The 57,671-nt window shown below is 65.7% G+C and carries 50 protein-coding genes, 1 other RNA gene and 1 pseudogene; 36 read left to right on the top strand and 16 right to left on the bottom strand.

Annotation, left to right across the window (positions count from 1 at the left end; translation table 11 throughout):
• Window positions 1-741 precede the first annotated feature (741 nt).
• Window positions 742-2,424 carry a peptidoglycan DD-metalloendopeptidase family protein gene (locus NA11_RS45715; RefSeq protein WP_167837684.1) on the top strand — a complete coding sequence of 561 codons (1,683 nt, stop codon included), beginning with the start codon at window positions 742-744 and terminating at the stop codon, window positions 2,422-2,424.
• A gap of 246 nt (window positions 2,425-2,670) precedes the next feature.
• On the opposite strand, the gene NA11_RS19930 is transcribed toward NA11_RS45715, so the two are convergent.
• Both NA11_RS19930 and NA11_RS19925 read right to left on the bottom strand, forming a co-directional pair.
• The gene (locus tag NA11_RS19930; protein ID WP_069163453.1) at window positions 2,671-3,900 is read right to left on the bottom strand and encodes an acyl-CoA dehydrogenase family protein; all 1,230 of its coding nucleotides are present in this window, start codon (window positions 3,898-3,900) and stop codon (window positions 2,671-2,673) included.
• A 33-nt stretch (window positions 3,901-3,933) separates the two neighbouring features.
• Window positions 3,934-5,328, bottom strand: coding sequence for an acyl-CoA dehydrogenase family protein (locus tag NA11_RS19925; RefSeq protein WP_393444546.1), 1,395 nt, complete (start codon window positions 5,326-5,328; stop codon window positions 3,934-3,936).
• Window positions 5,329-5,467: 139 nt separating this feature from the next.
• On the opposite strand from NA11_RS19925, the gene NA11_RS19920 reads away from it, so the two are divergent.
• Window positions 5,468-7,006: a glycosyltransferase family 39 protein gene (locus NA11_RS19920; RefSeq protein ID WP_245745995.1), complete on the top strand. Its 1,539-nt coding sequence runs from the start codon at window positions 5,468-5,470 to the stop codon at window positions 7,004-7,006.
• A 177-nt stretch (window positions 7,007-7,183) separates the two neighbouring features.
• On the opposite strand, the gene ftsX is transcribed toward NA11_RS19920, so the two are convergent.
• The 6 genes from ftsX to NA11_RS19895 all read right to left on the bottom strand — a co-directional run bounded on the left by ftsX (window position 7,184) and on the right by NA11_RS19895 (window position 12,716).
• Window positions 7,184-8,089 (bottom strand): permease-like cell division protein FtsX, encoded by a 906-nt coding sequence (gene ftsX, locus NA11_RS19915; protein WP_069163451.1) that lies wholly within the window; start codon window positions 8,087-8,089, stop codon window positions 7,184-7,186.
• Entirely contained in the window at window positions 8,089-8,769 is a 681-nt protein-coding gene (gene ftsE / locus NA11_RS19910; RefSeq protein ID WP_439957084.1) for a cell division ATP-binding protein FtsE, read from the bottom strand. Before ftsE ends, ftsX begins: the two co-directional genes overlap by 1 nt.
• A gap of 220 nt (window positions 8,770-8,989) precedes the next feature.
• Complete coding sequence (locus NA11_RS45710; protein WP_167837682.1) at window positions 8,990-9,148, bottom strand: Rv3103c transmembrane domain-containing protein; 159 nt, start codon at window positions 9,146-9,148, stop codon at window positions 8,990-8,992.
• A 49-nt stretch (window positions 9,149-9,197) separates the two neighbouring features.
• A complete protein-coding gene (locus NA11_RS19905; RefSeq protein ID WP_069163497.1) occupies window positions 9,198-10,043 on the bottom strand; it encodes a mechanosensitive ion channel family protein in 846 nt (281 codons plus the stop codon).
• A 138-nt stretch (window positions 10,044-10,181) separates the two neighbouring features.
• Window positions 10,182-11,300, bottom strand: coding sequence for a peptide chain release factor 2 (gene prfB / locus NA11_RS19900; RefSeq protein WP_069163496.1), 1,119 nt, complete (start codon window positions 11,298-11,300; stop codon window positions 10,182-10,184).
• Between the two features lie 567 nt (window positions 11,301-11,867).
• Window positions 11,868-12,716 carry a helix-turn-helix transcriptional regulator gene (locus tag NA11_RS19895; RefSeq protein ID WP_069163449.1) on the bottom strand — a complete coding sequence of 283 codons (849 nt, stop codon included), beginning with the start codon at window positions 12,714-12,716 and terminating at the stop codon, window positions 11,868-11,870.
• 144 nt (window positions 12,717-12,860) lie between these two features.
• Between NA11_RS19895 and NA11_RS19890 the strand changes: the two genes are divergently transcribed.
• Both NA11_RS19890 and hisN read left to right on the top strand, forming a co-directional pair.
• Window positions 12,861-13,448 carry an NADPH-dependent FMN reductase gene (locus tag NA11_RS19890; RefSeq protein WP_069163448.1) on the top strand — a complete coding sequence of 196 codons (588 nt, stop codon included), beginning with the start codon at window positions 12,861-12,863 and terminating at the stop codon, window positions 13,446-13,448.
• A 90-nt stretch (window positions 13,449-13,538) separates the two neighbouring features.
• Window positions 13,539-14,324: a histidinol-phosphatase gene (gene hisN, locus NA11_RS19885; RefSeq protein ID WP_069163447.1), complete on the top strand. Its 786-nt coding sequence runs from the start codon at window positions 13,539-13,541 to the stop codon at window positions 14,322-14,324.
• Between the two features lie 412 nt (window positions 14,325-14,736).
• Here the strand turns inward: hisN and NA11_RS19880 are convergent, their stop codons facing one another.
• From NA11_RS19880 to NA11_RS19875, 3 genes are all read right to left on the bottom strand, one after another.
• On the bottom strand, window positions 14,737-15,255 hold the full coding sequence (locus tag NA11_RS19880) for a GNAT family N-acetyltransferase (RefSeq protein WP_245745993.1): 519 nt from the start codon (window positions 15,253-15,255) through the stop codon (window positions 14,737-14,739).
• A 203-nt stretch (window positions 15,256-15,458) separates the two neighbouring features.
• Complete coding sequence (locus tag NA11_RS45705; RefSeq protein ID WP_167837683.1) at window positions 15,459-15,608, bottom strand: hypothetical protein; 150 nt, start codon at window positions 15,606-15,608, stop codon at window positions 15,459-15,461.
• Window positions 15,609-15,943: 335 nt separating this feature from the next.
• Window positions 15,944-16,900: an NHL repeat-containing protein gene (locus tag NA11_RS19875; RefSeq protein ID WP_245745991.1), complete on the bottom strand. Its 957-nt coding sequence runs from the start codon at window positions 16,898-16,900 to the stop codon at window positions 15,944-15,946.
• Between the two features lie 206 nt (window positions 16,901-17,106).
• On the opposite strand from NA11_RS19875, the gene recQ reads away from it, so the two are divergent.
• The 12 genes from recQ (at window position 17,107) to NA11_RS19810 (ending at window position 29,487) form a co-directional block, all read left to right on the top strand.
• Complete coding sequence (gene recQ / locus NA11_RS19870; RefSeq protein WP_141717714.1) at window positions 17,107-18,981, top strand: DNA helicase RecQ; 1,875 nt, start codon at window positions 17,107-17,109, stop codon at window positions 18,979-18,981.
• A 232-nt stretch (window positions 18,982-19,213) separates the two neighbouring features.
• Entirely contained in the window at window positions 19,214-20,704 is a 1,491-nt protein-coding gene (gene phoA, locus NA11_RS19865) for an alkaline phosphatase (protein WP_245745989.1), read from the top strand.
• A 98-nt stretch (window positions 20,705-20,802) separates the two neighbouring features.
• Window positions 20,803-21,879 carry a metallophosphoesterase gene (locus NA11_RS19860; RefSeq protein WP_069163494.1) on the top strand — a complete coding sequence of 359 codons (1,077 nt, stop codon included), beginning with the start codon at window positions 20,803-20,805 and terminating at the stop codon, window positions 21,877-21,879.
• A gap of 68 nt (window positions 21,880-21,947) precedes the next feature.
• Window positions 21,948-22,166 carry a WLR motif membrane protein gene (locus NA11_RS19855; RefSeq protein ID WP_069163443.1) on the top strand — a complete coding sequence of 73 codons (219 nt, stop codon included), beginning with the start codon at window positions 21,948-21,950 and terminating at the stop codon, window positions 22,164-22,166.
• Between the two features lie 115 nt (window positions 22,167-22,281).
• A complete protein-coding gene (gene smpB / locus NA11_RS19850) occupies window positions 22,282-22,755 on the top strand; it encodes an SsrA-binding protein SmpB (protein ID WP_069163442.1) in 474 nt (157 codons plus the stop codon).
• On the top strand, window positions 22,752-23,615 hold the full coding sequence (locus NA11_RS19845; protein WP_174567702.1) for a DMT family transporter: 864 nt from the start codon (window positions 22,752-22,754) through the stop codon (window positions 23,613-23,615). The genes smpB and NA11_RS19845 overlap by 4 nt, the downstream gene beginning before the upstream one ends.
• A gap of 100 nt (window positions 23,616-23,715) precedes the next feature.
• Window positions 23,716-24,088, top strand: a transfer-messenger RNA (tmRNA) gene (gene ssrA, locus NA11_RS19840).
• 425 nt (window positions 24,089-24,513) lie between these two features.
• Window positions 24,514-24,981: an NUDIX hydrolase gene (locus NA11_RS19835; RefSeq protein WP_069163441.1), complete on the top strand. Its 468-nt coding sequence runs from the start codon at window positions 24,514-24,516 to the stop codon at window positions 24,979-24,981.
• 741 nt (window positions 24,982-25,722) lie between these two features.
• The gene (locus tag NA11_RS19825; protein ID WP_245745987.1) at window positions 25,723-26,406 is read left to right on the top strand and encodes a DUF5919 domain-containing protein; all 684 of its coding nucleotides are present in this window, start codon (window positions 25,723-25,725) and stop codon (window positions 26,404-26,406) included.
• Between the two features lie 4 nt (window positions 26,407-26,410).
• Complete coding sequence (locus NA11_RS19820) at window positions 26,411-26,881, top strand: NUDIX hydrolase (protein ID WP_069163438.1); 471 nt, start codon at window positions 26,411-26,413, stop codon at window positions 26,879-26,881.
• 212 nt (window positions 26,882-27,093) lie between these two features.
• On the top strand, window positions 27,094-28,335 hold the full coding sequence (locus tag NA11_RS19815; protein ID WP_069163437.1) for a HupE/UreJ family protein: 1,242 nt from the start codon (window positions 27,094-27,096) through the stop codon (window positions 28,333-28,335).
• 363 nt (window positions 28,336-28,698) lie between these two features.
• Entirely contained in the window at window positions 28,699-29,487 is a 789-nt protein-coding gene (locus tag NA11_RS19810) for an SAM-dependent methyltransferase (protein WP_069163436.1), read from the top strand.
• A 27-nt stretch (window positions 29,488-29,514) separates the two neighbouring features.
• On the opposite strand, the gene NA11_RS19805 is transcribed toward NA11_RS19810, so the two are convergent.
• Window positions 29,515-30,189 (bottom strand): NADPH-dependent F420 reductase, encoded by a 675-nt coding sequence (locus NA11_RS19805; protein WP_281197014.1) that lies wholly within the window; start codon window positions 30,187-30,189, stop codon window positions 29,515-29,517.
• Window positions 30,190-30,236: 47 nt separating this feature from the next.
• Here NA11_RS19805 and NA11_RS19800 point away from each other — a divergent pair, with 47 nt between their 5' ends.
• Entirely contained in the window at window positions 30,237-30,614 is a 378-nt protein-coding gene (locus NA11_RS19800; protein ID WP_069163434.1) for a winged helix-turn-helix transcriptional regulator, read from the top strand.
• A gap of 116 nt (window positions 30,615-30,730) precedes the next feature.
• Here the strand turns inward: NA11_RS19800 and NA11_RS19795 are convergent, their stop codons facing one another.
• Window positions 30,731-31,213: a YkgB family protein gene (locus NA11_RS19795; RefSeq protein WP_069163433.1), complete on the bottom strand. Its 483-nt coding sequence runs from the start codon at window positions 31,211-31,213 to the stop codon at window positions 30,731-30,733.
• Window positions 31,214-31,334: 121 nt separating this feature from the next.
• Between NA11_RS19795 and NA11_RS19790 the strand changes: the two genes are divergently transcribed.
• The 12 genes from NA11_RS19790 (at window position 31,335) to NA11_RS19735 (ending at window position 46,135) form a co-directional block, all read left to right on the top strand.
• Complete coding sequence (locus tag NA11_RS19790) at window positions 31,335-31,877, top strand: CGNR zinc finger domain-containing protein (protein ID WP_084654815.1); 543 nt, start codon at window positions 31,335-31,337, stop codon at window positions 31,875-31,877.
• Between the two features lie 321 nt (window positions 31,878-32,198).
• Window positions 32,199-33,221 (top strand): alpha/beta hydrolase, encoded by a 1,023-nt coding sequence (locus tag NA11_RS19785; RefSeq protein ID WP_245745985.1) that lies wholly within the window; start codon window positions 32,199-32,201, stop codon window positions 33,219-33,221.
• A gap of 117 nt (window positions 33,222-33,338) precedes the next feature.
• A complete protein-coding gene (locus NA11_RS19780; protein ID WP_069163431.1) occupies window positions 33,339-34,235 on the top strand; it encodes an aromatic prenyltransferase in 897 nt (298 codons plus the stop codon).
• Between the two features lie 90 nt (window positions 34,236-34,325).
• Window positions 34,326-36,095 carry a sugar-binding protein gene (locus NA11_RS19775; RefSeq protein ID WP_084654813.1) on the top strand — a complete coding sequence of 590 codons (1,770 nt, stop codon included), beginning with the start codon at window positions 34,326-34,328 and terminating at the stop codon, window positions 36,093-36,095.
• A gap of 226 nt (window positions 36,096-36,321) precedes the next feature.
• Window positions 36,322-37,107 (top strand): Rossmann-like fold-containing protein, encoded by a 786-nt coding sequence (locus tag NA11_RS19770; protein WP_069163430.1) that lies wholly within the window; start codon window positions 36,322-36,324, stop codon window positions 37,105-37,107.
• 119 nt (window positions 37,108-37,226) lie between these two features.
• The gene (locus tag NA11_RS19765; RefSeq protein ID WP_069163429.1) at window positions 37,227-37,976 is read left to right on the top strand and encodes a class I SAM-dependent methyltransferase; all 750 of its coding nucleotides are present in this window, start codon (window positions 37,227-37,229) and stop codon (window positions 37,974-37,976) included.
• Window positions 37,973-40,600, top strand: coding sequence for an SUMF1/EgtB/PvdO family nonheme iron enzyme (locus NA11_RS19760; protein ID WP_069163428.1), 2,628 nt, complete (start codon window positions 37,973-37,975; stop codon window positions 40,598-40,600). The genes NA11_RS19765 and NA11_RS19760 overlap by 4 nt, the downstream gene beginning before the upstream one ends.
• Window positions 40,597-40,857, top strand: coding sequence for a hypothetical protein (locus NA11_RS19755; RefSeq protein ID WP_069163427.1), 261 nt, complete (start codon window positions 40,597-40,599; stop codon window positions 40,855-40,857). The genes NA11_RS19760 and NA11_RS19755 overlap by 4 nt, the downstream gene beginning before the upstream one ends.
• Entirely contained in the window at window positions 40,854-42,047 is a 1,194-nt protein-coding gene (locus tag NA11_RS19750; protein ID WP_069163426.1) for a hypothetical protein, read from the top strand. Before NA11_RS19755 ends, NA11_RS19750 begins: the two co-directional genes overlap by 4 nt.
• A gap of 167 nt (window positions 42,048-42,214) precedes the next feature.
• Entirely contained in the window at window positions 42,215-44,467 is a 2,253-nt protein-coding gene (locus NA11_RS19745) for a glycoside hydrolase family 31 protein (protein ID WP_069163425.1), read from the top strand.
• A gap of 121 nt (window positions 44,468-44,588) precedes the next feature.
• Window positions 44,589-45,248 carry an RraA family protein gene (locus tag NA11_RS19740; protein WP_069163424.1) on the top strand — a complete coding sequence of 220 codons (660 nt, stop codon included), beginning with the start codon at window positions 44,589-44,591 and terminating at the stop codon, window positions 45,246-45,248.
• Window positions 45,249-45,421: 173 nt separating this feature from the next.
• A complete protein-coding gene (locus NA11_RS19735; protein ID WP_069163423.1) occupies window positions 45,422-46,135 on the top strand; it encodes a VWA domain-containing protein in 714 nt (237 codons plus the stop codon).
• Window positions 46,136-46,143: 8 nt separating this feature from the next.
• Here the strand turns inward: NA11_RS19735 and NA11_RS19730 are convergent, their stop codons facing one another.
• A complete protein-coding gene (locus tag NA11_RS19730) occupies window positions 46,144-47,568 on the bottom strand; it encodes a pyridoxal phosphate-dependent decarboxylase family protein (protein WP_069163422.1) in 1,425 nt (474 codons plus the stop codon).
• A gap of 154 nt (window positions 47,569-47,722) precedes the next feature.
• On the opposite strand from NA11_RS19730, the gene NA11_RS19725 reads away from it, so the two are divergent.
• The 3 genes from NA11_RS19725 to NA11_RS19715 all read left to right on the top strand — a co-directional run bounded on the left by NA11_RS19725 (window position 47,723) and on the right by NA11_RS19715 (window position 51,085).
• Window positions 47,723-48,202, top strand: a complete 480-nt coding sequence (locus tag NA11_RS19725) for a MarR family winged helix-turn-helix transcriptional regulator (RefSeq protein WP_084654808.1) — start codon at window positions 47,723-47,725, stop codon at window positions 48,200-48,202.
• 5 nt (window positions 48,203-48,207) lie between these two features.
• Window positions 48,208-48,789, top strand: a complete 582-nt coding sequence (locus tag NA11_RS19720) for a TerD family protein (protein WP_069163421.1) — start codon at window positions 48,208-48,210, stop codon at window positions 48,787-48,789.
• Window positions 48,790-48,982: 193 nt separating this feature from the next.
• A complete protein-coding gene (locus NA11_RS19715; protein WP_069163420.1) occupies window positions 48,983-51,085 on the top strand; it encodes a prolyl oligopeptidase family serine peptidase in 2,103 nt (700 codons plus the stop codon).
• A 7-nt stretch (window positions 51,086-51,092) separates the two neighbouring features.
• Here the strand turns inward: NA11_RS19715 and NA11_RS19710 are convergent, their stop codons facing one another.
• Window positions 51,093-51,845, bottom strand: a complete 753-nt coding sequence (locus tag NA11_RS19710) for a PIG-L deacetylase family protein (protein ID WP_069163419.1) — start codon at window positions 51,843-51,845, stop codon at window positions 51,093-51,095.
• 477 nt (window positions 51,846-52,322) lie between these two features.
• On the opposite strand from NA11_RS19710, the gene NA11_RS19705 reads away from it, so the two are divergent.
• A complete protein-coding gene (locus tag NA11_RS19705) occupies window positions 52,323-53,885 on the top strand; it encodes a peptide ABC transporter substrate-binding protein (RefSeq protein WP_069163418.1) in 1,563 nt (520 codons plus the stop codon).
• 199 nt (window positions 53,886-54,084) lie between these two features.
• Window positions 54,085-55,692, top strand: a complete 1,608-nt coding sequence (locus NA11_RS19700) for a peptide ABC transporter substrate-binding protein (protein ID WP_069163417.1) — start codon at window positions 54,085-54,087, stop codon at window positions 55,690-55,692.
• A 49-nt stretch (window positions 55,693-55,741) separates the two neighbouring features.
• On the opposite strand, the gene NA11_RS19695 is transcribed toward NA11_RS19700, so the two are convergent.
• Window positions 55,742-56,491, bottom strand: coding sequence for an SDR family oxidoreductase (locus tag NA11_RS19695; RefSeq protein ID WP_069163416.1), 750 nt, complete (start codon window positions 56,489-56,491; stop codon window positions 55,742-55,744).
• A 169-nt stretch (window positions 56,492-56,660) separates the two neighbouring features.
• On the opposite strand from NA11_RS19695, the gene NA11_RS19690 reads away from it, so the two are divergent.
• Together NA11_RS19690 and NA11_RS44895 are read left to right on the top strand one after the other, a co-directional pair.
• The gene (locus tag NA11_RS19690) at window positions 56,661-57,251 is read left to right on the top strand and encodes a DUF6801 domain-containing protein (RefSeq protein ID WP_069163415.1); all 591 of its coding nucleotides are present in this window, start codon (window positions 56,661-56,663) and stop codon (window positions 57,249-57,251) included.
• A 68-nt stretch (window positions 57,252-57,319) separates the two neighbouring features.
• Window positions 57,320-57,463 (top strand): annotated as a pseudogene (locus tag NA11_RS44895) (transcriptional regulator); the annotation flags it as partial.
• Window positions 57,464-57,671 lie beyond the last annotated feature (208 nt).

Below are 57,671 nucleotides of genomic sequence, written 5' to 3'. Positions count from 1 at the left end.
CCAAAAAGTGGAATAGATACATTCGCTGGAGATTGTGCACGGGGCCGAAAGTTGTTGGTGGCTCAGTGTATTGTGAGCGCACTTCCTTCCGAGGGGCGATGGACACGGTCCAGACATCGCGCCCAGGAAGGAGGTGATGGGGAATGGCCAAACATCGCCGGAAAAAGTGGGAGGCCCCGGTCGACTACGGCATCATCTTGACAACTGCTGCCGTGGCCGCCGGGGCACTCATACTGGTCCGCTGGTTAAGGGCTAGGTAAGAGACCCATCAGGTGGGGCGTCGTTGCACCGGCGTCCCACCGCCCAGCATCACTCACGTGACCACTCAATAGTACGTGACATCGACCGCTGAAGGTACCCAACCCGCACAGAACCGGAGACCGTGGCGAGTCTTGAACCGCAGTCCCCGTCCGGTCCGTGTGGTGCCAGGTGCTGCGGCGATGCCTACACGCCTGTCCTGCGATGTGCGGTGACACAAGGCTTTCCGTGACCTCCGGTCACGCGAATTCCTGCGTCGACGCTGAATCGACCTCACACTTAACGCTTCTCAAGCCCTCCTTAGATCACTAGGAGATCACGGCCGACGACTCTATGGTTGCTCGTGAATTGATCGAGGCGAATTCCGATGGTTATCGATGACGGGGAAGCGCGTGCACTGTGCTGGCCCGATTTCACTTCCGCGGCTGCGTTTTTCGTCGATCGATAGTTACCTGATGAAGTGACAACGGAATGGATTTGGATATGCGTGTGTTCGGACGGCGGCGCTATCTCGCCGCCGCCCTGGTGGTCGGCTCCGCCATCGCGATCGGTTGGACCACGGCCATCAGCCCGGTAATCGCCGCCCCGAGGTCCGATGGGCTCGACGATGCGATCGAGACAACGATTACGGAGAAGCGGGAACTCGGTGTCACCGAAGCGGATCCCGCACCGGTCGTCGAGCGGTTGCGTAGCGACGGTGACTGGGTGTTCGGCGGGGCGACCGTTCCGTTGGACGAAGAGGAACCGTCGGAAGAAGAGAAGCAGCCGGACGACGAGGTGCCGGAGGACCATGCGGAGCCGGGCAAGGAGGAGCCGGGTGATCAGCCGCCGAGCGACACGATATCACCCGATGGCGAGCTGCCCGGTGACGAGGAAGCGCCGGACAGCGAAGAAGACCCGGACAGCGAGGAAGCGCCGACTGACGAGGACTGGTTCGGCGACGAGTGGTCCGACGACGACTGGTCCAGTGACGGAGAATGGCTGCGCGGCAAGGGAACTCCGGGTGGCAAGGCGCTGTCGCGGGGCGAAAAGACCGAGAAGACACCGCATAGCAAAGAACCGCATGGCAAAGAATCGCCGGTGTCGACCCTGTACGTGGCTAAGCGCATCGGTGGCAAGAAGTGGCAGGTCGCGCTGCAAGGCACCGAAGAGTTCAAAGGCCTGGTTCAGCAGGCGCCCGAATCGGTGGTGAGCAGGGGAGAGAAGGAAACTCTCACCGCGCCGCCCGCGCCGACTCGTCAAGCAGGCAGCGGACTTTCGCTGCCGTGGAAGCAGGGCGAAGCCTGGTTCATGGGCGGCGGCCCGCACGGCAATTCCGGTAGCAGCAGGCCGTTCAACTCGGTGGACTTCAACGGTGGCGACGGCCGAGTGCTGTCGGCGGGCGGGGGGCGCGTCTACAAGACCTGCGTGCGCAACGGCAGCGCCGAAGTGAAGGTGGTGCATCCCAACGGCTACACCACCTCGTACTACCACATGACGAACCTGATCAACGTCAAAGACGGCACCGAGATCGCGGCAGGCACGTACCTCGGCCACATCGGCACGCAGCTGCCCTGCGGCGGCAGCGCGAGCGGTGCGCACGTCCACATGGCGCTGTTCAAGGGCAGCGTGCAGGTGCCCGTGAACGGAGTCAGCATCGGCGGCTGGACATTCCGGGAAGGCGGCAACCCCTACGGTGGTTACGCCGAACGCAACGGCCAGCGCGTAGGCGTCGGCGGTCGTCTGGTCAACCACGGCAGCGGCGACGCCCCCAACCCCGACCCGGGACCGAAGCCGGACCCGAAACCGGATCCCAAGCCGACGCCGAAGCCGGATCCCAAGCCGGACCCGAAGCCGACGCCGAAGCCAGACCCCAAGCCGGACCCGAAGCCGACACCGAAGCCTGATCCGAAACCGGACCCGACTCTGGCCAGCGGCACCGTCCGACCCCATCCCGACCGTCGCCGTGGCGTCAACCTTCGCTCCGGACCGAGTCGCCAGACTTCGGTCGTTGGCCAGCTCCGTGACGGCGACGCCGTCAAGATCGTGTGCACCGTGCGCGGCGAATGGGTCCGCGGCTGGGGCTCGACCCCCGTGTGGAACAAGCTCGACAACGGCAAGTGGATCAGCGACGCCTACCTCGACACCGGCTCCGATGACCCGGTAGCGCCCAACTGCCCCCGATAACTCAGCGGTAGTCGAGCCGACAACCGACAACCGAATCAGCGGTAGTCGAGCCGACAACCGACACCAGAGAACCGGTGCGACGCCCACGCGGCTCGCACCGGTTTTCATTTGCGCCCATTATCTTTCAGCGGATGTCGGCCGAGGACGGCCCAGCAGGACATGATTTCAGTTGCACATCGAGATGGACAACAAAAAACCGGTGCGGGTCATGAAACAGACCCGCACCGGTTTTCGTTGCGCTACAGCTTATTTCAGCTCGGCGCTGGTCTTGCCGAGCACCCGGCGAGCCACGATGAGCTGCTGGATCTGCTGGGTGCCTTCGAAGATGTCGAGGATCTTCGAGTCGCGGCCCCACTTTTCGAGCAGGGTGCGCTGGGAGTAGCCGATGGCGCCTGCGAGCTCGACGGCCTTGAGGGAGACGTCGGTGCCGGTGCGGCCGGCCTTCGCCTTGGACATGGAGGCCTCGAGCGAGTTCGGCTTCTTGTTGTCGGCCATCCACGCGGCGCGCAGCGACAACAGGTAGGCGGACTCGTAATCGGCTTCCATGCGCAGGAATTCGGCGGCCGCGGCGTGCTGGTTGTTCGGCGGGGTGTCGTAGGAGATCTCGACACCGGCGTCGGTCAGGATGGCGCGCAGCTCCTCGAGCGCGGCGCGGGCAACACCGACCGCCATCGCGGCGACCATCGGGCGGGTGTTGTCGAAGGTCTGCATGACCCCGGCAAAACCCTTCTCCACGTTGACTTCCGGGCTACCGAGGATGTTGTCCTTCGGAATCCGGCAGTCCTGCAGCAGCAGCACGGCGGTGTCGGAGGCCTTGATGCCGAGCTTGTGCTCCAGCCTGGCCACCGAGAGACCCGGAGCCTCGCGGGGCACGACGAACGACTTGATCGCCGCGCGGCCGAGGCTCTTGTCGACCGATGCCCACACCACGATGTGGGTGGACCGCTGGCCTGCGGTCACGAAGATCTTCTCGCCGTTGAGGACCCACTCGTCGCCGTCGAGCACGGCGGTGGTGGTGACGGCGGCGGAGTCGGAACCGAACGACGGCTCGGTGATCGCCATCGAGGCCCACACCTTGCCGAACCGCTTCAGTTGCTCGTCGGTGGCGACGGCCGCGATGGCCGCGTTGCCGAGACCCTGGTAGGGGATCGAGAGCATCAGGCCGACGTCGCCCCATGAGGTCTCCAAGGCATTCAGCAATGCGGACATGTTGCCGCCGTTGCTGTTTCCGAGCAGCTCGGTGGCGTGCCCGTCGGACTCGCTGTCGTCTTCACGGCCACCGGCGGCGCCGCCGATCTTCTGGGTGCCGGAGTCGGCGAGCCCTTCGACCATGGCGGCCATGGTGTCCAGCTCGACGGGATATTCGTGCTCGGCGAGGTCGTACTTGCGCGAGATCGGACGGAAGATCTCGGTGGCGACCTGGTGGGCCTGGTTGGCGCTGGCCCGCAGCTTCTTGGGGAGTTCGAGGTTGATCATGGTGGTGGTCTCCTGAAGTAAGGAACGGGTCGACTAGATGAGCACGACACCTTCGGCGACGCCGATGGCCCGCAGATCGCGGTACCAGCGCTCGACCGGGTGTTCCTTGGTGAAGCCGTGGCCGCCGAGCAGCTGCACGCCGTCGAGGCCGATCTGCATGCCCTTGTCCGTGGCCAGCTTGCGGGCCAGCGACGCCTCACGGGCGAAGGAAAGGCCCTGCTCCGCGCGCGAGGCGCCACGCAGGGTGACCAGCCGCAGGCCGTCGAGCTCGATCGCGATGTTGGCGACCATGAAGGCGACCGCCTGGCGGTGGGAGATCGGCTCGCCGAACGCTTCCCGCTCGTTCACATACGGAATCACGTAGTCCAGCACCGACTGTCCGGTGCCGACCGCCAGCGAGGCCCACCCGAGCCTGGCGAGGCGCACCGCGTCGGCGTAGTCCTCGGCGCGCTGCTTGCTGTCACCGTCGCCGAGGATCGCGTCGGTGCCGACGGCGACGTTGTCCAGCAGCAGGCGGCCGAGGCCGGCGGCCCGCAGACCCATGCTCGGGTCGGCCTCGACCACCAGGCCGGGCGCGTCCGACGGGACGATGAAAAGCGCTGGGCGGCCGTCGAGTTCGGCGGCGATCAGGAACAGCTCGGCATCCGCGGCGGCGGGCACCAGGCTTTTGACGCCGGAGATCCGGTAGCCGCTCGGCGAGCGAACGGCCTTGGTCTGCAACGCGAACGGGTCGAACAGGGCGCGCGGCTCGCTGATCACCACGGAGGCCTGCGGCACGTTCTCGCCGGTGAAGGCGGGCAGGTAGGTCTTCTGCTGTGCGTCGGTGCCCCACTGGGACAGCGCGACCGCGACACCGCTCGGTGCGAGGATCGGCAGCGCCAGGCCCATGTCGCCGTGCGCGAGCGCCTCGGCGACAAGGGAATTGGTGACCGCACCGCGCTCGGAGGCCGCGCCTTCGAGCTCCTCGGGGACGTTGATCAGGGTGATGCCGAGTTCGGCGGCGCGCTCGAGCAGGTCGCGCGGCGCTTTGGCCGCGGCGTCGGCGTCGTAGGCGGCGGGGCGCAGGATCTCGGCGGCGAATTCCTTCACCGTCTCGACGATCATCTGCTGCTCGTCGGTGGGGGTGAGGTCGAAGAAGTCCTTGGTCTTGGCCTCGTTGGGGGCGAGCCGCTTCGGCTGGCCGTTGCCGGTGACCTTGGCGAAGGCGCGGGTGGCCGCGCCGAGCGTGCGGAAGCCGGTCTTGGTGCCCTCGTAGGTGACGCGCTCGATCGGCTTGCGCAGGTTGTACTTCTCGGCGAGTTCCGACCCGGTGAGGGTCGTCATCACCCGCATCGCCGCGCCCATCCAGTCCCGCTTGGGGTGGTTCAGGCCGACCGCGGACGTGTCTGGACGTCGCTTCGTTGCGCTGTCTCGAGTGCTCATCATCACCTGTTTTCTCGGGTGGGTGGGGTGAGGTCTTGTCCCAGCTATCTTACTCCTGAGTAAGACTATCTTACTGCAGAGTAAGAACCGCGTCGAGCTGCCGCTTATGTCGCCCTCACCGCTGTTTTTGTGCCACGCTGTGCCGGTGCCCATTGTTGCGGCGATCTTTGCCGTTGTCCTCGCAGTATGTACACCCCGATACGGATATCACCGGGATGAGCTGTATTTTCTGGCCGCGGGCAGGCACCTCGACTGGGGTTACCCGGATCAACCGCCGCTCACGCCGCTGCTTGCCAAGCTGATGAGCGCAATCGATCCCGATTCGTTATTCCTGCTGCGGCTCCCCGCGCTGGTCGCGGCCACCGTCGTCGTGGTCTGCGCCGGGCTGATGGCGCGCGAGTTCGGCGGCGGGCGCGCGGCGCAGGCGCTGGCGGCCGCCACGGTGGCGAGTGCCGCGATGGTCATGGGGATGGGCCACATGCTGAGCACCGCCGTGGTTGAGCTGGCTGTGTGGTCGGTGGTGTCGCTGCTTGTCCTGAAGTTGATGCGGCAGATCGGCGTTGTTGATCCGCCGAGCGAAGCTGTCGCCGCGTCACCCAGCCCGACGGATGCTGCCGCGACAGCAGGCGAGCGGCAAACGCGCAACGAGGCGGCGTGGTTGAGCGGTCCGCGGTGGTGGGTGCCGATCGGCGTGGTGGTCGGCGTCGGCTTGCAGAACAAGCTGCTGCTGATCTTCCTGGTGCTCGCGCTACTGATCTGCCTGCTGCTGCTCGGTCCGCGGAAGTTGTTCGCCACCAAGTACTTTCCGATCGCCGTCGGGATAGCCGCACTGATCTGGGCGCCGAATCTGGTGTGGCAGGCACGCAACGGCTGGCCGCAGTGGGAGATGAGCCAGGAGATCGCGGGCGGATCCTCCGGCACCTCGGATTCGCCGATCATGTTCGTGCTCTTGCAATTCGGGCTGATGGGCGCAGTGCTGGTGCCGCTGTGGGCGTTCGGACTGTGGCGACTGGCGCGTGATGCACGCTATCGAGCCTTCGCGGCGGCCTACGTGCTGCTGTTCGTGGTCTTCCTCGTCACCGGCGGTAAGGCGTACTACCTCGGAGCGATGTATCCGATTCTGCTTGCCGCCGGTGCCGTTCCGCTGGCGACCTGGCTGGGTCAGCGGCGAATTCGCTGGGCGGCAGTGAGTTTCGTGGTTGCGGTGAACGCGGTCGTCGGTGCGGTGCTGTTCCTGCCGATACTGCCGGTCTCGACCATGAAGGACTCTCCGGTCCTCGCGGTCAACTACGACGCGGGCGAAACGATCGGCTGGCCGGACTTCGTCCGTCAGATCGGTGATGTGCGCGCTCGACTCGGCGACAATGTCGCCGTCCTCACCGCCAACTACGGCGAGGCCGGCGCGATCGAACGGTTCGGCGCACCCTACAACTTGCCGAGACCGCATTCCGGCCACAATGCGTACTGGTGGTGGGGTCCGCCGAGCGATACCGCCACCGAATACCTCACCGTCGGCATGGACCGCGACTACCTGGCTCGCTTCTTCACCGACATCCAGCCTGCAGGCCAACTCGACAACGGCCTCGATCTCGACAACGACGAACAAGGCGAACCCCTCTTCATCTGCCGCAACCCCCGTGGCCCGTGGTCGGAGCTCTGGCCCAAGGCCAAACACCTCGGCTGATTCACCAGTGGCACACCACGGAGAGGTCTTCTCGCACGTTGCCGCAGCCATGTGCCACTCGTGCGCCGAATTGCGGTGAGGAGCACCGAATTGCGGTGCGAGAGTGACGAAGCCGGGAAGACGACGCGGGCCGGACCAGCAGGTGCTGATCCGGCCCGGGTTGCGTTGTGCCGCTTGTTATTCGCGGACGTAGTAGCGCAGCGTTCCGTATGCGGTGAGGGCGGCGAAGACGATGCCGACGGGTGCGATCACCAACGCGACCATCGCGATGTCGTCGCCGGTGATGCGCGGAAAGACCTTGCTGGCGAACAGATCTCCGAGCGCTCGGTCGATCACCAGCGGCCGCGCGATGAGCAACCCGACTACGGCGACGAGCGAACCGGCCAGCGCGGCGACCACCGCCTCCAAGAGGAACGGCAACTGGGTGTACCAGCGGGTCGCGCCGACCAGCCGCATGATGCCGACCTCGGTGCGGCGGGTGAACGCCGCGATCTGCACCATGTTCGCGATCAGCAGCAGCGCGGCGAACGCCTGCAGGATGGCAAGACCGAACGCGGCGTTGCGCAGCCCGTCGAACAGGCTGACCAGCCGGTCGACGATGTCCTTGTCGTTGCGCACCATGCCGACACCTGGCCGCTGATAGAACTTTTCGTAGATCTGCGGATACAGCGCCGCGTCTTTCATCTTCACTCGCAGCGACGCGGGCAGCGGCGTCTCGCTGACGTACTTGGCCAGCTCGGGCTGGTCCTTGAACGTCTTCTCCTTGGCCTCGCGGATGGCGTCGTCGCGGCTGAGGTACTGGACGGATTCGACATCCCTTGTCGACTTCAGGTCCGCCATCAGCGTCTTACACGGATCGCGCGAGCAGTCAGGGTCGTTGGCCGAGACGTCTTCGGTGAGGTAGAGCCGCACCTCGAGCCGGTCCAGGAAGTACTGCTCGGTCTTGTCGGCGATCCGCACCGCGAGCAGACCGCCACCGAGCATGGTGAGCGAGACCGCGACGGTCAGGATCATCGCGATGGTCATCGTGACGTTGCGGCGCAGGCCCGCGAAGACCTCGCTGAACAGGAAGCTCGCGCGCATCAGCGATCCACCCCGTACACGCCCGTCGCCTCGTCGCGCACCAAGCGGCCGCGGTCGAGTTCGATGACTCGCCTGCGCATGGCGTCGACGATGTGGTTGTCGTGCGTGGCCATCAGCACCGTGGTGCCGATCCGGTTGATCCGCTCCAGCAGCATCATGATGTCGCCGCTGGTGTCGGGGTCGAGATTGCCGGTCGGTTCGTCGGCAAGCAGCACGAGCGGCCGGTTCACGAACGCGCGGGCGATGGCAACCCGCTGCTGTTCACCGCCGGACAGCTCGGACGGTAGTCGGTCGGCTTTGCCTGCGAGCCCGACCATGTCGAGCACCTCGGGCACGGTGCGGTCGATGAACTGGCGCCGCTTGCCGATCACCTCCAGCGCGAACGCGACGTTCTGGTGCACCGACTTCTGCTGCAGCAGCCGGAAGTCCTGGAACACGCAGCCCATCCGCTGGCGCAGCTTCGGCACCTTGCGCCCCGGTAGCCGGTCCACGCGGAAGTCGGCGACCTGGATCTGCCCGGCGGTGGGGCTCTCCTCTTTGAGCAGCAGCCGCATGAAGGTCGACTTGCCCGAGCCGGACGGTCCGATGATGAAGACGAACTCGCCCTTGCCCACATCGACGGTGATGTTGTCCAGCGCGGGTCTCGTCGAGGTCTTGTACGACTTGGTGACGTTCCGCATGGTGATCACGGGGAGCCAGTGTAGCCAGCAATCCCGCGTTCACCGCGTTGCTGATCGTCGGGGCGCGGCAAGTCCGGCGCGTTCGGCGCGGTCGATCCAGCGAGTGCACCGGACGGTAGGTCGACGGATGCGGCCAGGGGGGTGAACGTCGGAACGTCACGCCGAAAGAGTCCGCAGTGCGGGTGCGCTCGACGTGACGACCGGTCGACGGTGGGTGCGCTCAGCGCGGCGGAGTTGCCGGAAGTACCGCTGCGGGAACGGTGTTCGGGCCGGGTTCGGTCACTGCCATGACCGGATGGTCCGGTTTGACGAACAGGTACAGCACGAACGTGGCGACCCAGGTCGCCATCAGGATCGCGGTGGAGCGGCTCGGTCGCACGGATTCCGAGCGCAGCGCTCGCGCGGATCCCTTCAGAAGCGAGATGGTGCTACGTGGTCTCACTGATTCCCTCCCGGCGCAACGCTGCGGCTACCCGCACCCGCAGTTCGCGGCCGACTTCGAATTGTTTGCCTGGCAGTGTGCGGGCAACCATTCGGATGTTCATCTGGTCAACGGTCAGGTCTTCGACGCCCATCACAGAGGGCTCATCGAGGAGCAGCGGTTTCAGCCGTGGATCCTCGTATGCCTTCGTGCCGACCTCGTGCAGGATCTCGTTGACCCTGGTGATGTCGGCGGTCGCGGCCACCGGGACGTCGATCGCGGCCCGCGCCCAATCCTTCGACAGATTCATGACTTTCACGATCTGACCGTTGGGCACGATGATCACTTCACCGTCCGAATTGCGCAGTGTGGTGATCCGCAACGTGACGTCCTCGACCGTACCCTCGGCCATCTCCGCTGAGCCAGTCACCGCGATGCGAACTACGTCACCGAAGCCGTACTGCCGCTCGGTGATCAGGAAGAACCCGGCCAGAATGTCCTGAACGATGCGCTGCGCGCCGAAACCGAGCGCGGCGCCGAGCACCGCGGCAGGTGCGACAAGGCCGGTGATCGCGAAACCGAGCCGCTGCAGGACCTCGATGCCGACCAGCACATAGATGATGGTCAAGATCACCCAGGTGACCACCTGCGCCAGCGCGTGCCGGTGCTTGGCCGCCTCGGTCCGCACCAACGCGTCGCCGCCGCGGAAACCCTCGTCGATCTTGCGGGTGATGCGGTCCCTGAGGAACGTGGCAAAGCGGCTGAACAGCACCGCACCGAGAATGTAGAGCACGATCTCGAGGCCGTTGGAACGTAGCCAGGTCGTGGTCTCCGAGGTCGACGCGAGTGACATGGTCAACATCTCGACTGAACTACCGACTGGACGCACGCCAGACAGGTTACCGCCGGATCTCCCCGCGTTCCGCGCAAGCCGCCCCGTCCGTGGGCGGTTGCGCGCGCCGCAACGGCGATCCGCGCGCCTGCTCCGGTGCTACGCGTCTTGGGCTTGCCGCATGCGCCAGCGGATACCCGATTCGATGAACCCGTCGATATCGCCGTCGAGCACCGCCGACGGGTTGTTGACCTCGTAGTTGGTGCGCAGATCCTTCACCATCTGGTACGGGTGCAGCACGTAGGAGCGCATCTGGTTGCCCCACGACGCGCCCTCGTTGGTCTTGAGGGCGTCCATCTCGGCGCGTTCCTCCTGGCGCTTGCGCTCCAGCAGCTTCGCCTGCAGTACGCGCATCGCCGAAATCTTGTTCTGCAGTTGGGATTTCTCGTTCTGACAGGTGACGACGATGCCGGTCGGGATGTGCGTCAGGCGCACCGCGGAGTCCGTGGTGTTGACGCTCTGGCCGCCGGGACCCGACGAGCGGTACACGTCCACCCTGATGTCGCCGTCGGGGATTTCGATGTGGTCGGTGGTCTCGACCACCGGCAACACCTCGACCTCGGCGAAGGACGTCTGGCGGCGGCCCTGGTTGTCGAACGGACTGATCCGCACCAGGCGGTGCGTGCCCATCTCCACCGAAAGAGTGCCGTAGGCGTAGGGCGCCTTCACCGCGAAGGTGGCGCTCTTGATGCCCGCCTCTTCGGCGTAGGACGTGTCGTAGACCTCGACGGCGTACTTGTGCCGGTCGGCCCAGCGGATGTACATGCGCATCAGCATCTCGGCCCAGTCGGCGGCGTCCACACCACCGGCGCCGGAGCGAATGTTGACCAGCGCGTCGCGCTTGTCGTACTCGCCCGACAGCAGGGTGCGGACCTCCATGGCCTCTACGTCCGCGCGCAGCGCGGCCCGTTCGCTGTCGGCGTCGGCGAGCGCGGAGACCCGGGAGTCGCCCTCTTCGTCCTCGGCCAGCTCGTACAGCACCGGCATGTCGTCGAGGCGTTCGCGCAGCTTCTCGACGCGGCCGAGCTCGCTCTGCGCGTGCGACAGCTCGCTGGTCACCTGCTGAGCGTGCTCCTGGTCGTTCCACAGATCGGGATCTGCGGCTTGGTGCTCGAGCTCGTCGATGCGTCGGCGCAGCTCCTCGATGTCGAGGACCGATTCGACCGTCTTGAGGGTGGCGTCGAGTTCGGCGAGATCAGCGGAAACGTCAGGATGCACGATGCTCAAGCCTACTGGTACCGGGAGGTCGGGAGCGCAGCCAGTCCGGCTCACCGTGTATTCGGGTCTTGCCGATTCGCTACGAGAGAGTCGCGTTCGGGTCCGGGGTCGGCGTAGGTGCGCTCGCGGAGTCGAATGATTAGGGCCGGGAGGCTGTCTGAGGGGGTGTGTTGGTAGTGCACGGGGCGCCGGAGGTGGGTTCGCGAGCTGGCGCCCCGCTGTCGGTGGGCCGTGCGGTCGGTGGGCTGTGTGCAGGGGCGTGGAACGCGCGCAACCGGAGCGGCTTCGGACGCAACCTCTTCGCCACCCCAGGCTTCCAGCTCAGACTCCGCCGCCGCTCCGGTCGCATCGATCGCTGAGTGGGAACTGGTGGCGGCATCGCCCGAGAGGCCCCCGCCACCAGTTCCCACTCGGCGGCGGCGAACCATCGGTATGTCCGTCCAGTGGTCGAGAAGCGCGCTCGTGCGTGCCGAAGATGGGTTCGCGGTGTGCTTGCCGTCGGTCTGCGGTGCGGAGGCGAACGTGAAACGTGCGCTGCCGGTGGGGTGTTCGTTCGGCGCGGGCGGCCTACACCGCGCGGAGGGCGCCGGGGCGGCGGCCGGTCAGGGCGTCGATGGCGGTTGCGGTGGGTTCGTCGGCAGGCAGGTGGATGATCAGATGCTGGTCGTCGTCGGCGGAGAGGTCGAGGATTTCGTAGGCCAAGCGCAGGTGGCCTGCCTCGGGATGGGTGAAGCGGGTGATGCCGGTGGCGGTGGGGAGGCTCGGCACGGTGTCGACCCGGTCGGTGAAATCGGGGCCTGCGGTGATGGTGAGCTCGTCGGCGAGCGCGGCGATGTGCGCGTCATTGCGGAACGGGCCCTGCTTGAGGGTGGCGACCAGGTGGTCGGCCTGGTGCGACCAGTCCGGGTAGGCGGTACGGGCGCGGGCATCGGTGAACACGTGCCTGGCCAGATTCGCCGGGGTGCTGTCGAAAAGGCCGGTCGGTGCCATCAGCCGGTGGTAGCCGTCGGTGTGGGCCAGGACCTCGGTGAGCCTGTTCACGATCACCGCAGGCGCTGGTTCCAGTCGGTCGAGGATGGCGCGGACCGCGGGGCGCACCTCCCTGGGCGGCACGGCATCGCCCATGCAGGTGAAACCGCTGTCGACCGATTTGGTGAGGCGGTGCAGGTGGACTCGTTCGCTGGGAGCCAGACGCAGTGCGTCGGCGAGCGCGGACAGCACCTGCGGGGACGGTCGGCGGTCGCGACCTTGTTCGAGGCGAGTCACATACTCGACGCTCACGCCCGCCAAGGTCGCCAACTCCGCGCGGCGCAGGCCAGGGGTCCGGCGGCGCGTGCCGGTGGGCAGCCCCACCTGGGCCGGGGTGACCGCCTCGCGCCGCGTGCGGAGGAACAGGCCCAGCTCGTTGTCGCTCACCCTTCGAACGTAACAAGGGCGAGCCCGCAAAGGGTGTCCCTGCCACTACCACTCTCACGGCGGCCTTCCTAGCCGTGGCGCCGCGCAGCAGATTGGGAGTCGCGGCGACCGAGGGTGGTCGCCGGACCTGTGGAGGAGGAAATAATGTCGGCATTGAAACTCGCGGTGATCATCGGCAGTGTCCGGGAGGGACGTTTCGGACCGGTTGTCGCGGAATGGTTCACCGAGCACGCCAGGAATCACGGTGCGTTCGAGGTGGACGTCATCGATCTGGCCGATGCGGATATTCCACTGGCATTGCCCGCCGTCTCGCCTGCGCTCGAGCCGAACCCCGAGCGGCCTGCCGGGATGACGGACCTCACTCGGCAGCTGTCCGAGGCCGATGCGTTCGTGATCGTCACACCCGACTACAACCGCAGTGTCCCCGCCGCGCTGAAGGCCGCGATCGACTGGCATTTCACCCAATGGGACAGCAAGGCAATCGGATTCGTCGGATACAGCGGGCTGAGCGGCGGGTTGCTCGCGATCGAGCACCTGCGGCAGATCTTCAACGAACTCAACGCACACACCATCCGCAACTACGTCTCGTTCCCGCGCTACTACCTGCTGTTCGACGAGGAAGGCAAGCTGCGCGAACCCGACGAGCCCGCAGAGGCGGCCCAGGCCCTCCTCGACCAACTGCACTGGTGGGCCGACGCATTGACCGCGGCCCGAGCTGTCTCGGTGGCATGAAGTCACAGACCTTCTTGACGGTGCACAGACTCTGTAGCTGCTGTGAACCGTGCGGAAGGTCTGTGGGCGGGACCCGATAGGGTGCGGGGCGTGGCTGAGCACTCCTCTGATCTCGAACTTGCGCTGCGGTTGGCCGATGAGGCCGATGCGATCACCAGGGCGCGGTTCGGCGCGCTCGATCTGCGGGTGGACGCGAAGCCGGACCTGACGCCGGTCTCGGATGCCGACCTTGCGGTGGAGAAGGCGATCCGGCAGGTGCTGTCCGAGCAGCGGCCTGGCGATTCGGTGCTGGGCGAGGAGTTCGGCGGTGACGCCGAGTTCACCGGGCGGCAGTGGGTGATCGATCCGATCGACGGCACCAAGAACTTCGTGCGCCGGGTGCCGATCTGGGCGACGTTGATCTCCTTGCTCGAAGACGGTGTGCCGGTGGTCGGTGTGGTGAGCGCGCCCGCGCTGTCCCGGCGTTGGTGGGCTGCCGCCGGATCGGGTGCCTGGACAAGCTTCGATGCCGAAGCGCCGAAACCGATCTCGGTGTCCGCCGTCGAGGAACTGTCCGCCGCGAGCCTCGCCTTTTCCAGCCTCTCCGGCTGGCATGCGCGCGGGCTGCGTGAGAAATTCCTCGCCCTCACCGACGACGTCTGGCGCGTCCGCGGCTACGGCGACTTCTTCACCTACTGCCTGCTCGCCGAGGGCGCGGTCGACATCGCCACCGAACCCGAAGTCTCCCTGTGGGATCTGGCCGCACTGGACATCCTCGTCCGCGAGGCAGGCGGTCGCTTCACCTCCCTCGCCGGCGCCGACGGCCCGCACGGTGGCGACGCCATCGCCACCAACGGCCTACTCCACGACGAAGTCCTCACCCGCCTCCGCCCCTGATCCTCGAGCTCGGCCCTGATCGGCACCGCTCAGCGGGCAGTCGACGGCAGCACTACCAGCCGAAGCATCAAGCCCTCTCGGTCATGTCCCGCTCGCCACTGGAAGTCTGCGCACCCGGGACATGGCTGCGGCGACACGCCGCCGATCCCTCGCTGATGTCCCGTTCGGTGCGGGGCGTGCTCGCCATTGGGGCATGGCTGCGAGTGACAGAGATCGTCGCCTGGTGTCCCTTCGCCGCTGGAAGTCCGTGCGTCTGGGACGTGGCTGCGGTGATGGGCCAGAGGGCCGGGCCATGTCCTGTTCGCTGCTGGGCGTTTGCGCGTCCGGGGCATGTCTGTGGCGACACGCTAGTAATTGCTCGCTGATGTCCCGTTCGATCGTGGACTTGGGACATGGTTGTGAGTGTGGTGGGTTAGTCCGTCAGGGACTTCTCCATCAGGACGACGTGGGTGGTGCCGTGGAACTGGGGCGGCAGTGGTGTTTCCCGGAGTTCGGTGAAACCCTGTGCCGCGTAATACTTTCGGAGCACCTGGTTGTCGGCGGCGGTGTCGAGGCGTTGCACGGTGATGCCGTTGGCCAGGGTGTAGTCGGCGCAGAACTGGATGATGCGTCCGCCGAGGTCGCGTCCGCGCTGCTCCGGCGCGACCATCAGGCCGTGGATGTAGCCGGCTTCGGTGTCGTCGTCCGCGCCCCAGAACTCCGGATCTCGCCAGATGACGCGGACCGCCGCGAGCAACGCACCCGAGTCGTCACGCCAGACGAACCATTCGCCGCGCGCCGCCTCCTCGGCAACCACTGCGCTGGGATACTCGCCGGGCACCCACTGTCCGATGCCGTTGTCGACCATCCACTGAGCCAGCCGATTACGCAGGTGCGCGATGTCCTCGGCATCGTCAGGACTAGCCACGATCATCGGAGCCGATTCCGGCATGGTTGTTCCTCTCCCAGCGGGCCCGCCCGCTGCACAACCCGCCGCGGTACGGAAACTGAAGCCGACCCTCGTTCAAGCCAGGTCGCAATCGACATTACCGACGCACGCACCGAACCCGTTCCGCCGCCCGGATCGTCGACTCGGCACGTGAAGAACGTGCCGGGCACCGAGGCCGCGATCTCGCGCGGATCCGGTAGGCGAGGTCATCTGTCCTGCGGTGCACCGAAATAGGCGAAACGGGAGACGGGTGGCAGGTCATTGCCGTAGCCGTCGTAGCGCGTACTTGGCCACTGTGCCGAGGCACGCCGATCGAGGCGCGGGTGGCGCAGCGCGATCTCGCGCAGACGGTTCATTTGCCGGGTGGCCGGTCATTGCCGTCGCCGTGTTACCGCGTGTCTGACCACTGTGCCGAAGCATGTCGATCGAGGCGCGCGCGAGTGGCGCAGCGCGATCTCGCGCGGATCGGGCAGACGGGTGACTTGCCGGGTGGCAGGTCATTGCCGTCGCCGTCGTAGCGCGTGTCTGACCACTTGTGTCGAAGCATGTCGATCGAGGCGCGCGAGTGGCGCAGCGGCGCGATCACGCAGATCGGGCAAACGGACCATTCGCCGTGTGGTGCACCGAATTTGGGCGCAGCGTGGTCGCGTAGCAGATCTCTCCGTCGCCATCACATCGCACACCGCCCTGACTACCGTGGTGGCGTTGCCGGGGTGAGGTCGACGCCGGCCGGCGGACGCAGTCGACGCAGCGTTCCGTCCATGCTGGTGACGTACAGCGCCCAGCCGTTGCCGTCGGGGGCGATGCGGACCGAGGTGGCGCCGTCGGGTGGGTTGCGCATCGGACCCGCCTTGATCAAGCCGGTGATGATCGCGCAGCCCGAGCCGGTGCCGGTGTCGATCTGGTAGATGGCGCCGACGACATGGTCGGCGACGAATAGTGCTCCGGCGCGGGTGGCTTCCATATCGTCGAGGAGTCCGAACACCTGCGGAACGCCGGAGACGACGGTCTGGGTGGTTGGCGAGTCGAGGGGGATGCGGAAGATCCGTGCCGTCAAATTGTCGGCATAGATCGACTTTCCATCGGCGGCAAGGGCAATGCCGTTGCTCAGCGGCAGATTGGACCAGGTCTTGGTGTACTCGCCCGTGGACGGTCGGTAGCGTCCGATGCCGGTCAATGGTCCGTTGACGCCGATCGTCGTGAACAGTAGATCGCCGTCCGGAAGCAACAGCAGGCCGTTCGGCCCATTCAGCCCGGTGAGCTGGACCGTCACCGCGCCGGTCGCGATCTCGTACCGCTGCAGTGTGCCGGGACCTGCCGTCAGCCCGTCCCCGGTGAGAAAGTAGACGTACGGCCCGGCAACCCGCACGCCTGCCGGATTGTCGAGACCTGTCACCAGTTTTTCGAATCGGCCGGTGCTGTCGACATGTGCGAGGAACCCGTCGACGATGCCGGTGACATAGAACCCACCCGCACCGTCGGAGTCGAGGTTCTCCAGATTGCCGACGCCCTCGACCAGCGTCGTTGCCTCCCAACCGGCTGCGCACATGTCCGGGAACGGCTCGGCACTAGCCATCGGCGCGGTGGCGACGATCCCCGCGAACACGGCCACTGTCAGCGCCGCAGCTCGAATTCGATTGCTCCCCATCCCTCTTCTCATGCCCGTCAACCTAACAAAGCCGCACCAGCGCGGCTGTGCGGCGAATCTCGGTCAGTGCGGCGAAGTCCCAGCTCAGCGCGTCGGGCGCGGCGAAAGTCGAATGGTTTGTCCCCATGTGGAGAACTCACAACCCGACCTGGATCAATACCGACGTCTCGGTAGCGCCGCTCGCGCACGCTCGTAGGATGGGCCGGGTGACTCCCCCCGATGCATTCGCGGCCGTGGCGACCGACACCGATCCCGGTGTGGACGCCGGATCAGTTGCGGCGCAAGAGGTTCTACGCCGAGTCTTCGGCTACGACCGCTTCCGCGGTGACCAGCGCGAGATCGTGGAACACGTGGTCGCGGGCGGTGACGCGCTGGTCCTGATGCCGACCGGCGGCGGTAAGTCGCTCTGCTATCAGGTGCCTGCACTGGTGCGGCCCGGCGTCGGCGTGGTGATCTCGCCGCTGATCGCCTTGATGCAGAACCAGGTGGATGCGCTCAGCGCACTCGGCGTGCGCGCCGGATTCTTGAACTCGACCCAGTTCCCGGACGAACGCCGCACCGTCGAGGCGCAATTCGTCGCGGGCGAGCTCGACCTGCTGTACCTCGCGCCGGAGCGGCTGCGGATGGAGTCGACGGCCCAGCTGTTCGACCGCGGCAAGGTGGGACTGTTCGCCATCGATGAGGCGCACTGTGTTTCGCAGTGGGGCCACGACTTCCGGCCCGACTACCTGGCGCTGTCGGTGCTGCACGAGCGCTGGCCCGAGGTGCCGCGTATCGCGCTGACCGCGACCGCGACCGCGAAGACCAGCGACGAGATCGTCCAACGCCTCGACCTCGGCACCGCCAAGCGCTTCATCGCGAGTTTCGATCGCCCCAATATCCAGTACCGGATCGAGCCGAAGAACAAGCCGGATCGTCAGCTGCTCGAGTTCATCCGCACCGAGCACGCCGGGGACGCGGGCATCGTCTACTGCTTGTCCCGCAACTCGGTCGAGAAGACTGCGGCGTTCCTCACCGAGAACGGTGTCACCGCCGTGCCGTATCACGCGGGCCTGGACAACCGCACCCGCGCGGAGAACCAGACCCGGTTCCTGCGTGAGGACGGTCTGGTGGTCGTCGCGACGATCGCCTTCGGCATGGGCATCGACAAGCCGGACGTGCGTTTCGTCGCCCATCTCGACCTGCCGAAATCGGTGGAGGGCTACTACCAGGAGACCGGCAGGGCCGGACGTGACGGGCAGCCGTCGACCGCGTGGATGGTGTACGGCCTCAACGACGTTGTGCAGCAACGCAAGATGATCGATTCGTCCGAGGGCGACGCCGCCCATCGCCGTCAGCTGCAACTGCACCTGGACGCGATGTTGGCGCTGTGCGAGACGGTGACCTGTCGGCGCGTGCAGTTGCTCAACTACTTCGGTCAGTCCAGCGAGGCGTGCGGCAACTGCGACACCTGCCTCACCCCGCCCGAGTCGTGGGACGGCACCGTCGCCGCGCAGAAGCTGTTGTCTGCGGTGCTGCGGCTGAAGCGGGAACGCGGCCAAAGTTTCGGCGCGGGCCACATCGTCGACATCCTGCTCGGCAAGCAGAATCCCAAGGTACTGCAGCACGATCACCACGAGCTGAAGGTCTTCGGGATCGGCACCGATCTGCGCGATATCGAATGGCGCGGCGTGGCACGGCAATTGCTCGCCCTCGGACTGCTCGCGGTGCACGGCGACTACGGGGTGCTCACCCTCACCGACGCGAGCAACGAAGTGCTCTTCGACGGTCGCCAGGTGCGGCTGCGTCGCGAGCCGGAACGCGCGACCAAGCCTGCGCGTGTCGCCAAGGCGGGCAAGTCAGCGCCCGCGGACATGGCTCCGACGGACGTCCCGGTGTTCGAGCGACTGCGGGGATGGCGGGCGGCCACCGCGAAGGAACAGGGCGTGCCAGCCTATGTGGTCTTCCACGACGCCACGCTGCGGGAGATCGCTGCCCGTAAGCCGACAAGTCTGACCGAGTTAGGCACGGTGGGCGGTGTCGGTGAGAACAAGCTGGCCAAGTACGGTGCGGGCGTGCTGGAGGTCCTCGCCGAAAAGTGACATTATGCACCATTCGGTCTGTACGTTGATGACTCCGCTACCTCTGGTAGGTGACCCGAAAGTCATTGTGCGGTACCGGCGTTCGCTCGCCGAACGTGAACGTTACCCATGCGAATAAGCTAATGGGACAGTCTGCGGTAACCATCCGGTTGCCCGCTGTGCTCCTTTTGTTCAGACGGCCTCGTAAAGCTCCGATCATCCGACATCGCAACGAACAATGGAGTTTTCGCTCATGCCCCCTGTCTCGCCGCGTTCCATGCCCCGCCGGTTCCGCGCGGGCGCCATCGTGGGCGCCGCTGTTCTCGTCGGTACCCTGGCCGCCTGCGGCTCCGCCGACTCACCGAAGCAGAGCAACGGCGACCTCATCAGCCCCAAGGCCCAAGGCACGCTGAGCGATAACGGCGGCGCCCGCCGGACCACCGGCGACCGGACCGAAGCGCTGCGCGCCTCGCTCAACGGCAACCAGGCCAAGAACGTCATCCTGCTGATCGGTGACGGCATGGGCGACTCCGAGATCACGGTGGCGCGCAACGTCGCCGAGGGCGCTGGCGGCTACTTCAAGGGCATCGACGCCCTGCCGCTCACCGGCTCCTACACGCACTACTCGCTGGACAAGAAGACCGGAAAGCCGGACTACGTCACCGAGTCCGCGGCCAGCGCCAGCGCATGGGCGACCGGCACCAAGACCTACAACGGCGCCATCAGCGTCGACCTCAAGGGCGCGCCGCAGGCCAACCTGACGGAGATCGCCAAGGCCAACGGCAAGGCCACCGGCAACGTGTCCACCGCCGAAATCCAGGACGCCACCCCGGCTGTGCAGGCCGCGCACGTCACCGAGCGCAAGTGCTACGGCCCGGAAGAGACCCTGGCCAAGTGCCCGACCAACGCGCTGGAGAACGGCGGACTCGGCTCCATCAGCGAGCAGCTGCTCAACACCCGCGCCGACGTCACCCTCGGTGGCGGTTCGAAGAGCTTCGAGCAGAAGGCGACTGCGGGCAAGTGGCAGGGCCAGACGCTGAGCGAGCAGGCCAAGGCCCGCGGCTACAACCTGGTCTCGGACAAGGCAGGCCTGGACGCCGTCGCCAAGGCCGACCAGGACGCGCCGGTGCTCGGCCTGTTCTCGCCCGGCAACATGCCGATCCGCTGGGCAGGCGAGACCGCCGTGCCGAACGGCCTGAACGCGCCCGCGCAGACCTGCAAGCCCAACCCGGACCGCGCCGCCACCCTGCCCGACCTGGCGACCATGACCCGCAAGGCGATCGACCTCCTCAAGGAACGCAAGGACGGCTTCTTCCTCCAGGTCGAGGGCGCCTCGATCGACAAGCAGGACCACGCCGCCAACCCGTGCGGCCAGGTCGGTGAGACCGTCGACCTCGACGAGGCCGTGCAGGCCGCCCTCGAATTCGCCAAGAACGACGGCAACACGCTGGTCATCGTCACCGCCGACCACGCGCACAGCAGCCAGATCGTCCCGCTGGAGACCAAGTCGCCCGCGCTGACCAGCAAGGTCGTCACCAAGGACGGCGCCGAGATCGGCATCTCCTACGGCACCGCCGACGCGGGTGGTTCGCAGGAGCACACCGGCACCCAGCTGCGCGTCGCCGCCTACGGCCCGCGCGCCGCGAACGTGGTCGGCCTGACCGACCAGACGGACATGTTCTTCACCATCTCCGACGCACTCGGACTCGACCGGACCAAGAAGCCGGTCCAGGCCGCGAAGTAAGACATCCGCCAACGCCGCTGCCCCGCCCCGACATGACCATTGCCCGCCCGATAGGCGAAGATGGTCGTCGGGCGGGGCAGCGGCGTATGGAGGATCGTATGCGTGACAACAGCTTTGGCCGCAGGGGATTCCTGGCCGGTGCGGCGGGCGTCGCGGCAGGTGCGTCGCTGGTCGGCCTGTCGCCCGCGGAGGCAGTGCCGGTCGCGCCGGGCGTCACCAAGTTCGGCTTTCCTACCGACCGCACGCTGCGGGTACTGGTGACCGGTGACGCAGGCACCGGTTTACGCGCGCAATGGGCGGTGGCCGAAGCGATACGTACCCTCCACCGCCGGGAACCGGTGTCGCTGGCCGTCGGCCTCGGCGACAACATCTACGAGAGCGGACCGAACAGCGGCACCGATCCACAATTCGCCGACAAGTTCGAAAACCCCAATGCCGGACTGGATTTCCCGTGGCTGATGGTGCTCGGCAACCACGACACCAGCTCTGTGCTCGGCGGTGACGGCGGCTGGCTGCTGCGCGGCAACCACGAGGTCGAGTACCACGCGAACTCACCACGCTGGTGGATGCCGAGCCGCTACTACTCCGTTCGAGTCCCCGAGCAGCGGCCCGTCGTCGAATTCTTCGTCCTCGACCTCAACCCGCTCGCCGCCTACATCCCGCCGATCCTCTCGCCCTATTGGGCGGTCGACGGGCAGTTCATGAACGAGCAGCGCGCCTGGCTGGACCGCGCCATCGCCGAATCCACCGCCACCTGGAAGATCGCCTGCACGCACCACCCTTACCTCAACAACGGCCCGCACGGCGACGCGGGACGCTACGAAAACCTGCCCATCGAACCGATCAACGGCGTCCACGTGAAGCGGTTCTTCGAAGACCATGTGCTCGGCAAGTGCCAGTTCCTGCTGTCCGGACACGACCACTCGCTGCAGGTGCTCGAGCCGACCGTCGAATCCAAAGGCACCCGCCAGATCGTGTCCGGCGCCGCCGCCAAAACCGTTGGCGCCGAGCCGGCCATCACTCCCCGCGGCAGACACAACGCCCTGTTCGAGAACTACCACCAGCTCGGTTTCATGGTCCTCGACCTGACCGCGACCACCGTCGATCTGCGCGTGCACACCGTCGACGCCGCGACCGCTGCCACCACCGAAGCATTTACCCGACGTCTCGTCTGAATACCAACTGCGTTGCGCCGCGTGCGAATTGCGGCGTCAAGCCACCTCGGCCCACTACGGTGCAGCGTATGGCTCCCGGTGATGGCCCCGATGACGTCTCCACCAGCTCGCCAGGCGGTGAAGCCCCGGACGCGCAACCCAGCTCCTTCCGCGGCGTCGACCCCGCCGTCGAAGGTGTCTGGCTCCATCATCGCCCACCCGTCCGTTCCCGCCTGCCCCGCCTGTCCACGATCCTGCTGACCCTCGCCTTCATCGGGCTGCTGGTCCTCTGGCTCTTCGTGCACTAGAGCGGCCCGCGCCACGAGCAATGCGTGCACCCGCCCCTCCGGCTTCGCTGTCGCCATCCTCGCTGGGCCCTACCAGGGAATAATCCGGTTGCCGCGTCACTTAAGGTTGATCGTTATGAAGGAGAAGGGGCGCAAGGTCATCGCGACCAACCGCCGGGCGCGGCACAACTACACGATCCTGGACACCTACGAGGCCGGGGTCGTGCTGGTCGGTACCGAGGTCAAGAGTCTGCGGGAAGGCAAGGCCTCACTGGTGGACGCCTTCGCGACGGTCGACAACGGCGAGGTGTGGTTGCGTGGGCTGCACATCCCCGAGTTCAGCCACGGCACCTGGACCAACCATTCGCCGCGCCGCATCCGGAAGTTGTTGCTGCACAAGCGCGAGATCGACCGGCTGGTCGGCAAGTCACGCGAAGGCAATCAGACGCTGGTGCCACTGTCGATGTACTTCTCCGACGGCAAAGTCAAGGTCGAGCTCGCGCTCGCCAAAGGCAAGCAGGACTACGACAAGCGCCAGGACCTGGCCAAGCGCACCGCTGAGCGCGAGGTCACCCGCGAGCTAGGGCGGCGGATCAAAGGCATGCGGTGACCGCCGTCCTGCTCGCGATCGTGGCCGCCATCGGCTACGGCGTGAGCGACTTCTACGGCGGAGTGGCGTCGCGGCGGGTGACCGCGCTGCGGGTCGTCATCTACTCCTACCCGTTTTCGGTCGTGTTGGTGCTGCTGCTCCTGCCGTTCATCGAAGGGACGCCGGACGCGGCGTCGATCGGGTGGGGGTTGGCGGCAGGCGTCGCCAGCGGTGTCGCTGTGTGGTGGTTCTATGCCGCGCTCGCCAGCGGGCCGATGGCGGTGGTGTCGCCGCTGACCGCGGTGTTGGTCGCGGGAATACCTGTGCTGCTCGGCCTGGTGATCGGGGAGCGGCCCGGTCCGCTCGCGTACGCCGGGATCGTGTTCGCGCTGATCGCGGTGCTGCTGGTCAGTCGCGAATCACCCGACGACGTCACCGAGGAGATCACCGGTGGGCGCGAACTGCGGTTCACCAAGAAGGTGGCGCTGCTCACCATCGGATCCGGCGTCGCGTTCGGACTCATGTTCGTGTTCCTGCACGCGACCGCCGCCTCGGCCGGACTGTGGCCGTTGCTTGCGCAGCGCGCCGCCGCCACCGGGGTCGTGTGGATCACCGCCCTGTCCAGAGGACAGTTCAAGCGGCTGCGCGGCGAACCGTTGCGGTTGGCGTTCTACATCAGCGTGCTCGACGTGATCGGCAACGCGGCGCTGCTGTACGCGTTCCACGGATCGATGCTGTCGCTGGTCAGCGTCATCGGCTCGCTGTATCCGGCGGCCACCGTCCTGCTGGCGATGGTGCTGCTCGGCGAGCGCGTCGGCCGGCAACAACAAGTCGGCATGGTGCTCGCCCTGCTCGCCGTCGGCCTGATCGCCGCAGCCTGACTGCGCCTGCCCGCACACGCGGCGACACCGCCGAATAATGGGAAGAACCGCCCTCGCGGCGGTGTTAACATGAACAGCCCGGCAAGGTGTCGGGACGTACGGGGCTGAACGGTTTCGACTGCGTACGTAGATCTAGGGGAAGCGTGTCGGTGCAGGCAAGAGACCACCGTAAGCGTCATTGCAACCAATTAAGCGCCGATTCCAATCAGCGCGAGTACGCCCTCGCTGCCTAAGTAGCCAGGTCGTCTCTGTCAGTCCGGGTTCGTCCCTCGACCCGGGTACTGGCATCAGCTAGAGGGAATTACCGTCCGAGCCGGTCGCGGGTTCGGATGGGACATCTAACAGCGACTGGGATCGTCATCTGAGCTTGTTCGCGAGACTCGGAGATCCAAGCAGAGACACAGCGAACTGCACACGGAGAAGCCCTGGAGAAACGGCGGAGGACCCGGGTTCGATTCCCGGCAGCTCCACTCGATGCGAGGCCCATGCCCACGGAGGGCGTGGGCCTTGTCTCGTTTCGTCGTGTTTTGTGGGGGCGCAGCCCCCACACCCCGCCCGGCGGGCTTCGCCCCCTGACCCCCTCCCCACGTTCGCCAGTCCCGAGGCCGCGCCCCCGGACCCCTCCCAGGTCCGCCAGGCCCGAAGCCCGTGTCCCTGGATCTCCTCCCGCGTTCGCCTGTCCTGAAGCCGCGCCCAGGGACCCCTTTCCGGTTCGCAGGTCCCGAAGCTGCGCCTCTGGATCCTCTCCCGGGGTCTGCCGGTCCCAATGCCGTAGCCCGTTGGTCGGTATACGTCCGGTGTATATTTCGGTGCCGCACTGGGAGTTGGGCTCGCCTCGTTCTGCCTGCCTTGCGGCAAACCCCAGCTCAACTACTGCGGAAGTAGGGGATTTCATTTCATGACTGACGCGGTCACGAAACAAGCTCACGGCTCAGATACTCGCCGCCACAAGGTCACTGGCGATGTTCACCTTTTGCTGCGACGCGGAAACGAGGTGCTTTTCGGTCAGCGCCATAACACGGGCTTCGAGGATGGGGCCTGGCACTTGCCGTCCGGCCATCTCGAAGCCGACGAATCTGTTGTCTCTGCCCTGATCCGTGAAGCCAACGAGGAAATCGGCGTAACGATCAAACCGGACGATGTCCAGTTCAGCCACATCATGCACAACTCCTCGTCGGGTGGCCGGATGGCATTCTTCTTCACTGTGCGGAACTGGAAGCGCGAACCAGACAACCGCGAGCCGGACAAATGTTCTGCCCTGGAATGGTTTTCAACCGATGCGTTGCCTGATCACATGATCGACTACTGTCGCGTGGCGATGCGGTCTATCGCAGATGGCAATAGCTTCTCGGTTTACGGCTGGTAGCACTGCCGAGCCTGGCACCGCCAGGTCCAGGCGACAGAAATCGGCATCCCGGGTACCTGACTCGCGGTCGCATCAGGTCGGCGGTAGCTCGTTTTCGTCCTCGATTCGTCGCCGGATCGCCTCCGCGGAATGATCCTTCGTTATGCGCTCAGGCCACAGGATCACGGCGGTCAGCACCATCAGTGGCACGCCAATCACGGTTACCCATCCGAGCGTGATCCATCCGCTGTTCACCTAATTTCGCTGTCCTGCACCGAGATTGGTTCCACATTAATCGCGAGTACGGGTGCAGTGGCAATCGCTGACTCCGAATCGGCGTGGAGTTCTGCGTATTCGTCGGGACTGACCGGCCACCCGTCCGGCCTGACCAGCCACCATGTGCCATCCGAGTGCTGGAGATAGTGCGGTCCGTCGTTCGGTGCCAGCGCCAGCTTATGGAGGTCTTCGTCGTCGCGTCGTGCGGGAAGGTCCATCGCCCGCCCCCTTCGATTGCTCGGTTGATGAGCGCCCGCCGTCAGGGACCAATGGGCACCGTGTCTACCCGGCTTTGGGGGATGACCGATGACCAGGTGGGGCCGCTCTCCCGTCGCCGCGCTTTGCACACAGCGTCTCGTTGATCGTTGGGACGGCGGAACCTCGTACATTTCCCACTTGGGGACGTCCTGAGGGGTGTACAACGTCCTTATGTCGAATGAGCGGTTACGGGCCGCCATGGCGGTCGGAGGATGGACCCACTCGAGCTTGGCCGAGGCGACGGGGGTCGATCCGAAATCGGTTGAGCGATGGGTGAATCTCGGTCGGATCCCCCGTCGGCGTACCGCAATCCAAGCCGCCGAGACCCTCGGCGAGGACGTTCACGCCCTGTGGCCTGCCCTGCGGCAGGCGCGCACAGCCCGCGCTGTCAGCCCCGAACTCGTCGGTCTCTACGACCAGCGGGCTGACGTCCCGGCGTCGATGTTCGTCAACCTGTTCGCGGCAGCACGCCACCACATCGACGTCCTGGTGTACGCGGCGGTTTTCCTCCACGAGGCGTACCCCCGGCTCAATGATCTGTTGATCGAACGGGCCGAGGCGGGCTGCGCGATTCGGATAGCCGTGGGTGATGCGGACAGTGTCAACGTCCAACAACGGGGCAAGGAAGAGAAATTCGGGCACGGCATTGAATCTCGTTGCCGTCTCGCGCTGATGCACTACCGGGCTCTGCACGCCACGCCCGGAATCGAGCTGCGTACGCACGACACGATCCTCTACAACAGCATTTATCGTGCCGACAACGAAATGGTGGTCAATGCCCACGTGTGGGGAGTGAATGCCTACGGTGCGCCCGTCTGGCACCTGCGACGTACCCTCGACGGCGGCCTGTTCGACACCTACACCGACAGTTTTGACGCGGTCTGGCACACGGCCCGGCCGGTGGAAGGGTAAACCGATGGCGCGCACCGAGTTCTACGACGATCCTGCCGCACCCGAGCCGAACAGTCTCGTGGTCGCGTCCTCCGCCGTGGTGTGTGACGACCAGGGCCGCATTCTGCTGCAGCGGCGTGCTGACAGCGGACTGTGGGCGTTGCCCGGTGGCGGTATGGAGATGACCGACAGCCTGCCCGGCTGCGCGGTTCGAGAGGTTAAGGAAGAGACCGGTCTGGACATCGAAATCACCGGGCTTGTAGGCACTTACACCGATCCCCGCCACGTGATCGCCTACAGCGATGGCGAGGTCCGACGTCAGTTCAATGTGTGCTTCCTGGCCCGTGTCATCGGGGGAGACCTCGCTATCTCCGACGAGTCCACCGAACTGCGGTTCGTAGTTCCCGCGGAACTGGATAGCCTCGACATGCACCACACGCAGCGACTCAGGCTGTCCCATTACCTGGAGGGCAGATCCGCGCCGTACCTCGGCTAGAGATTCGGCGTGTGCGTGTCCCGAAGCAGCGCCGCACGTCCCCATCTAGGTCTGCTTGTTGGTTGTCGCGAAGATAGGTTGATCGACCGATTCGGGAGGACCCGAGGGTCGCGGATCATCGGCGCATGATTCGAATGCTACGAAGAGCGTTGGTTGCGTTGGGGTGTGCGGGGATCGTGCTGCTGTGTAGTCCGGTCGCTGGGGCGCATCCGATGCCGGGGTCCACGGTTGTGTTGGATGTGCGGGAGGCGGCGATCGATGCGGAATTGTTGTTGCCTGCAGCGAATCTCGCGGAGGCCAGTGGGATCGATGTCAATGTGAAGGCGGTGTTGTCGGGGGAGGATGCTGCTGGGCTGGCGAGCTATCTGCGGGATCATGTGCGGCCGACCACGTTGGATGGTGTGCCTTGGACTGTCGAGATCAGCGATGTGCGGCTGGGGTATGCAGATGAGACGGCCGCTGGTTCGTACAAGGAAGTTGTTGCGCATGCGGTGTTGACTCCGCCGCCGGGCGTTGACATGCGGCGGTTCGTGTTGGGGTACGACGCTGTCGTCCATAAGGTTGTTACGCACGTTGCCGTCGTTGCGGTGCGCCAGGATTGGCGAGGGGGGCAAGTCGATGTCGGCAATGACGCCAGGCAGGTCGGTGTCGTGCGGGTGGATTCGGGGTCGATGACTGTGCCGCCGCTGACGGTGGATCTTGATGATGCCAGCGCGTGGCGGGGGTTCGTCGGGATGGTGGTGCTCGGTGGGCATCACATTCTCGAGGGCACTGACCATCTCCTGTTTCTGTTTACCCTGCTGCTGCCGGCTGTGTTGATCGCCAAGGCCGGTCGTTGGCACCCGGACAATCGTCCGCGGCGCGCCATGAGGCACATCCTCGCTGTCACAATCGCTTTCACCGTCGGACATTCCGCCGCGCTTGCGGTCAGCGCGCTGAGTCGGTTGGAGATCCCTGCGCGTCCGGTTGAGACGCTCATCGCCGCGACGATCCTGGTTGGCGGCGCGCACGCCGTCCGGCCGCTGTTTCCGGGCCGAGAAGCCTTGGTCGCTGGGACATTCGGGCTAATTCACGGGATGGCGTTCTCGTTCACCCTGGCCGAGCTGGAGTTGTCCACCAGTCAGCTGGCGCTCAGTCTGCTCGGGTTCAATCTGGGCATCGAGGCCGTTCAGTTGCTGCTTGTCGCGCTCGCCCTGCCGCCACTGCTGGTGCTGGCCACCACTCGGGCTCAGCCAGTCCTTCGCGTCGGCGGCTCACTCTTGGTGATCGTCGCTGCTCTGGGCTGGGTGTTCGATCGACTCGGTTTCGTCAACCCGATCGCCAGTGCTGCCGACCAGGCAGGCACGACGATTCTTCCGATCATTGCTACCGCGGCTGCTGTCGCCCTCGTGGTGCTGGCCACCCAGGTGCTGAGACGGCGTTTGCTGACGACGTCGACCGGGGTCGCCGGGTAGGAACTGTGAACAACCGCTTGGTTCCGTAATCGAGCGGTCCAGCGGAACCCGGCATACTCGCGGCAACGCTGTCTGGCGTGTGTTCTCATGTGGCCGTTGATGTTCGAGTTCTATTGCGGTAGCTTGCTGGGTCCGGTGGACGCGCCGACATGCTGTTGATTTCGAAAGTTGTTGTAGCGCTGTTTCTTTCGATTGCACCCCAGGGCGAAACTCGGGTTGAGTGCTGCGGATTGTCGGTATCAGGCACCTCCGTGAATGCGAACCGGCTGGTCCGGACAATTGCAGGTCACCTGCTCAGTTATCCGCCATGTGACGGCTATGCGTCGTTACGATGGTCGGGGAGTCGGAGGGAGGCGCGACGCAGTGTCGGAAGTCAGGCGGGTGCCCAAGGGGGTCGACACGACCAAGCCGAACGCTGCGCGTGTATACAATTTCATGCTCGGCGGTAAGGACAACTACGAGATCGACCAGATGTTCGCGGCCAAGGTGCTCGAGGTCGCTCCGGATACCAAGACCCAGGCCTGGTTCAGCCGCCGGTTCCTGATCAAGGCGACCACCATCGCCGCGGAAAACGGGGTGCGGCAGTTCATCGATCTCGGTGCAGGCATTCCGATCTCGCCGAGCCCGCATGAGGTGGCGAAGGAGCACGACGCCACCGCGCGCGTGATCTTCGTCGACTACGACCCGGTGGTGATGGTGCACGCCGACGTTCTGGTGTCGGGTGTCGAGGGTGTGACACCACTGCTTGCCGATGCACGTCGCCCGGACGAGCTCATCGAGATCTTGCGAACGCAGAAACTGATCGACTTCGACGAGCCGGTAGCGGTGCTGGCGGTCGGCTTGCTGCACTACGTCATGGATGACGAACATCCTGCCGACATCCTCGCGAGATTCCGCGACGCGATGGCGCCGGGCAGCTACTTCGCCTTCACCCACGCGTCCACCGAGACGGCCGAGGCCTTCATCGCACGTGCCGCGAACCTCGCCAACAGCTCTTCGCAGGTCCGATTCCGCACCCAGGACGACGTGGCCGCGCTGCTGGACGGTTACGAGATCGTCGAACCCGGGGTGGTCCCGGTGCAGCGGTGGATCGGTGACGACTTGCCTGACACCACCCTGGCGATCCTCGGCGCGATCGGCCGCAAGCCCTGAGATCGATTGTCCTGCGGATGTACTCGATCATGTGGCAGGGATGTGGGGAACTGCGGTGCGGGGGTCTTGGCCGTTGAAGGCGAGGGTGATGATGAAACCGGCGACTTCTTCCAGTTGGCGGGCGCGGGTCAAGGGGCCGTAGGGGACGGGAGTCGAGCCGGCGTCGCGGATCAGAGTTGCTGTGGCGGTTAAGGATTGGGGGTTGTCGCCGCAGTAGGGAACTGTTACCGGTGGTCTTGTCGGGTCGGTCCATTGGTCGGCGGGGTGGAGATGGAAGGCTTTTACTACGTGGGAGCCGGGGGCCAGGTGGGCTATGTGTTGGGCGGCGGAGGTGTGGGGTGGGAGGAGGTGGGTGCCGATGCCGTGGTCTACGGCGTTGGTTGGGTCGATGAGGGTTGTGCCGGTGAGGGTTCCGGTGCTGGCGTGGGCGGCGTCGAGGATGTCTGGTACTCCGGTCCATGCGATGGCCAGGAGGACTGCGTCCACGTCCATGATGGCTTCGGGCACTGTGGTTGCCGTGCCGCCGATCTGCGCCGCCAGGTTGTTAGCTTTGGTCAATGATCTTCCGGCGATGATGATTTCGTGGCCGGCGCGGGCCCATGTGGTTCCCAGTGCGTTGGCCATCGTGCCGGTGCCGAGAATTGCGATGCGCATGAGTGCTCTCTCGTGAAGTCGGTGCTGAACGAGAGCTACGGTAGGCACGCCGATGCGCACCGGATGGTGCGTGAAGGGCGGGGGACCATGGGGGGATGAGTGGTTTCGCGGGGCCGGAGTTGGCGGCGGACTGTCGGGTGCGGGCGGGGATCGACCTGTTCGCGCACACGTGGGATCCGGTGGTGTTGGCTGCGCTGCGTGACGGGGCGTTGCGGCGGCGTCAGCTGCGGGTCAGCATCGGCGGTGTCAGCGATAAGGCGCTTACCGAGGCCTTGCGGCGGTTGCTTGGGAACGGGCTGGTCGAGCGACGCAGTTATGCGCAGGTTCCGCCTCGTGTCGAGTACGGCTTGACCGGTTTAGGGCAGAGTCTGGTCGACGGACCGATGAAGGCGCTCGGTGCGTGGGTGCTCGAGCACGGAGACGAGCTCCTTGCCGCGCAGCGCGACTTTCCGCATGAGTTACGCGCGCACTGACATCGCGTGTCAGTGAGAGGTGTTGGGGCACAACCTTTCGGGCGGGCCGAAGTCTTCATATGCCGAAGGCCCTGACCACACGGGCCGGGCCTTCATGAGAAGTGGGGCAAGGGTTTTCACGCACGGCGGAGCGACACGAGCGATGCGCCTGCGGTGGCGAGCGATGCGCCGAGCAGCACGACGTCCTTGATCAGAAAGCCGCCCGCGGAACCGAGGTAGGGGAAGCCGTAGCCGGGTTGCCAGACGCCGGGGGTGGTGAGCATGAAGCTGAGGGTGATCAGGAACATGACGACCGCGCCGAGGCTGGCGAGGGCGGACAGGCCTGGGACCCATTTCCATGCGGCGATCAGCAGGCCGAGCGCCACCTCGATGACGCCGAGGACCGCGGAGAGCGCGGTCACGCTGAGGATGTTGTAGAGCCACGACATCAGCGGCGAGTTCTCGACCAAGGGCTGGATGCCTTGGGCCTCGAAGGCGAAGAACTTCATGGCGCCGATCCAGATGAGGACGAGGGCGAGGCCGTAGCGGACGATCCCGCCGCCGATGCCCTGCAGTTCTTTCGCTCGATTCTCTACGGGGGCAAGAATTTTCGTTGTCATTACGTGCTCCAACTGAGTGATTGCGCGGATCAGATCCCTTGGATCCCGTGACCGCCTAATTCAATACACTGGTTAGCATCCCGCATTGGCCGCTAACCTGTCAAGTGGATACACTGGTCTCATGGCGATGGGTGATGTGGTGTCGGCGCACCGGTTGGTCGAGTTCATCAACACGCGGCACTGTCCGGACGGCGACGATGTGCTGGCGGACGGACGTGGCGCCGCGTGGCTCGCGGACTGGCTCGGCGCGCCAGGCGTGCGCATCGGACCCGAGGAACTGGCGCCGTTGCGGGAGCTGCGCGAGGGGCTTCGTCAGCTCGCCGCGGCGAACAACGGCGAAGAGCCGGCGGCCGACGCGGTCGCCGCGGCGGCGAAGATCGTCGATGCGGTGCCGTTGCGGATGCGGTTGGGCGATCAGGAGCAAGATCCCGGCCTTGTCGCGGTCGGCCCGGATATCGTCGAGCAAAGCATCGCCGCGGTGGCGCACACCTATCTCGCTGTCCGCACCGACGGAGTATGGTCGCGCATCAAGTCTTGCGCCGCAGCGGATTGCCGCTGGGCCTATCTGGACATTTCACGCAACGGATCGCGCCGCTGGTGCGACATGGCCAACTGTGGCAACCGCGCCAAGAATCGCGAGTGGCGCCGCAGGTCACAGCTCTGATCGGTGGAAATGCTTCCGCTGCAACGATGTTCGGCACGGGCACGGCCGAGGCGAAGGTGTCTCGGCGCGAGCAGCGGATAGCTCCCGCTATTTCTGCCACGGAATCTGACGAGCGAACGATTCACTGTGCGCGGCGTTCGAAGGCCGAAACAGTCTGGCGGAGTCGGGGTTACGAGCACGGGCACACGACAGGGTGAGTGAGATCGGCGGGAGCTCTTGCGTGGCAACCGCCTACCGCTATAGCCTGCGTCCCTAATGGCTGAACGTGGATGTCAGGCTGGCGGTTCTCGAATCTCACCCTCATTCAAGGGAGTGCGTCGCGTGCGAAGCTCGGTTCGGACACTGGCCGCGGTTGCGGCCGCGGCACTGTTGTGCGTCATACCTGGTGTGGCTCAGGCCGACCCCGGTCCGGTGGCAGGTGAATGCCGGTCGTTCTCCTTCCCGGTACCGCAAGGGCAACTGGCTTCGACCCTGTGCCTGCCGTCGGCGCCGACCGACACCCTGATGGTGTTGATGTCGGGATCCAATTACAACGGGACGTACTGGGACTTCCACTATCAGCCGGAGACCTACAATTTCCGGCGCGCGATGAATGCCGCAGGCTTCGCGACGCTGATCGTCGATCGGCTCGGCAACGGCGCGAGCACTCATCCGCCGAGCGTGACGCTGACGGCGACAGCCACCGCACAAGCCCTGCACGAGATCGTGCAGACCGCCCGGCGCGGCATCGCGGGCGCGCAGCCGTTCGGCAAGGTCGTCACCGTCGGCCACTCGCTGACCTCCGGCACCTCCGTCATCGAGGCCACCACCCACCATGACGTGGATGGTGTTCTGCTGACCGGATATTCGCACGCATTGAACATCTCCGAGACCATCGGCGTCATCTCCACCTACTACCAGGCGGCGAATGATCCGGTGTTCGCAGGCCAAAACCTGGACCCCGGCTACCTCACCTCGCGACCGGGAACGCGCATGCAGGATTTCCACGGGGAGGGCAACGTCGACCCCGAGGTGCTCGCCATCGATGAGCGGACCAAGGAAACCTTCTCGCTCACCGAGTACCCGGACGGTCTGACCTCCACCTTGCCCGGCATGTCCAGCCTCATCACCGCGCCGGTGCTGATCGTCAACGGTGGTCGGGATCGACTGTCCTGCGGCACCAATTATTCGATCTGTCGGGACTCGGCGACGCTGCAGGCCGCGGAGGCACCGTTTTTCGGGCCGTCCGCGAAACTGCAGGCCTTCGTGCTGCCCGGTAGCGGACACTCGGTAAACTTGGCGCGGAACACGGTCGCCTATCACAGGGCCGTGATCGACTGGATGAACTCGACCGTTCGGCAGTGACGCGGCAATTTCGCCGATCTCCTCGCGCCTACTGTGCGGATCAGCTGAAATAGACGGGTCGAAGTAACGCAGTGACCCGTTTGAATAACCCGACGCCGTTGGATATTCGAGGTGGCTATGAGCACGCCCGTCGATTTGACTCTCGATCAGCTCCGGCATGACCTGCGGGAACTCGCCGGTCTCGCCGAAGTTCGCTACGACCCGACGGTCGTAGATCCGGTGCTTGAGGTGCTCGATGAACTCTGGGCCAGCTCATGGATCGGCACGCGCACCACCACGCAGCCGGCCCACCGCCGCGAGGTCAGCGCTCGGCTGATGAGTTCCGACGAATCCGCCCGCCCGGTAGCAACACTGCGCGACGCGGGCCTGCTCGAGTTCACCGGTCACCCGATGGAGCGATTGCTGGCCGAGGTCACCGCCGCCGTGCCGGTGCGGTGGGGAGTCGACCTGTCGGTGGTACGCGGCGTGCAGAAGATCTGGCTGGTGTTTCCCGAGTTGGTCTCGGTGGACCGCATGCTCGCCTTCCCCGGCATCCCGGACGCGGCGCGCGACCATGCCGGGCACCTGAATCGCTACGGTGGCGAAATCGGCATCCTGGCATTGGATTTCCTGAGCCACACGATGAACTGGTACTCCCAGGTCTTCGCGCCGGGAACGCTGACCGCCGCCGACATCTCCGCGATACTGGCTGAACTCGACTTCGTTCCCGCGTCCGAGGAAGAGCTCACCTTGCTCGCCAAGACGTTCAACGTCTACCGCACCTTCTCCTGGGACTCACCGCGCATGCACCGCATCAGTTTCCCGGTGCGCACCACCGCCGCGCACTTCCCGGTGCACCTCGACCCGGTACTCGACCGCTTCGTCGGCGGCGCGCCCTTCGTCGACACGGGTGAACACGGCTTCGTGTTCTACACCGCGTACGGCGCGAACGATCGGTACTACAAGGTGCAGGCCGACTATCGCTCCGCCGCGCGTGCCACCTTCCCCGGCGGCACCGCCCCGCGAATCACCTGACCCCGGTCCGTGTGTCGCCACCTGGGATGCGCGACGATGCCGTGAGGTATCTCGACGCGCGAAAGACAGGTGACCACGGGAGGGCACTGGATGCAGGCGACCGAACGGGGCGACTGGCGCAAGGTCAGCAGGCGCACTGTGCTGACCGCCGCCGTGGCCGGAGTCTGGCTGGCGGCGGACGGCTCCGCGAACACAGCGGTCCGCGCGGATCCACACACCGATGTGCTCTTCATCGGCGCGCATCCCGACGATGAATCGAGCCTGCTCGCCACCTTCGGCCAGTGGCGCGAGGACCTCGGGCTGAGCACGAGCGTCGTCACCGTCACCCGCGGCGAAGGCGGCGGCAATGCGGCAGGGCCTGCGGAAGGCCCGGAACTAGGGCTGATCCGCGAAACCGAGGAACGCGAGGCGAATGCCTTCGCAGGCATCGACACCATCTACTACCTCGACAAGCCGGATTTCTGGTACACCCTCTCCGCGCCGTTGACCGCTCGCATCTGGGACGCGCAGGACACCTTGGCGCGGATCGTGCGCCTGGTGCGCGAGACCACGCCGCACACCATCGTGGTGATGGGTCCGCGTCCGTTCAATCAGCATGGCGGCCATCAACTTTCGGCACGTCTCGGCATCGAGGCGTTCCGATCGGCCGCCGACCCGCTGGTCTGTCCCGAACAGCTTGCCGACGAAGGACTAGCGCCGTGGCAGCCGACCAGGCTGCTTGCCCAGTGCTACGCCTTCGAAGCGGTGCTGGGCCCGGAGGCTCCCGCGCAGCGCCGCATCGATCCCGAGACCGGCCTGCCGGTCCTCGGGGTGTGGTCCGGTGTCCGGTCCCGCAAGCACAACGCGACGTGGGCACAGGTCGAGCGAGACGCACAGCGGATATATCGAACGCAGGGCTTCACAGCGATGCCCGCTCAGGTGCCGACAGATCCGAGCCAGCTCGGCTCAGACTGGTTCACCGTGCTGGCCGAGCAGGGGCGTTTCGTCGAGGCGCCGGTGCATCGGCAGGCCGACCTCAGACCGCTGTACGCCGAGTTCGCCGCCTGGTGCGATCGAATCGGGTTGCCGTGGTTGGCAAATCAAGTCCAGCCGAACTATCCGCCGAAGCCGAGCACCACGATCCCCGCGGTACCGAGCGCACCGGTGCTCAACGGCATCGACGGCCCGGGGGAGTATCCGGGCCCGGAACTACCACTCGTCGTCTGGCAGGGCGAGGGTGGTTCGGCGACGGCCAAGCTGTCCAGGCACGATGACGACCTGTACGTGCTGGTGACGGTCGCCGACGAGCGAAAGGGCGCGGCACTCGCGACTGACGACATCAAACGGCATTGGCGCACCGACGCCGTCGAAATCGCGATCGACCCCGGCGGCAACTCCGTCGACACCTCGACCACCTTCAAACTCGGCGTTCTGCCTTACACCGCAGACGGAACCGCCGCGGCCGAGCGGGACGCCGACAACCATCAGGGCCCGGCCCGCGACACCGCACCGGGAGTCCACATCGCCGCGCTGGTCACCGAGCCGTACCGCGGCTACACGGTGGAGGTGAAGATCCCGCTGACCGCGCTGCCGGGACCGGTCGACCCGACCGCGTTCGCGATGAACATCCTGGTCTACGACTCCGATACGACCGACAAGACCGGCCGCTCCCGCCTGGCCTGGTCGCCGTTCGGCAGCGCTCAGGCCGACCCCTACGTGTGGGGCACCGCAACACTGGCAGGCTATCGCCCGTCCGCGCAGCAAGCCGAAAGTCCGCCCGTCATACCGCAGACCGCGGCACGCAGTGTGGACTCACCGGCCTCGCTCGCGCAGGCCCGGCGCACCGGAGTTCCGCTGGCGGGAGCACCACGCGGACGTTGAGCGGCGGCAATTCGTTGTCCCGCACTATCTTCGCTTCGCTCCGTGACCGCAGGCCCGACGGAGATCATTTGTGCCGAATGTCGAATCTTGTTGCGTTGAAACATAACCGACGGTTCGCCTAGTGAATTCCCTGCGCCACAATGACATACGATCCTACACTGGATGCACGACCATTCCGAACACTGCTCGGAATGCGAACCTTCTTTGCAGAATCGCAGGTCTTCCCATGCGTGTAATCCTCTACGGCTGTGGCGATTTCTCCTATGTGATCGAATATCTCCAGGAGACCCTTCAGATGCTGAAGATGCCCGCCTTTCAGGCTTTCGACCCGTCGAACTGGCGTGCGCACGTTCCGGTGGATGTGATGGCAACGGAGTTACGCAACGAAGAGCAGCTCAGGAGGCAGTACGGCGCGCGGGTGATGGAGAACATCGGAGCGCTCACCAGGTCCGGAGTAAACGTGCAGTTGGGTGTCGACGCGGTCAACCACCCCTTCTACGGCCCGTTCGATCTGGTGATCTTCCGCAATCCGCACACCGGAAACTATGGCAGCAGCGCGGATCCGTCGATGGTGTCCTACGTCGAAAGCATCGGCTCGAACAGCCAGCTGTTCGATGGCGTGCTCAAGCAGACGGCGCGCACGCGCGTGCCATACGGACTCGTGTTGATCACTGTCGTCGGCTGGCCCTACCTCGGTAAGAACCCGAAGGGCTCCCTCGGCTTCCAAGGCCTCCAACTCGAAAACGCCAAATACGCCATCGAATATGGCGAACGCGCCGGACTGGAATTTCTGCAACATATCAACCTCGGCCAGAAGTGGGTCGCCCGAAATACCGGCGGCACCTTTGTCGCCGACGAAATAGGCCTGCTGTATCGCGACGCCACGAAATGGCGTGATATTCGCGAACTGGAGCACACCATGCGCGCTTACGACGAGGCGAATCTGCCCGCATGGACCCGCCTGCACCCCGAATTCGAGGCGATGAAACGCAAGCTCGCTACCGGACAGTAGGGCCCGAGGCCTGCCCTCGCCGCCTGCCGTCGAATCGGATGTTTCGCCCGCGAACAGGTCCGGCCGTCGTCTACGGTGGAGAGGAAAGTGGCCCGGATCTGCGAGGACGGGGTGGTGACGTGGGGAACGTGCGGGGGCACTACGAGCGGCTGGCGGCGGACTTCGATGGCGCATGGTCGTTCAGCCCGCAGTTCCTGTCCTGGATGACCGATCAGATTCTCGATCGGCTCGCACCGCACGGCCGCACCGTCGAGTTGGCCATCGACATCGGTTGCGGACCTGGTCTTTACGCCCGTGGTCTGGCGCAGCGGGCGCACCGCGTCGTCTGCCTCGACCAGTTGCCCGAGATGCTGGATCAGCTGCCGGCCGAACCGGTCTACGCCCCGGTGCGCGCGTCCGTCGAAGAGCTCGTCGCGGGCCGGGTTCAGCTGCCGCACAACCAGTTCGACGCGATCCTGGTGAAGGACCTGATCCACCATATCGCGGACAAAGCCGCGGCGATCGCTGCATTGGCCGACCTGTTGCGGCCGAACGGCAGGCTGCTGGTGGTGATGCTGCCGACGCGGGTGGGCTACCCGCTGTTCGATGCGGCATTGCGCCGATTCGAGGAGTTGCAGCCCGATCCCGCCGATATCGCGACCATGATGCGCGCGGCCGGGCTGACCACGGAACTGGCCTACGACGACTTCGGCTTGTCCTTCCCCCGGGAGCGCTACCTCGGCATGGTCGCCGACCGCTATCTGTCGATCCTCTCGGACTTCGACGACGCTGAGCTGGCCGCCGGCATCGACGAGATGACCCGCCGATATCCCAGCGGCGCCTTCGAATTCGTCGACCGCCTGGCGTTCCTCACCGGTATCCGGCCATGAGTCCGGCGCTGGACAGCAGGCTGCAGCGGCTGAAGGCCGAGCTGAACGATCACGCCAGGATCGCCCGCCACCTCGGCCTGGATTTCGAGCGCCCGATCCGTTCGCTCGGCGACGGCTACCCGGAGTACTCGGTGTCGCTGGTCGGCAAATTCACCGAGCGAATCCTCAAACAGCTGTGGCGCCACCACAATGTGCCGGGTGATCCTGCGGGGAAGTCGCTGAGTGAACTGATCAAGGGCTGTGCCCCCTTCGTCCGCAGCACCACCGTGCTCGACGCGCTGCGCGATATCCAGCGGTTGCGCAACCGATCCGCGCACGACGGCTACGTGGTCGCCGACGAGGACGGCTTGACGGCGGTGCGCAGGCTGCTCGAGGTGCTCGGCTGGTTCAGTGACACCGGCAGCGACGTATTGACCGGCCAGGCACCACGTTTGACGCCGGTGGTCGCGGCGAAGGCCCAGTTCCTCTCCGGCCTGTATCTGACGCTGGGCTTTTCGAGTGTCAAGCGCTTCGAGCTGTCCGAATGCACCGTGTACCAACTGTTCGCCAGGCAAAGCGGGCTGCGCACCGAATACGTCGAGCTGATCCTGAGCCGGGATATCGATGAGGTCCGTCAGGTGCTGGCGTCCACCGGAGGCCAGCTGCTCGACACCCGGCTGCCGAAGACCACCCGGTTCCTGGTGGTCGATGAGAACGGTTCGACAGCACCGGATTTCGCCGACTACCGCATCGTCGCCTACGACCGGTTCCTGGAAACCATCTTGAATGTCGAGGCGCATCTGGCCGCCGTCGAGGCTGCCTACCCCACGAGTCACGATCTGCCGGAACGGATCCCGCTGGCCGCCGATCTCCTCGCCACCGACCCGCAGAGCGGTGACATGCAGGTCACCGAGGCGGGCGACGCGGCGGCGCTGCTCGAACAGTTGGCGTGCTCGGGTGGCAACGCGCTGGTCGTCGGCCGATCGGGCAGCGGTAAGTCCGCATTGCTCAAACAGCTTGTCGCGCAGGGTGCCACGGCGACGGCCCGTCGCTATCGCTTCTACTTCGATCTGAGCCTCAAGCGCAGGGACGAGAACTTCGCCGACTACGTCGCCCGCACGCTCGGCCCGGTGATGGGGGTTGATCGGGCGCGGGTGGTGGACGGGTTCCGCTACTTCGCCAGATCCGGGTCGGTGGTGTGCGCGTTGGACGCCATCGACGAGGCGGTCGCCGAGCACACGCAGGCGGGGTTTCTCGCGTTGTTCACCGAGCTGGCCGAGATCCTGTCGGCGGAGTCGGTGGTCGTGATGAGTTCGCGCACTTCCTTCCTCGCCGATTCGCCGCAGGTGCGGCGGCTCCTCGACGGCGCGGCCTTGATGTCGGAGAAGCTGGTCGCGCAGTTGCACGCCGAAGGCGTCGATCCGCGGCGGCTGCCACGGTTCTCGGTGATCAGGCTGCACGACATCGCCGCGGGCGACGGCGCGGAACAGGCGGTGTCGCCGCTGGAGTTGCGGTTGTCGACGACGCTGGACACCCGAGGCCCGTTCGCTGAACTGCTGGCGTTGCAGTTGCGGCGGGTCGCCGAGGCGACCGACGATCCGGACATGCTCGCCCGCATGGTGGAGTTCTTCGGCGGGGCGGCATTGCGTGGCCAGTGCGGCTTCTCGCTGACCGAGTTGTGGAATGCCCTGGGGGCGGCGGCTTTCCGTGGTGGGCAGCTCAGTGTGGCGGCGCTGCGACTGCGGCCGGTGCTGCGGCAGGCCGATGAGAACCGGGTCGCGTTCGTGCACAGTGCCTACCAGGAACACCTTGCCGCACAGTATCTTCGGGCCACTGCGGCGCGGGATTCTGCCATGCGGGTCACCGAACAGATCCGCGCCTTCCTCGCGCACGGCGGTGTCGAGTCCGCCGCCGACCGCATCCTGCGGCCAGGCCTTTACCTGGTCGGTCCGAGTCATCAGCTGATGCTGCGTCACATCGCTGCTCCGGTCGTGTTCGACAAGCACGCGGTCACGGTCGCCCGGTACAACGAATTCCTTTCCGCGATAGGCGAACACGGTTCGGCGCAGTGGGACCATCCGGATAAGCCGCCGGACGCCGTACACGACCCGACGCAGGCCGAATACCGGTTGCGTATCCCGGACTACTACGACAATCCCGCCTACGCTCAGCACCCGGCCGTCTGCGTGAGCTGGTGGAGCGCCTACGCATTCGCCCGCTTTGCCGGCGCGCGGCTGCCGACATCGCTCGAGTGGGAAGCCGCGGCGCGCGGTCCCGACGGTCGGCTGTTCCCTTGGGGCGACGACGTCGACCTGGCGGCGGTGAACTGCGCCGACGCCTGGAGCGGCCGCCCGTTGATCACCTACGCGAGCTGGCTCGCCGAGGTCAAGAGCGGCGGCCTGGCCGCCGCGCTACCCGAGCCCGTCGACGCCCATCCGCGTAACGTCTCGCCCATCGGCGTCCATCAAATGGTCGGCAACGTCTGGGAATACACCGAAACCGCCATCGAAGCCACCGACGAGGTGGTGATCTGCGGCGGCGCGTTCGACAACCCGTATCGCGCGGTCCAGACCCACAGCAAAGGGTTGATCCGGCCGGGCAGCGCGAGCAACGCCGTCGGCTTCCGGACGGTGGTCGACCTGTGAACGGCACCGCGCAACGTTTCGGACGGATCATCGAGGCGCCGCCGGCTGTCGCGAGCCCGCACGCCGTCCCCTTCTTCGTCCGTGACGACGAGACCGGGCTGGTCTACGACTTCTCCTATCTAGAGGTCGTCACCGAAGGATTTCGCGGCAGCCGGATCGGCGAGCGGGTCCGGTTTCTCGTCGATCCCGATCGGCCGGGCGGCGCGGTCTACGTGGTCCGGCTCGACCTCCCCGACGTCGACGAGTACTACCGGTGAGCGGCTGTCATGTCGTCATCGCCGTGTATCCGGTGACGCTGCGGCAGCCGCCGGACTGGCCGGTGGGCCCGTTGCCGGTGGACATACTCGATCCGCGTCGGCCGCTGGTGGCCGATCGGGCCCGGCGCAGCACCTATTACCCACCGCGCACCGCGCGGCTGCTGTACGGCACCGATGCCGTGCCGCGCCGCTGGCATCAGGTCATGCAATTGGTTGTCGACGGCGTGGAGTCGATAGCCGCTGAAGTCCTTCTCGCGCAGGGCAATACCGGACTACTTGCGATACATCTGCGTGCCACGACCGGCACTCCGCTCGATATCGTCCGCAGTGTGGCGCGGCGCTGGCCCGACGATCTCGCGATCAGCGCCGAACGCTGCGTGCCCGGTCTGGCCATCGAAACCATCGGGGCGAGGCCGTACACGGTCGCGTTCACCACGGAACGTCCGATGCCGCAGCTGTATCGGCATCCGCGCTACCTGCACTGGCCGCACGTCGATCAATGGCTCTGGGCCCTCGCGTCCCGCACCGGCCCCGCCGATCATCCGCCGGATCTGTTGCGCGACACCGAGAACAAGCTGCGCCTGTCCGCCGATTGGTCTGCGCTCGTGCTGCGCGACGGCGTCGCCTTCGTCGGGACCAGGGTCGATCTCGGCGCCACCGATCCGTTCTACGGTTCGGCCGTCGGCTACGTCCGCAGCATCTACCTCGACGCCGTCCTGATCGGTCAGCTGCAGCTGCACGGTATCGCGGACCTCGAAGAGCAGTTGGCCTGCACCGTCATCGACACGCCGACCCCGGCGAGCATGAGTCATCTCGAACGTGCTGTGACGGACTTCCGGCATCGCCTGTGGTGGCAACACCTGAGCATGCACGGTGTGCCGAACGACTTGCTGACGGCGCATCGTCAGCAGCATCGCCTGCCCGAACGCTTCGAGCAGATCCTCAGTGAGGTACAGGATTTCAACCAGAGTGTCCGCGACGCGCACAACCTGCACGCCGCGAACGCCGCCTTGCTGTTCAGCCTCGCCACGGTCCCCGCGGGCATCGCGGTCGCGACCCTCCAGATTGTCGGTCGCACCACGCTCTGGACCTACCTGGCGATCGCCCTTGTGGTAACAGGCATCACTGCCGCGTTGCTCACCACTCGCACCGGCCGCCGCGCCATCCAGGCTATTCGCCGCCCCAACTGATCATCGGGCGACATCCTTCGCCATCACTCATGGTCGCCAGCGGTTTTCATCTCCACACCGGAACTGAAACCTATTGTCATGCAGGGGATTTCGATGTTGGCGAGGTGTTTGGTGGGCTATACATGAGGCGGCACTGAATGCTCATCCGCGCGTGAAAGGCCTCTATAATGCGCAGAATTACGCACCTGGCGTTGGGGGTGCTGGTTGTTGCCTGCACCTTCGTCACGCCACCCGCTGCGCTGGCGGATTCGTCCGCCGGGCAGCTGGGAGATCTCAGCAAGGTTGTCGACGACGGTCCTCGGGTCATGCTGCACGCGGGTTCGGCTGCGGTGGGGGTGAGTTTTCCGAATCCTGAGGCGGTACGCATCCATCTGGCGCCGGACGGGAAGTTCGCCGACCCGGCAGGCAGCAAGATTGTGCTGCCGCAGAATGTTCCGCCGACCAAGCCCAGTAGGGCCGACAAGGGCGAGTACTGGGCGCTGTCCACCGGGAAGATCACGCTGCGGGCGTATAAGCACCCGTTGCGGTTCGCGTTGTACGACGGCGCGAATGCCAAGCAGATCTGGGCCGAGACGGCTCCGCTGTCCTGGACGGATAAAACCGCCACCCAGAGTCTGGGGCGCGGTGAGCGGGAACAGTTCTTCGGTGGCGGGGAGCAGAACGGGCGGTTCAGCCATCGGGATCAGACCATCAAGATCTTCGCCGATCACAACTGGAACGACGGCGGTGCGCCCAATTCGCAGCCGTTCTATTTGTCCAGCAGCGGATACGGTGTGCTGCGCAATACCTTCGCGCCAGGCAACTACTCGTTCACGAACCCGGTGCGCACCACCCACGAGGAGCGCAGGTTCGACGCGGTCTATGTGGTCGGCGATGGTCCGAAGGGGGTGATCTCCGCCTACACCGGGCTGGTCGGGCGGCCGTTCCTGCCGCCGATCTACGGGCTGGAGATGGGCGACTCCGATTGCTATCTGCACAACGCCAATCGGGGCGAGCGGCACACCCTCGATGCGGTGAAGATCGCCGACGAGTACGTGAAGAACAAGATGCCGAACGGCTGGATGCTGGTCAACGACGGCTACGGCTGCGGCTACGAGAATTTGAAGCAGGTCGGCGAGGGACTCCGCAAGGACAACATGCAGCTCGGGCTGTGGACCGAGAACGGACTGCCGCATCAGGCCGAGGAGGTCGCCGCAGGCGTGCGGGTGCGCAAGTTGGATGTGGCCTGGGTCGGACCCGGTTACGAGTTCGCCCTCGACGGGTGCGATGCCGCGCACAAGGGCATCGAGGCGAACAGCGACGCACGCGGTTTCGTCTGGACACCGGTGAGTTGGGCTGGGGCGCAACGCTGTGCGGTGCTGTGGAGCGGTGACCAGTCCGGCACCTACGACTACATCCGCTGGCAGATTCCCACCTACGCGGGCGCGGCGATGTCGGGCATCGCGTACAACACCGGTGACGTCGACGGGATCTTCAACGGCAGCGCGCGCACGTACACCAGGGATCTGCAGTGGAAAGCGTTCCTGCCCACCATCATGACGATGGACGGCTGGGCGCCCAAGGACAAGCAGCCGTGGCGCTACGGCGAGCCGTACACCGAGATCAATCGAAAGTACTTGCAGCTCAAGGAGCGACTGCTGCCCTACACCTACACCCATTCGGTGGAGGCGCACCGCACCGGTGTCGGCCAGGTCCGACCGCTTGCGCTCGAATACCCGAACGACCCCAACACCTGGGGCGATCAGGCGAAGTACGAATTCCTTTCCGGTAGAGACTTTCTCGTCGCGCCGGTGTACACCGACGCCGAGGTGCGGGACGGCATCTATCTGCCGGAAGGCACCTGGGTCGACTACTGGACCGGCAAGACCTGGACCGGGCCGACCACGGTGAACGGGTACGCGGCCGGGTTGGACAGGTTGCCGCTGTTCGTCCGGGCGGGCGCGGTGGTGCCGATGTGGGCCGAGGGCACCCAGTCCTGGCAGACCCGCGACAAGTCCGTGCTGAACGTGGACGTCTACCCCAAGGGCAAGAACAGCTTCACGCTGGTCGAGGACGACGGGGTGACCCGCGGCTATCAGCGCGGTGAGCAGTCCAGTCAGGTGTTCACCGTGCAGGCGCCCGGATCCGGCCGTGGCACAGTCGAAGTGCGCATCGGCGCGACCGAGGGGTCCTACCCCGGCAAGGTGGCCGCCCGGCGCTACGAGCTGGCCGTGCATTCGAGTTCCGCACCGAACGAAGTACGCACCGACCTCGGCAAGCTGGAGAAGCGAGCCAGCCGCGCCGATCTCGACAAGGCGCGTAATGGTTGGTGGTACGACCCGAAGGATCGCGGCGGGGTCGTCTATGTCAAGACCGATCCGGTGAACGCCACGTCCGCCTCGACGGTCACGCTACGTGGCACGACCGCTGTGGGCGGTTAGCCTGGCGAACCCGCGGAAGGCGAGCACCGGTCGGGGGCTCGCCTTCCGTGGTTTACCCGCTGTCGGCGTCAGTAGAGTCGACCCGACCGCACATTCTCCGAGCCTCGAAGGGGCGTCGCCGATGCTTGCCGATCATCTTGCCGCGAAGTTCCGATCCGTCGACACGACGGCGCTCTGCGACGCCGACAAGTCGACGCGCGTGCTGGACAGCGGTATTCGGCTCCGCTCCGCCGAGTCACGCATTGCCGGAACGGCTTTCACGGTGCGCTGCCGCGGCGACTTCTTCGGCGTGCTGCGCGCCGTCGAATCCGCCGCGCCGGGTGACGTCATCGTCGTCGACGGTGGCGGCACCGACATCGCCTTCGCCGGAGAGCTTTTCGCCCGTGGCGCGCTCGTCCGGCAGCTCGGCGGCATCATTGTCGATGGCGGATACCGCGATATCGGGTATGTCCGTGACTGCCCGCTCCCGATCTACAGCCGGTTCGTCACCCCGATGGCGGGCACGACTGCCGACCTCGGCGAACTACAGATCCCGGTGGAGTGCGGTGGCGTTCAGGTGGCTCCCGGTGACCTGATCCTCGCCGACGAGGAAGGCATCATCGTCGTAGACCCGGGTCGGATCGAGGCACTCCTCGATGCCGCGGCAGGCGTCAAGGCGGCCGAGGCCATGGTCGTCGAGAAGCTGGACGCTGGTTCGACATTGAGCGAGGCGATCAACGTCGCCGCGCACGCCGAGGCCCTGCGTCAAGGAGAACCGTCTGCCCTCGCCTTCCTGGTCTGAGTGCGACGGAAGGCCCCGCTTTCGGCAGTATCGACGCTGGACAGTGCGATATTCTCCAAGCGGGGGATAGGACGTTCCCTCGGAAGGACGTCGCATCAATGCTGACTCTTCGGCACGCTCGCGCGCGACAATCCCACCGGCGCCGCGCGGACACCTGGTCGAGGTCGGTGACCATGGTGTCGATACTGGCCTTCGCGGTCGGGGCTTCGGCCTGTGGTCGAGAGGTTCCCGGTACCCACACCGCAGGTAAGTGCGACGCCGCGGTGATCCTCCTGTTCGATGTGTCGCTCTCGATGCAGGCGACCGACGTGGCGCCGACCAGATTGGTGGTCGCGCAGCAGGCGAGCACCGTCTTCGCCACCAAGCTGCCGCCCGAGACACTGCTCGGATTGGTCGAATTCGCAGGCACCGGCGTAACGCTCGTGGCACCGAGCACGGATCGCGACGCCGTCAAGGCGGCGCTCGCCAAGTTCGAGCTGAAGGAACGCACCGCGACGGGCGAGGGCATCTACAAAGCGCTCGACGCCTTGTCGGCCGCGGGCCCGACACCGCAACCTGCCCAGATCGTGCTGCTTTCCGATGGCAAGCAGACGGTTCCGGCGGGTCTCGACGAGCCGCGCGGCGCGTACCCGGCCGCGCGCGACGCCAAGCAGCAGCACATCCGGATCTCGACCATTGCGCTCGGGACGAAAGCGGGCACGATCGAGGTTCCGGGGAGTCCGCCGTCGAACGGTGCCGACCCGCCGCCGACCGGCCACCGCGTTCCAGTGCCTGCTGAGCACGACTCACTCCGCGAGATCGCCCGCCTGACGGATGGCACCTTCCATACCGCGACCGACCTCGACGAATTGACCAAGGCGTTCGACCTGGTGACGTGCCGCAGGTGAGCGAAACCCTATAGCCGCGGACCGATCTCGCGGATGACGTGGACGAGCAGGTCCGCCTCCGGATCGGTGATGCGCCAGTTGACGAAGGTGGGTCGCAGCGCGGTCATGCCCCGATAGGTGGTCGTGCCGACATAGACGCGTCCGTCCTCGAGTATCGCCGCGCCGAGCCGCGCGTTGAGGTCGTTCAACTCTGCTTCCGGAACGCCGGGCGGCCGGTAGCGAAAGCACGTGACGCACAACTGCACTGGCGCGAGCAGCTCGAAATCCGGCGCCTCATCGACGACCCGGCCGAGATGGGCCGCCACGTCGAGGTGGCGCTCCACCATCTCCTGATAGCCGACTCGGCCGTACGCGCGCAGCGTCGCCCAGATCGGGAATGCGCGAGCCCGGCGCGAGGATTCGGGGCCGTGCATGTTGTAGCTGATCTGCTCGTCGTCGAGCGTCGGCAAGTAGGCCGCACCCCAACTGCCGAAGGTCTTACCGAGCGCGGTGCTGTCGTTGACGAACGAAAAGCCGCTCTCCTGCGGCACATTCAGCCATTTGTGACCGTCGCCGGTGATCGAGTCGGCCCGCTCGATGCCGCGCGCCAGCCCCGCTGTGCGTGGCGACACCGCCGCGAACAGTCCGAACGCGCCGTCGACATGCAGCCAGGCGCCATACTTTTCGGCAAGGTCGGCCATCGCGCTGATCGGGTCGCTGTCGCCGGTATTGACCTCACCCAGGTTCGCGACCAGCACCGCGGGCGCACCGTCGAGTGCCTGCAATGCTTGCTCGAGCGCCGGCAGATCGACCCGCCCCGCATCGTCACGAGAGAAGGTGCGCACCGTATCTCGCCCGCAGCCGAGAATCTGCAAAGCCTTGCGGGTGCTCGCGTGCACCAGTCCGCTGGACAGCACCGGCAGCTGCGGCAATCCCGCCAGGCCGTCCGCGACGACGTCGACCCCGTGCCGTTCGGCCCACCAGCGCCTGGCGGCAGCCAGCCCGGTCAGATTCGCGAAGGTGGCGCTCGGGGTGAGCACCGCGCCGAACTCCGGTGGCAGGCCGAACAACTCCTTGAGCCAGCCGAGCACGACGGTTTCGGTGCGCGACGCCAGCGGCGAGCTGACCCACAGTCCCGCGTTCTGGTCGAGCAGGGTGGCGATCCAGTCGCCCGCCATCGCGGCAGGCGTCGCCCCGCCGACCACGAGATGGAAGAAGCGCGGCCCGGCCGTGTGGATCGCGGCCTTGGTGCCGACCGCGAGCAACTGCTCGACGGCCGCCATGGTGCCGTCACCCTGCTCGGGCAGCGGCCCGGTGAGTTCCTCGATGAGCGAGTCGAGCGCGGTGTCGTGCACCAGTCGCTCCGGCAGACTGTTCAGATACGGTTCCGCCGCGTGGTGTACCAACTCCAGCGCGGGTGCCGCGATATCCTGTTCCTTCAGCGGATCGGCCATGCCTCACCGAACCGCGCGCCGGTCGGTTTGTAAAGAGCCAGTTGGCCAAGGCTTTTGGCGAATGGCCTGCGAGGCCAGCCGAAATCGCGCCCAGCAATTTCGAGTGTCAAAGTAACTTTCTACGTGTCTCCAAGTAGCTGGCTAGACTGTTGTCGTGACAGCGGAACTGCGCGACGCGGACCTGGGTTACCTCCTGCTCACCGAGCTCCGCTCGGTCACCGATCAACTCGACGCCGCGTTGGTGAGCGTCCTGCGGGAGTTGGATCTCACCGCGCCCTCCGCCAATGTTTTGTGGCACCTGGCTCCGACGTCGCCGCCACCATCGATGTCCGAGCTCGCACGCCGCACCTGCAGCGATCCGTCGACGGTCACCTTCATCATCGACAAGCTGGAGAAGCGCGGCATCGTCGAGCGCAGGCCTGGGCCAGGCGACAAGCGGGTGAAGGTCGTCGCGCTCAGCACCTCGGGCCTGACGCACCGCGAAAAGCTGGTCGACGCCATGACATCGCACTCCCCGCTGCGGCGATTATCCGCCAAGGAGCAGCGCCAACTGCACCGGTTGCTGGCAAAGGCTGCCTCGCTGCGTACGAGAGTTGCTCCGCCCCTTGAAAATACCGAATCGCGACTAGTCTGAGACGCATGATCACGCTCAAAAAAGAAGACGGCGCCGCGGATCTCGCAGGTGTCACCAAACTTAGTGTCGGGGTGAGCTGGGATCCGTCGGCGGGGACCAGTGGCGGGGCATTGGGTCTGTTGCGCCGCAAGCGCGGTGTCGACCTGGACCTGATCGCCATTCTCATGCAAGGCAGCGAGCCGGTGCGATTCGCCGGACTCGACTCGCTCGACCCGCTCGGCAACGGATCGGTGCTGCACACCGGCGACGAGCAGACCGGTGCCGCGGCCGGCGACGACGAGACCGTGCACGTCACCTTCGAGAATGTGCCCGGCGGCATCGACGCCATCGTGTTCGTGGCCGCGGCGTTCAAGAAGGGTTCGTCGTTCGAGAAGGCGAACAACGTAAGTTTCAAGGTCTACGACGCGAGCGGCGGCAGCAGCCAGCAGGTCGCCGACATCTGGCCGTCGCTGCTCGGCGCCGACAACGCCAACGCGATCGCCCGTGCGTTCCGCAACGGCGCCACCTGGCAGCTGGAGGTGCTCGACCGCAAGGGCAAGATCAAGCAGGGGGACAAGCAGGCGCTGCTGCGCTTCGCGCTGCAATAGGCGGTCGCGCTGCCCAGGTCGTCGGGTCAGCTGATCGAATCGCCGCAGGCCCAGCGGGAGTGAGATCAGCTGACCTGCGCACGGCCAGCCGCGACACGTCAACGCCCGAGGTCGGCAGGCTGCCGAGCGCGACTCGGTAGGCTGTGCAGACAGCTCGATCGACGCGGGCGACGGGTATTCCGCAGGGGGGTACATGAGTGCTATAGGCCTGCGAGTCGGCGCGGTGGCGCTTGTCCTGATGATCGCGGCATGCGGGAAAGACACGGCGCCCGACGATCCGTTCCGCTGGCTGGAGGAACTCGACAGTCCACGAGCCATGGCCTGGGTGGCGGCCGAGAACGCCAAGACGCTCGGTGTGCTGGAGCAGGATCCGCGCTACGCCGACAACCTGGCGCTGGCCACCGAACTCGGCAACGCGCCCGATCGCCTTCCGACGCCGGCACTCGCCGACGGCATGGTCGGGAACTTCTGGCAGGACCCCGACCATCTGCGCGGTATCTGGCGCACCACCTCCGTCGCGGACTACGAGACGCCACAACCGAACTGGACCACCGTGCTCGATCTGGACCAGGTGGCGAAGGCGGAGGGCAAGGACTGGGTGTGGCAAGGCGGGGACTGCGCCCCTGTCAACAGGGACCGCTGTTTGGTCTCGCTGTCGGAGGGCGGCGAGGACGCCGTGACGATTCGCGAATTCGATACCGGCGCACGTGCTTTCGTATCCGACGGCTTCGTGCTGCCGCGCGGCAAGCAGTCCGTCGCCTGGGTCGATGACAACACGCTGCTGGTATCGCGGGAATGGCAGCACGGGGAGACGACCGCCTCGGGGTATCCGTTCATCGTCAAGCAGGTGCGCCGCGGCCAAGCCCTGGCCGACGCCGCCGAAATCGTGCGCGGCGGCAAGGCGGACGACGTGAGCACCGCGCCGATACTGCTCGACAACGGAACCGGCCGCAGGATGAACATGGTCATCCGCGGCCGCTCCTTCTACGACCACGAATTCACCCTGCTCACCGGGTCCGGTCCGGCCAGGCTCGCGCTACCACCGAAATCGGCGGTGGCAGGCATGGTCGGCGATCGCATTCTGGTGTCGCTGCACCAGGATTGGACGACCGAGGGCTCGACCTTTCGGGCGGGTGCGCTGATCTCCTTGAACGCCGACGAGGTGGCCGAGGACCCCCAGCGGCTGCGTGCCACCTCGATCTATCTGCCAGGACCGACGGAGGCACTGGACAACGTACTGACGACCCGCGACCACGTGATCGTCCTGTCGTTGAACGACGTCCGCGGCCGCGCCACCGTCCACACCCCGCAACCGGACGGCTCGTGGTCCGGCGCGCCGGTTCCGTTGCCCGACAACACGACCATCGCTCCCATCGATGCGGACGACCGAGGCAATACCGCGTATCTGATGGTCACCTCGTTCTTGTCGCCGGACACCGTGTGGAGCCTGGACACTGCCACCGGTGTGGTCCGGCCGGTGAAAAGCACACCACCGCGGTTCGATGCGTCGCGATTCGTGGTCGAGCAGCGCAAGGCCGTCTCGTCCGACGGCACCCAAGTGCCGTACTTCGTCGTGCACGCCGCTGACCTGACGTTCGACGGCAACACGCCGACGATCATGTCCGGCTATGGCGGGTTCGGCCTTTCTCAAACGCCCTACTACGACGAGACACTCGGTCGCCTCTGGCTGGAACGCGGTGGTGCGTTCGTGGTCGCGAACATCCGAGGCGGCGGTGAATACGGACCGGCCTGGCACGAGGCCGCACTCACCACCAACCGGCAGCGCGCGTTCGATGATTTCGCCGCCGTCGGTAGGGATGTGATCGACCGCAAGCTCACTTCGCCGCGGCGGCTCGGCATCATCGGCGGCTCCAACGGTGGCCTGCTGGTCGGCGTCGAATCGACCCAGCATCCGCAGCTGTGGAACGCGGTCGACATCCAGGTGCCGCTGCTCGACATGATGCGCTACGAGCAGATCGCCGCAGGCGCGTCCTGGGTCGGCGAGTACGGCAGCGTCAACGACCCTGCCCAGCGTGCCTTCCTCGAATCCATCTCGCCCTACGCGCAATTGCGTGCGGGCGTGCAGTACCCGGAACCGTTCGTCTGGACCAGCACCAAGGACGACCGCGTCGGCCCGCAGCACGCCCGCAAGTTCGCTGCCCGCCTGGCCGAGCTCGGCGTCCCCTACCTGTTCTATGAGGCCACCGCCGGCGGCCACGGCTATGGCGCCAACATCGACGAGCGGGCGCACACCAGCGTCCTCGAATACACCTACTTCATGCGCAGGCTGATGTGACGCTCACCTAGACGAAGAAGGTCTCCGTTGTGCCGGTGAAGCGGTCGATGACGTGCGGCGGCAGGATCGGGCGGTCGGCGGGATCGGCCGACATCGGCAGGATCTGGCTGTGGAACTGGGCGATGGCGCGCACCTTGGCGTCCACGGCGGGACGCGGGAGCGACAGGGTGCGGGCGCGGCTGCTCGGCACCACCGGATGTTCGGGAGTCGCCCAGTGCCACATCCACACCGGGAACTCGAGCAGCCGGGTCGCAGTGCCCGCGCAGGCCGCGGCGGCCGCGCGGCCGGTGGCTTCGTGATCGGGGTGTCCGTCGCGCCGCCAGCTCGTCGCGCACCACGCACCGGTATGACCGCAGTGGGCGAGGATATCGCCGAGCGCCTCGGTCACCTCCGCCTCGTAGTCGGCGACTTTGCTGTCGGCGATACCTAGTCGAATCGGCGCTGGGACATCCAATTCTCTAGCGGCGCGGCGTGATTCCTGCACGCGCAGCTCGGCGATCCGGGCCGGGGAGTGCGACCGCGAGCTGGGATGGGATGCTTCGCCGTCGGTGACCGAGACGATGGTCACCGGCAGGTTGTTCGAACGGGCCAGCGCGATCAGGCCGCCGACGCCGAGCACCTCGTCGTCAGGGTGCGGCGCGACGACGATCAGGTGCCGCCAGCCGGTGAGGGACAGTTCGGGCCTGCTGTGCCGCCACGGGTTCCAGACACGTTCGGGTGTGCCGCGGGCGGCAAGATTGATCAGCGGTTCGGCGACCATGAAAACCTCCAGCTCTCGGCCACGGCAATTACTGTCGAGTCGGCGCACATGAGCGGCAAAGCCTTGCGATGCACGCACTGTTCGGCGCGCGGAGGTGGGGATGCGGAATGTCTCGTGGCCACTCTATCGGTGAACCGCCAACCAGCACGCGTGACACAAGGTCGAACTGCTGTCCGTTTTCGCAGGTGCCGAAAGTCTCCGGGCGCGCGTGCGCGCAGAGACGACTCGTTCATGGCTCTCGGCTACCCGCCGACGTCGCGCGCAAACAGACTTCGGCGCGATGCTGGTCAGCGGCAGATCATCGGTGGATCCCATGACAATTGTCGCGGGAATGGTTAATGTCCGAGGACATTCCAAGGCGGTCGGGTTGGCGCACGGTGAGGTTGGGTCGTGCGCCGGAGGGTCCCGGTGGCCTGTTCGAAATCGGGAGAAGGCGTGAGATTCACAAGAGCTGGTGCGCTGCTAGCGGCGGCCCTGATGGCCACAAGCCTCGGGCTGACCGCGTGTTCGTCGGACGATAGTGCTGATTCGAGCATCGTCACCACGAACGCGGGCGAGCCGCAGAATCCGTTGGTGCCGACCAACACGAACGAGAACATGGGCGGGCGTGTCGTCGACCGGCTGTGGTCCGGTCTGAAGTACTACGACGCCAACGGTGTCGCGCACAACGAGGTCGCGCAGTCGATCGAGTCGACCGACCGGAAGAACTACAAGATCACCCTGAAGGACTGGAAGTTCTCCGACGGCACCCCGGTCACCGCGAAGTCGTTCGTCGACGCGTGGAACTTCGGTGCGCTCAGCACCAACGCCCAACTGCAGAGCTACGTGTTCAGCCCGATCAAGGGCTTCAAGGACGTTTCCGCGGAAAAGCCAACGGCACAGACCATGTCGGGCCTGAAGGTGGTCGACGACCGTACCTTCACCGTTGAGCTCGAAGCACCGTCCATCGACTTCGAGACCGGCCTCGGCTTCGCGCCGTTCTACCCGCTGCCCGAGGCCGCGTACAAGGACATCAAGGCCTACGGCGAGAACCCGATCGGCAACGGCCCGTACAAGTTCGCGAGCAACGGTGCCTGGCAGCACAACGTGCAGATCGACCTGGTGCCGAACCCGGAGTACAAGGGCGGGCGCCCGGCCAAGAACAAGGGCCTGCGGTTCGTGATGTACCAGACCTTCGAGACCGCGTACCAGGACCTGTTGGCAGGCAACCTGGACAGCCTCGATGTCATCCCGGACGGCGCGCTGGCCACGTACAAGAAGGAACTCGGCGACCGCGCGATCACCAAGCCGATCGCCTACAAGGCTGCCATCGGTATTCAGACGACCACTCCGCACTTCGGTGGCGAGGAGGGCGTGCTGCGGCGCAAGGCGATCTCGATGGCGATCAACCGGGAACAGATCTCCGAGAACATCTTCCACGGCACCAGGGTCCCGGCCAAGGACTTCACTGCGAGCACGCTGCCCGGTTTCAACGGCAACCTGCCCGGCTCCGAGGTGCTGAAGTACAACCCGGAGGAGGCGAAGAAGGTGTGGGCTCAGGCCAACGCCATTTCGCCGTGGTCGGGCACCTACGAGATCGCCTATAACTCCGACGGCGGCCATCAGGGCTGGATCGAAGCCACGGCGAACAGCATCAAGAACACCCTCGGCATCGAGGCGGTCGGTACGCCGTACCCGACGTTCAAGAACATCAGGGATCTGATCAACGGCAAGACCATCAACAAGGCGTTCCGCTACGGCTGGCAGGGTGATTACCCGACGATGCTGCAGTTCCTCACCGCGCAGTACTACAGCTTCTCCGAGACCAACAACGTCAACTACAACAGCCCGGAGTTCGACAAGCTGCTGAACGACGCGCTGGCGGCGTCGACTCAGGACGAGTCGTACAAGATCATCGCGCAGGCGCAGGCGTTGCTGTTCAAGGACATGGCCGACATCCCGATGTTCGACTACGCGGCCGCGGCCGGTCGCTCGGACAAGGTGAAGAAGGCCGAGATGGCTTGGAACGGTCTGTTCGACTTCGAGGGGATCGAGAAGTAGGGCAGGCACTGAACAAAGGCCCGCTGACGCGAACGCGTCAGCGGGCCTTCGTCTTTCGGACGTACCCGCGTGATCTCGGGACAACTGTCGCCGGAATGGCTACTGTCCGAGGACATTCCAAGGCGGTCGGATTGGGGCGCGGTGCGATCGGGTTCGCGCTCCTGGAATCTCGATGGCCTGTTCGAAATCGGGAGAACGCATGAGATTCACGAGAGCTGGTGCGCTGTTCGCGGCGGCCCTGATGGCCACAAGCCTGGGGTTGGCCGCATGTTCGTCGGACGACGGTGCCGACGCAGGCATCGTGACGGTCAATGCCGGGGAGCCGCAGAACTCGTTGGTGCCGACCAACACCAACGAGAACATGGGCGGCCGGGTGGTCGATCGGCTGTTCGCGGGTTTGAAGTACTACGACGCCAACGGCAAGGCGCACAACGAAGTGGCGGAGTCGATCGAGTCTGCCGACCGGAAGAACTACAAGATCACCATCAAGCCGGGGTGGAAGTTTTCCGACGGCTCGCCGGTCACCTCGAAGTCGTTCGTCGACGCGTGGAACTTCGGTGCGCTCGCCACCAACGCGCAGCTGCAGAACTATGTGTTCGCGGCGATCGTCGGGTTCGACGAGGTACAGGCGGAAAAGCCGGTGGCGCAGACGATGTCGGGGTTGAAGGTGGTCGATGACCGCACCTTCACCGTGGCGCTGAAGCAGCCGTCGATCGACTTCGAGCTCGGACTCGGGTTCCACCCGTTCTTCCCGCTGCCGGAGGCGGCGTTCACGGACCCGAAGGCCTTCGGTGAGAACCCGATCGGCAACGGCCCGTACAAGTTCGCCAGGCAGGGGGCGTGGGAGCACAACGTCAAGATCGACCTGGTTGCCAATCCGGATTACAAAGGTGGCCGCGTACCCAAGAACAAGGGTCTGCGGTTCGTGATGTACCAGTCCTTCGACACCGCCTACCAGGATCTGCTCGCGGGTAATCTCGACGCCCTCGACGTCATTCCCGACTCCGCGATGACCACCTTCGAGAAGGATCTCGGCGAGCGCGCGATCAAGAAGCCGATCGCGTACAAGGCAGCCCTCGGCATCCAACCCAGCGTGCCGCATTTCGGCGGCGCGGAGGGTGTGCTGCGGCGCAGGGCGATCTCGATGGCGATCAACCGCGAGCAGATCTGCCAGAACATCTTCAACGGCACCAGGATTCCGTCGCTCGACTTCACCGCGCGGACACTGCCCGGGTACTCCGACACGGTGCCGGGCAACGAGTCGCTGAAGTACAAGCCGGAGGAGGCAAAGAAGCTGTGGGCCGAGGCCGACGCCATCTCCCCGTGGTCGGGCCGCTACGAGATCGCCTACAACTCCGACGGCGGCCACCAGGCCTGGGTCGAGGCCACGGCGAACAGCATCAAGAACACCCTCGGTATCGATGCCATCGGCACGCCGTATCCGACCTTCAAGAGCATCAGGGACGCGATCGTCGGCAAGACCATCGGCAAGGCGTTCCGACACGGCTGGCAGGGTGACTACCCGACGATGCTGCAGTTCCTCACCTCGCAGTACTACAGCTTTTCCGGGACGAACAGCGTCAAGTACGACAGCAAAGAGTTCGATGGCCTGTTGAATGCCGCGCTGGCCGCCTCCAGCGAGGAGGAGTCCAACAAGATCGTCGCGCAGGCGCAGGCCCTGCTGTTCAAGGACATGGCCGACATCCCGATGTTCGACTATGTCGCCGCGGCGGGCCGGTCGGACAAGGTGAAGAAGGCCGAACTCACCTGGAACGGCCTGTTCAGTTTCGAGGGCATCGAGAAGTAGTAGTTCGGCAAGGCCCGCTGATGCGAACGCATCAGCGGGCCTTCGTCTTTCAGCCCTGCGGGGTCGGAACGACGATCATCTCGGCGATATTCACGCGCTTCGGCGCGGCGACCGCGTAGGCGATCGCGTCCGCGATGTCTTCGGCGACAAGGATTTCCATCTGGCTGCGCCATTCGGCGAGTTCGGTCTTCTGGTCCGGGTCGAGCATGCCTGCGCCGAGTTCGGTGGTGACGAAACCTGGTTCGACGTTCTTCACGCGCACCCCCCGCGGCCCGAACTCCGCTCGCAGATTGCGCGTCAGGTGGGCGACGGCCGCCTTGGTCGCGGTGTAGACGCCGTAGTTGGGAAACACCGTGTGCCCGCCGATGGAGCCGACGTGCAGCAGGTCGGCGCGCTGCCCGTTGTTCGCCGCGGCGAGCAGGTCATCGATGAAAGCCCTTCCGGTGTAGAGCAATCCGTTGATGTTGGTGCCCACCATCTGATCCCATTCGTCGGTCTGCGCCGACTCGAACGGTGCGGCGAGCATCACGCCCGCGTTGGCGACGACGAGATCGACCGGACCGAAGGCCGCCCGCACGGTCGCGGCGGCGTCAAGCACCGACTGCTGGACCGCCACGTCGGCGGCCACCGCGAGCACGTCGCCGCCGATCTCGGCGGCCAGCTCTTCGAGCCGATCCTTGCGCCGCCCGAGCAGGGCGACCTTCGCGCCGTCCGCCGCGAGCCGCTTGGCGGTGGCGGCGCCGATTCCACTGGATGCTCCGGTGACGACCGCGACGCGGCCGGTGAGGTTGTTTGTCATGTCGACAACATTCGTGCTGGTCAGCGTCTGGTGCCAGGCTACGGACTTCCTGGGAGTGGCAGGGCCACCCAGCCCCCATTTCTTGGGCGTGGTCGCCAACTGTGGGGAGGAGGTAGATTCAGCGGCCATAGAGGTCGGCTCGACCTATCGACGAATCTGGAGTCGCTAAATGTCCAGGGTATCAACACCATTCGCGCGTATCGGGATCGCGACCGCGGGGGTGATCACGGTAGTGGCCGCTACGCTGTTCGGGACCGGAGTCGCCAACGCGGACACCCACGTCGACCGCACGTTCGACATGTTCTGTCAGGACCCGAAATTGGCAGGAACGATCACCGCGAAGGTGACCGGAGACCTGCCCGACAGCGTGCCCCCCGGCACCGTATTCGGCAGTCTGACTTTCGAATTCACCGCCGAATTCGGACCTGAGATGGCCAAGGCGATCCGGGCGAAAGGCGGAAGCAGCGCGGTCGGAATATTCGGCACGCAGGTGCACGCCAAAGACAGCGCAGGCAATTTCACGCCGGCGGCGACCGTCGATGTCCGCACCCCCTCCGTTCCGCTGCCGCCGACCGACGTCCCCATGACGTTCACGGGATCAGCAAGCTACCCGCTGCACGCTCCGAACACACCAGGTCCTGCCTCGCTGGTGCTCGCCAGCGCAGCCGTGATTCGTGCCCAGCTCGACACCGGCACCAACGTCGCCTCCCAATGCGGTTTCCGCGGCGACCGCACCCTGGGCGGCTTCACCGTGCGCTAGCTCGGGCACGGACTTCCTGGTAGTAGCGGGGCCACCCAGCCTGTTCGGTGCTGACCTACGCTCGAAGGATGGATTCCGACAATCGACTCGGTGCGTTTCTGCGGGCACGGCGGGAGCTGGTGCGTCCGGAGGATGTCGGGATGTCCGGTGGCGGGCAGCGGCGGGTTGCCGGATTGCGGCGCGAGGAAGTGGCGATGCTTGCCGGGGTCACAGGTTGATTACGCACTCCATATGGGTTCACCTGGCAATAGCGAATTCCAGCTGGCCGTCACCAGCATGTTGCGCTAATTGGCACCGCGCTGGTTCAGCGTCGGATGGGTTCCCGCGCGCCGCGTTCGCGTTCGTCTCGGCCGCCACGGGTCGAGCCCGGTTGCATGGGATACCGGAACAGGGATTCTCGGCCCGGTTCGGGTCGTCGTA

It is taken from the genome of Nocardia altamirensis NBRC 108246, from assembly GCF_001612685.1.
Lineage (GTDB): Bacteria > Actinomycetota > Actinomycetes > Mycobacteriales > Mycobacteriaceae > Nocardia > Nocardia altamirensis.
Note: the sequence above shows the minus strand (reverse complement) of the source record. Positions and strands in the feature narration are given on the sequence as shown.

Coding starts and splice junctions, on each gene's coding strand:
- NA11_RS19855 (WP_069163443.1), top strand. CDS start 21,948: ATGGCTCCCGGTGATGGCCCCGATGACGTCTCCACCAGCTCGCCAGGC.
- NA11_RS19800 (WP_069163434.1), top strand. CDS start 30,237: ATGAGTGGTTTCGCGGGGCCGGAGTTGGCGGCGGACTGTCGGGTGCGG.
- NA11_RS19730 (WP_069163422.1), bottom strand. CDS start 47,568: ATGGCCGATCCGCTGAAGGAACAGGATATCGCGGCACCCGCGCTGGAG.
- NA11_RS19695 (WP_069163416.1), bottom strand. CDS start 56,491: ATGACAAACAACCTCACCGGCCGCGTCGCGGTCGTCACCGGAGCATCC.
- NA11_RS19770 (WP_069163430.1), top strand. CDS start 36,322: ATGCGTGTAATCCTCTACGGCTGTGGCGATTTCTCCTATGTGATCGAA.
- NA11_RS19735 (WP_069163423.1), top strand. CDS start 45,422: ATGGTGTCGATACTGGCCTTCGCGGTCGGGGCTTCGGCCTGTGGTCGA.
- NA11_RS19690 (WP_069163415.1), top strand. CDS start 56,661: ATGTCCAGGGTATCAACACCATTCGCGCGTATCGGGATCGCGACCGCG.
- NA11_RS19835 (WP_069163441.1), top strand. CDS start 24,514: ATGACTGACGCGGTCACGAAACAAGCTCACGGCTCAGATACTCGCCGC.
- NA11_RS19795 (WP_069163433.1), bottom strand. CDS start 31,213: ATGACAACGAAAATTCTTGCCCCCGTAGAGAATCGAGCGAAAGAACTG.
- NA11_RS45715 (WP_167837684.1), top strand. CDS start 742: ATGCGTGTGTTCGGACGGCGGCGCTATCTCGCCGCCGCCCTGGTGGTC.
- NA11_RS19775 (WP_084654813.1), top strand. CDS start 34,326: ATGCAGGCGACCGAACGGGGCGACTGGCGCAAGGTCAGCAGGCGCACT.
- NA11_RS19720 (WP_069163421.1), top strand. CDS start 48,208: ATGATCACGCTCAAAAAAGAAGACGGCGCCGCGGATCTCGCAGGTGTC.
- NA11_RS19905 (WP_069163497.1), bottom strand. CDS start 10,043: ATGTCACTCGCGTCGACCTCGGAGACCACGACCTGGCTACGTTCCAAC.
- NA11_RS19780 (WP_069163431.1), top strand. CDS start 33,339: ATGAGCACGCCCGTCGATTTGACTCTCGATCAGCTCCGGCATGACCTG.
- NA11_RS19760 (WP_069163428.1), top strand. CDS start 37,973: ATGAGTCCGGCGCTGGACAGCAGGCTGCAGCGGCTGAAGGCCGAGCTG.
- NA11_RS19705 (WP_069163418.1), top strand. CDS start 52,323: ATGGCCACAAGCCTCGGGCTGACCGCGTGTTCGTCGGACGATAGTGCT.
- ftsE (WP_439957084.1), bottom strand. CDS start 8,769: ATGCGGAACGTCACCAAGTCGTACAAGACCTCGACGAGACCCGCGCTG.
- NA11_RS19890 (WP_069163448.1), top strand. CDS start 12,861: ATGTCGGCATTGAAACTCGCGGTGATCATCGGCAGTGTCCGGGAGGGA.
- NA11_RS19745 (WP_069163425.1), top strand. CDS start 42,215: ATGCGCAGAATTACGCACCTGGCGTTGGGGGTGCTGGTTGTTGCCTGC.
- ftsX (WP_069163451.1), bottom strand. CDS start 8,089: ATGCGCGCGAGCTTCCTGTTCAGCGAGGTCTTCGCGGGCCTGCGCCGC.
- NA11_RS19930 (WP_069163453.1), bottom strand. CDS start 3,900: ATGATCAACCTCGAACTCCCCAAGAAGCTGCGGGCCAGCGCCAACCAG.
- phoA (WP_245745989.1), top strand. CDS start 19,214: ATGCCCCCTGTCTCGCCGCGTTCCATGCCCCGCCGGTTCCGCGCGGGC.
- NA11_RS19820 (WP_069163438.1), top strand. CDS start 26,411: ATGGCGCGCACCGAGTTCTACGACGATCCTGCCGCACCCGAGCCGAAC.
- NA11_RS19860 (WP_069163494.1), top strand. CDS start 20,803: ATGCGTGACAACAGCTTTGGCCGCAGGGGATTCCTGGCCGGTGCGGCG.
- NA11_RS19815 (WP_069163437.1), top strand. CDS start 27,094: ATGCCGGGGTCCACGGTTGTGTTGGATGTGCGGGAGGCGGCGATCGAT.
- NA11_RS19790 (WP_084654815.1), top strand. CDS start 31,335: ATGGCGATGGGTGATGTGGTGTCGGCGCACCGGTTGGTCGAGTTCATC.
- NA11_RS19880 (WP_245745993.1), bottom strand. CDS start 15,255: ATGCCGGAATCGGCTCCGATGATCGTGGCTAGTCCTGACGATGCCGAG.
- NA11_RS19875 (WP_245745991.1), bottom strand. CDS start 16,900: ATGGGGAGCAATCGAATTCGAGCTGCGGCGCTGACAGTGGCCGTGTTC.
- smpB (WP_069163442.1), top strand. CDS start 22,282: ATGAAGGAGAAGGGGCGCAAGGTCATCGCGACCAACCGCCGGGCGCGG.
- NA11_RS19700 (WP_069163417.1), top strand. CDS start 54,085: ATGAGATTCACGAGAGCTGGTGCGCTGTTCGCGGCGGCCCTGATGGCC.
- NA11_RS19710 (WP_069163419.1), bottom strand. CDS start 51,845: ATGGTCGCCGAACCGCTGATCAATCTTGCCGCCCGCGGCACACCCGAA.
- NA11_RS19740 (WP_069163424.1), top strand. CDS start 44,589: ATGCTTGCCGATCATCTTGCCGCGAAGTTCCGATCCGTCGACACGACG.
- NA11_RS19715 (WP_069163420.1), top strand. CDS start 48,983: ATGAGTGCTATAGGCCTGCGAGTCGGCGCGGTGGCGCTTGTCCTGATG.
- NA11_RS45705 (WP_167837683.1), bottom strand. CDS start 15,608: ATGAACCGTCTGCGCGAGATCGCGCTGCGCCACCCGCGCCTCGATCGG.